Source organism: Sphingomonas yunnanensis (assembly GCF_019898765.1).
Lineage (GTDB): Bacteria > Pseudomonadota > Alphaproteobacteria > Sphingomonadales > Sphingomonadaceae > Sphingomonas > Sphingomonas yunnanensis.
In genome coordinates, this window is sequence record NZ_JAIOKB010000002.1 from 57,672 (window position 1) to 112,931 (window position 55,260).

60 protein-coding genes (2 of these 60 running past the window's edge) are annotated in these 55,260 nt (G+C 70.1%); 30 read left to right on the plus strand and 30 right to left on the minus strand.

The annotated features are described in order from the left end of the window. Positions 1–275, minus strand: the beginning of a protein-coding gene (locus tag K7957_RS06425) for a TonB-dependent receptor (protein ID WP_246616820.1). It extends 2,203 nt beyond the left edge of the window; only the first 275 of its 2,478 coding nucleotides appear in the window; the start codon lies at positions 273–275; its stop codon lies off the left edge, out of view. Between the two features lie 270 nt (positions 276–545). After that, positions 546–1,538: an adenosine kinase gene (locus tag K7957_RS06430; RefSeq protein ID WP_223011181.1), complete on the minus strand. Its 993-nt coding sequence runs from the start codon at positions 1,536–1,538 to the stop codon at positions 546–548. 89 nt (positions 1,539–1,627) lie between these two features. Here K7957_RS06430 and K7957_RS06435 point away from each other — a divergent pair, with 89 nt between their 5' ends. From K7957_RS06435 to K7957_RS06475, 9 genes are all read left to right on the plus strand, one after another. After that, positions 1,628–2,296, plus strand: a complete 669-nt coding sequence (locus K7957_RS06435) for an EI24 domain-containing protein (protein ID WP_223011182.1) — start codon at positions 1,628–1,630, stop codon at positions 2,294–2,296. Then, positions 2,293–2,673 carry a hypothetical protein gene (locus K7957_RS06440; RefSeq protein ID WP_223011183.1) on the plus strand — a complete coding sequence of 127 codons (381 nt, stop codon included), beginning with the start codon at positions 2,293–2,295 and terminating at the stop codon, positions 2,671–2,673. The genes K7957_RS06435 and K7957_RS06440 overlap by 4 nt, the downstream gene beginning before the upstream one ends. Before the next feature lie 300 nt (positions 2,674–2,973). Next, positions 2,974–3,888 (plus strand): ABC transporter ATP-binding protein, encoded by a 915-nt coding sequence (locus K7957_RS06445; RefSeq protein ID WP_223011184.1) that lies wholly within the window; start codon positions 2,974–2,976, stop codon positions 3,886–3,888. Next, a complete protein-coding gene (locus K7957_RS06450; RefSeq protein WP_223011185.1) occupies positions 3,885–5,126 on the plus strand; it encodes an ABC transporter permease in 1,242 nt (413 codons plus the stop codon). The genes K7957_RS06445 and K7957_RS06450 overlap by 4 nt, the downstream gene beginning before the upstream one ends. 190 nt (positions 5,127–5,316) lie before the next feature. After that, complete coding sequence (locus K7957_RS06455) at positions 5,317–8,613, plus strand: TonB-dependent receptor (RefSeq protein WP_223011186.1); 3,297 nt, start codon at positions 5,317–5,319, stop codon at positions 8,611–8,613. 97 nt (positions 8,614–8,710) lie between these two features. After that, positions 8,711–9,874 carry a sensor histidine kinase gene (locus K7957_RS06460; RefSeq protein ID WP_223011187.1) on the plus strand — a complete coding sequence of 388 codons (1,164 nt, stop codon included), beginning with the start codon at positions 8,711–8,713 and terminating at the stop codon, positions 9,872–9,874. Continuing rightward, on the plus strand, positions 9,874–10,677 hold the full coding sequence (locus K7957_RS06465; protein WP_223011188.1) for a LytR/AlgR family response regulator transcription factor: 804 nt from the start codon (positions 9,874–9,876) through the stop codon (positions 10,675–10,677). The genes K7957_RS06460 and K7957_RS06465 overlap by 1 nt, the downstream gene beginning before the upstream one ends. Then, the gene (gene trhO, locus K7957_RS06470; protein ID WP_246616821.1) at positions 10,674–11,600 is read left to right on the plus strand and encodes an oxygen-dependent tRNA uridine(34) hydroxylase TrhO; all 927 of its coding nucleotides are present in this window, start codon (positions 10,674–10,676) and stop codon (positions 11,598–11,600) included. The genes K7957_RS06465 and trhO overlap by 4 nt, the downstream gene beginning before the upstream one ends. 122 nt (positions 11,601–11,722) lie before the next feature. Next, positions 11,723–13,585, plus strand: coding sequence for an ABC-F family ATP-binding cassette domain-containing protein (locus K7957_RS06475; protein WP_223011189.1), 1,863 nt, complete (start codon positions 11,723–11,725; stop codon positions 13,583–13,585). A gap of 176 nt (positions 13,586–13,761) precedes the next feature. Here K7957_RS06475 and K7957_RS06480 read toward each other — a convergent pair whose 3' ends face one another. The 4 genes from K7957_RS06480 to K7957_RS06495 all read right to left on the minus strand — a co-directional run bounded on the left by K7957_RS06480 (position 13,762) and on the right by K7957_RS06495 (position 15,414). After that, a complete protein-coding gene (locus tag K7957_RS06480; protein WP_223011190.1) occupies positions 13,762–14,046 on the minus strand; it encodes a DUF3297 family protein in 285 nt (94 codons plus the stop codon). A gap of 78 nt (positions 14,047–14,124) precedes the next feature. After that, complete coding sequence (locus K7957_RS06485) at positions 14,125–14,508, minus strand: hypothetical protein (protein ID WP_223011191.1); 384 nt, start codon at positions 14,506–14,508, stop codon at positions 14,125–14,127. Between the two features lie 159 nt (positions 14,509–14,667). Further along, the gene (locus tag K7957_RS06490; protein ID WP_223011753.1) at positions 14,668–15,102 is read right to left on the minus strand and encodes a nucleoside deaminase; all 435 of its coding nucleotides are present in this window, start codon (positions 15,100–15,102) and stop codon (positions 14,668–14,670) included. An 84-nt stretch (positions 15,103–15,186) separates the two neighbouring features. Then, complete coding sequence (locus K7957_RS06495) at positions 15,187–15,414, minus strand: hypothetical protein (protein WP_223011192.1); 228 nt, start codon at positions 15,412–15,414, stop codon at positions 15,187–15,189. 175 nt (positions 15,415–15,589) lie between these two features. On the opposite strand from K7957_RS06495, the gene rpmB reads away from it, so the two are divergent. Next, positions 15,590–15,886, plus strand: a complete 297-nt coding sequence (rpmB, locus tag K7957_RS06500) for a 50S ribosomal protein L28 (RefSeq protein WP_223011193.1) — start codon at positions 15,590–15,592, stop codon at positions 15,884–15,886. 69 nt (positions 15,887–15,955) lie between these two features. On the opposite strand, the gene K7957_RS06505 is transcribed toward rpmB, so the two are convergent. Then, positions 15,956–16,921, minus strand: coding sequence for an esterase-like activity of phytase family protein (locus K7957_RS06505; protein WP_223011194.1), 966 nt, complete (start codon positions 16,919–16,921; stop codon positions 15,956–15,958). 150 nt (positions 16,922–17,071) lie between these two features. Here K7957_RS06505 and K7957_RS06510 point away from each other — a divergent pair, with 150 nt between their 5' ends. Further along, positions 17,072–17,437 (plus strand): glycine zipper 2TM domain-containing protein, encoded by a 366-nt coding sequence (locus tag K7957_RS06510; protein WP_223011195.1) that lies wholly within the window; start codon positions 17,072–17,074, stop codon positions 17,435–17,437. Between the two features lie 140 nt (positions 17,438–17,577). On the opposite strand, the gene K7957_RS06515 is transcribed toward K7957_RS06510, so the two are convergent. Continuing rightward, entirely contained in the window at positions 17,578–17,934 is a 357-nt protein-coding gene (locus tag K7957_RS06515) for a hypothetical protein (protein WP_223011196.1), read from the minus strand. Next, complete coding sequence (locus K7957_RS06520) at positions 17,931–18,374, minus strand: hypothetical protein (RefSeq protein ID WP_223011197.1); 444 nt, start codon at positions 18,372–18,374, stop codon at positions 17,931–17,933. Before K7957_RS06520 ends, K7957_RS06515 begins: the two co-directional genes overlap by 4 nt. A 119-nt stretch (positions 18,375–18,493) precedes the next feature. Between K7957_RS06520 and obgE the strand changes: the two genes are divergently transcribed. The 9 genes from obgE (at position 18,494) to lptG (ending at position 28,347) form a co-directional block, all read left to right on the plus strand. Next, positions 18,494–19,546, plus strand: coding sequence for a GTPase ObgE (obgE, locus tag K7957_RS06525; protein ID WP_223011198.1), 1,053 nt, complete (start codon positions 18,494–18,496; stop codon positions 19,544–19,546). A 23-nt stretch (positions 19,547–19,569) separates the two neighbouring features. Further along, entirely contained in the window at positions 19,570–20,133 is a 564-nt protein-coding gene (locus K7957_RS06530; RefSeq protein ID WP_223011199.1) for a Uma2 family endonuclease, read from the plus strand. Positions 20,134–20,168: 35 nt separating this feature from the next. Next, a complete protein-coding gene (proB, locus tag K7957_RS06535) occupies positions 20,169–21,272 on the plus strand; it encodes a glutamate 5-kinase (RefSeq protein WP_223011200.1) in 1,104 nt (367 codons plus the stop codon). Further along, entirely contained in the window at positions 21,269–22,174 is a 906-nt protein-coding gene (locus K7957_RS06540; RefSeq protein ID WP_223011201.1) for an NAD-dependent epimerase/dehydratase family protein, read from the plus strand. Before proB ends, K7957_RS06540 begins: the two co-directional genes overlap by 4 nt. A 43-nt stretch (positions 22,175–22,217) precedes the next feature. Next, complete coding sequence (locus K7957_RS06545) at positions 22,218–22,460, plus strand: acyl carrier protein (RefSeq protein WP_223011202.1); 243 nt, start codon at positions 22,218–22,220, stop codon at positions 22,458–22,460. Between the two features lie 5 nt (positions 22,461–22,465). Further along, complete coding sequence (gene spt / locus K7957_RS06550) at positions 22,466–23,740, plus strand: serine palmitoyltransferase (protein WP_223011203.1); 1,275 nt, start codon at positions 22,466–22,468, stop codon at positions 23,738–23,740. Between the two features lie 49 nt (positions 23,741–23,789). Then, positions 23,790–25,709 (plus strand): ATP-binding protein, encoded by a 1,920-nt coding sequence (locus K7957_RS06555; protein WP_343228329.1) that lies wholly within the window; start codon positions 23,790–23,792, stop codon positions 25,707–25,709. Positions 25,710–26,077: 368 nt separating this feature from the next. Beyond that, a complete protein-coding gene (gene lptF / locus K7957_RS06560) occupies positions 26,078–27,256 on the plus strand; it encodes an LPS export ABC transporter permease LptF (RefSeq protein WP_223011755.1) in 1,179 nt (392 codons plus the stop codon). A 35-nt stretch (positions 27,257–27,291) separates the two neighbouring features. Further along, on the plus strand, positions 27,292–28,347 hold the full coding sequence (gene lptG / locus K7957_RS06565; RefSeq protein ID WP_223011756.1) for an LPS export ABC transporter permease LptG: 1,056 nt from the start codon (positions 27,292–27,294) through the stop codon (positions 28,345–28,347). 256 nt (positions 28,348–28,603) lie between these two features. Here lptG and K7957_RS06570 read toward each other — a convergent pair whose 3' ends face one another. Next, positions 28,604–29,686 (minus strand): fatty acid desaturase family protein, encoded by a 1,083-nt coding sequence (locus tag K7957_RS06570; protein WP_246616822.1) that lies wholly within the window; start codon positions 29,684–29,686, stop codon positions 28,604–28,606. 120 nt (positions 29,687–29,806) lie between these two features. Here K7957_RS06570 and K7957_RS06575 point away from each other — a divergent pair, with 120 nt between their 5' ends. Continuing rightward, positions 29,807–30,958 carry an N-acetyltransferase gene (locus K7957_RS06575; protein WP_223011205.1) on the plus strand — a complete coding sequence of 384 codons (1,152 nt, stop codon included), beginning with the start codon at positions 29,807–29,809 and terminating at the stop codon, positions 30,956–30,958. Between the two features lie 74 nt (positions 30,959–31,032). Here the strand turns inward: K7957_RS06575 and K7957_RS06580 are convergent, their stop codons facing one another. Further along, the gene (locus K7957_RS06580) at positions 31,033–31,281 is read right to left on the minus strand and encodes a hypothetical protein (protein WP_223011206.1); all 249 of its coding nucleotides are present in this window, start codon (positions 31,279–31,281) and stop codon (positions 31,033–31,035) included. A 274-nt stretch (positions 31,282–31,555) separates the two neighbouring features. Between K7957_RS06580 and K7957_RS06585 the strand changes: the two genes are divergently transcribed. After that, positions 31,556–31,732, plus strand: a complete 177-nt coding sequence (locus tag K7957_RS06585; protein ID WP_223011207.1) for a hypothetical protein — start codon at positions 31,556–31,558, stop codon at positions 31,730–31,732. Then, entirely contained in the window at positions 31,729–32,004 is a 276-nt protein-coding gene (locus K7957_RS06590; RefSeq protein ID WP_223011208.1) for a hypothetical protein, read from the plus strand. The genes K7957_RS06585 and K7957_RS06590 overlap by 4 nt, the downstream gene beginning before the upstream one ends. Positions 32,005–32,155: 151 nt before the next feature. Here K7957_RS06590 and K7957_RS06595 read toward each other — a convergent pair whose 3' ends face one another. The 9 genes from K7957_RS06595 to K7957_RS06635 form a co-directional block, all read right to left on the minus strand. Then, a complete protein-coding gene (locus K7957_RS06595; RefSeq protein WP_223011209.1) occupies positions 32,156–32,962 on the minus strand; it encodes a transporter in 807 nt (268 codons plus the stop codon). Then, positions 32,959–33,729: an exodeoxyribonuclease III gene (gene xth, locus K7957_RS06600; RefSeq protein WP_223011210.1), complete on the minus strand. Its 771-nt coding sequence runs from the start codon at positions 33,727–33,729 to the stop codon at positions 32,959–32,961. Before xth ends, K7957_RS06595 begins: the two co-directional genes overlap by 4 nt. Positions 33,730–33,779: 50 nt before the next feature. Then, positions 33,780–34,118 (minus strand): iron-sulfur cluster insertion protein ErpA, encoded by a 339-nt coding sequence (gene erpA / locus K7957_RS06605; protein ID WP_223011211.1) that lies wholly within the window; start codon positions 34,116–34,118, stop codon positions 33,780–33,782. Positions 34,119–34,409: 291 nt separating this feature from the next. Further along, positions 34,410–35,543, minus strand: a complete 1,134-nt coding sequence (locus K7957_RS06610; protein ID WP_223011212.1) for a M23 family metallopeptidase — start codon at positions 35,541–35,543, stop codon at positions 34,410–34,412. Positions 35,544–36,003: 460 nt separating this feature from the next. Next, entirely contained in the window at positions 36,004–36,453 is a 450-nt protein-coding gene (locus tag K7957_RS06615) for a peroxiredoxin (RefSeq protein ID WP_343228330.1), read from the minus strand. Beyond that, a complete protein-coding gene (locus K7957_RS06620; protein ID WP_425517174.1) occupies positions 36,426–39,080 on the minus strand; it encodes a bifunctional [glutamine synthetase] adenylyltransferase/[glutamine synthetase]-adenylyl-L-tyrosine phosphorylase in 2,655 nt (884 codons plus the stop codon). The genes K7957_RS06615 and K7957_RS06620 overlap by 28 nt, the downstream gene beginning before the upstream one ends. A 487-nt stretch (positions 39,081–39,567) precedes the next feature. Beyond that, on the minus strand, positions 39,568–40,215 hold the full coding sequence (locus tag K7957_RS06625) for a sigma-70 family RNA polymerase sigma factor (protein ID WP_183945211.1): 648 nt from the start codon (positions 40,213–40,215) through the stop codon (positions 39,568–39,570). 112 nt (positions 40,216–40,327) lie between these two features. Beyond that, positions 40,328–40,465 carry a hypothetical protein gene (locus tag K7957_RS06630; RefSeq protein WP_183945210.1) on the minus strand — a complete coding sequence of 46 codons (138 nt, stop codon included), beginning with the start codon at positions 40,463–40,465 and terminating at the stop codon, positions 40,328–40,330. Between the two features lie 367 nt (positions 40,466–40,832). Continuing rightward, on the minus strand, positions 40,833–41,627 hold the full coding sequence (locus tag K7957_RS06635; RefSeq protein ID WP_223011215.1) for a response regulator: 795 nt from the start codon (positions 41,625–41,627) through the stop codon (positions 40,833–40,835). 257 nt (positions 41,628–41,884) lie between these two features. Here K7957_RS06635 and K7957_RS20335 point away from each other — a divergent pair, with 257 nt between their 5' ends. From K7957_RS20335 to K7957_RS06650, 3 genes are all read left to right on the plus strand, one after another. Beyond that, entirely contained in the window at positions 41,885–42,043 is a 159-nt protein-coding gene (locus K7957_RS20335; protein WP_246616823.1) for a NepR family anti-sigma factor, read from the plus strand. Positions 42,044–42,105: 62 nt separating this feature from the next. Beyond that, positions 42,106–43,659 carry a sensor histidine kinase gene (locus K7957_RS06645; protein ID WP_343228331.1) on the plus strand — a complete coding sequence of 518 codons (1,554 nt, stop codon included), beginning with the start codon at positions 42,106–42,108 and terminating at the stop codon, positions 43,657–43,659. 275 nt (positions 43,660–43,934) lie between these two features. After that, on the plus strand, positions 43,935–44,069 hold the full coding sequence (locus K7957_RS06650; protein ID WP_223011217.1) for an entericidin A/B family lipoprotein: 135 nt from the start codon (positions 43,935–43,937) through the stop codon (positions 44,067–44,069). A gap of 119 nt (positions 44,070–44,188) precedes the next feature. On the opposite strand, the gene tatC is transcribed toward K7957_RS06650, so the two are convergent. From tatC to nagZ, 6 genes are all read right to left on the minus strand, one after another. Continuing rightward, complete coding sequence (gene tatC, locus K7957_RS06655) at positions 44,189–44,968, minus strand: twin-arginine translocase subunit TatC (RefSeq protein ID WP_223011218.1); 780 nt, start codon at positions 44,966–44,968, stop codon at positions 44,189–44,191. Beyond that, positions 44,965–45,399 carry a Sec-independent protein translocase protein TatB gene (gene tatB / locus K7957_RS06660; RefSeq protein ID WP_223011219.1) on the minus strand — a complete coding sequence of 145 codons (435 nt, stop codon included), beginning with the start codon at positions 45,397–45,399 and terminating at the stop codon, positions 44,965–44,967. Before tatB ends, tatC begins: the two co-directional genes overlap by 4 nt. Before the next feature lie 26 nt (positions 45,400–45,425). Next, positions 45,426–45,665, minus strand: a complete 240-nt coding sequence (locus K7957_RS06665) for a twin-arginine translocase TatA/TatE family subunit (RefSeq protein ID WP_132910323.1) — start codon at positions 45,663–45,665, stop codon at positions 45,426–45,428. Positions 45,666–45,691: 26 nt separating this feature from the next. After that, positions 45,692–46,273 (minus strand): SMC-Scp complex subunit ScpB, encoded by a 582-nt coding sequence (gene scpB, locus K7957_RS06670; protein ID WP_223011220.1) that lies wholly within the window; start codon positions 46,271–46,273, stop codon positions 45,692–45,694. After that, positions 46,270–47,004 carry a segregation and condensation protein A gene (locus K7957_RS06675; protein ID WP_223011221.1) on the minus strand — a complete coding sequence of 245 codons (735 nt, stop codon included), beginning with the start codon at positions 47,002–47,004 and terminating at the stop codon, positions 46,270–46,272. The genes scpB and K7957_RS06675 overlap by 4 nt, the downstream gene beginning before the upstream one ends. A 175-nt stretch (positions 47,005–47,179) precedes the next feature. Continuing rightward, on the minus strand, positions 47,180–48,181 hold the full coding sequence (gene nagZ / locus K7957_RS06680; RefSeq protein ID WP_223011222.1) for a beta-N-acetylhexosaminidase: 1,002 nt from the start codon (positions 48,179–48,181) through the stop codon (positions 47,180–47,182). Positions 48,182–48,307: 126 nt separating this feature from the next. Between nagZ and K7957_RS06685 the strand changes: the two genes are divergently transcribed. Together K7957_RS06685 and K7957_RS06690 are read left to right on the plus strand one after the other, a co-directional pair. After that, positions 48,308–49,198: a MipA/OmpV family protein gene (locus K7957_RS06685; RefSeq protein ID WP_223011223.1), complete on the plus strand. Its 891-nt coding sequence runs from the start codon at positions 48,308–48,310 to the stop codon at positions 49,196–49,198. Positions 49,199–49,487: 289 nt separating this feature from the next. Continuing rightward, positions 49,488–50,231: an energy transducer TonB gene (locus K7957_RS06690; RefSeq protein ID WP_246616824.1), complete on the plus strand. Its 744-nt coding sequence runs from the start codon at positions 49,488–49,490 to the stop codon at positions 50,229–50,231. Between the two features lie 304 nt (positions 50,232–50,535). Here K7957_RS06690 and K7957_RS06695 read toward each other — a convergent pair whose 3' ends face one another. Next, the gene (locus tag K7957_RS06695) at positions 50,536–51,108 is read right to left on the minus strand and encodes a L,D-transpeptidase family protein (RefSeq protein ID WP_223011224.1); all 573 of its coding nucleotides are present in this window, start codon (positions 51,106–51,108) and stop codon (positions 50,536–50,538) included. A gap of 217 nt (positions 51,109–51,325) precedes the next feature. On the opposite strand from K7957_RS06695, the gene K7957_RS06700 reads away from it, so the two are divergent. After that, complete coding sequence (locus K7957_RS06700; RefSeq protein ID WP_223011758.1) at positions 51,326–52,063, plus strand: murein L,D-transpeptidase catalytic domain family protein; 738 nt, start codon at positions 51,326–51,328, stop codon at positions 52,061–52,063. A 4-nt stretch (positions 52,064–52,067) separates the two neighbouring features. On the opposite strand, the gene K7957_RS06705 is transcribed toward K7957_RS06700, so the two are convergent. Beyond that, the gene (locus K7957_RS06705; protein ID WP_223011759.1) at positions 52,068–52,373 is read right to left on the minus strand and encodes a chorismate mutase; all 306 of its coding nucleotides are present in this window, start codon (positions 52,371–52,373) and stop codon (positions 52,068–52,070) included. A 139-nt stretch (positions 52,374–52,512) separates the two neighbouring features. Further along, positions 52,513–53,040 carry a reverse transcriptase domain-containing protein gene (locus tag K7957_RS06710; protein WP_223011225.1) on the minus strand — a complete coding sequence of 176 codons (528 nt, stop codon included), beginning with the start codon at positions 53,038–53,040 and terminating at the stop codon, positions 52,513–52,515. Between the two features lie 572 nt (positions 53,041–53,612). Between K7957_RS06710 and K7957_RS06715 the strand changes: the two genes are divergently transcribed. Further along, entirely contained in the window at positions 53,613–54,251 is a 639-nt protein-coding gene (locus K7957_RS06715; RefSeq protein WP_246616826.1) for a sensor histidine kinase, read from the plus strand. Between the two features lie 53 nt (positions 54,252–54,304). Here K7957_RS06715 and K7957_RS06720 read toward each other — a convergent pair whose 3' ends face one another. Then, a protein-coding gene (locus K7957_RS06720) for a PAS domain-containing protein (RefSeq protein WP_223011227.1) crosses the window boundary here: on the minus strand, positions 54,305–55,260 show its 3' portion. 883 nt of this gene lie beyond the right edge of the window; the window shows 956 of its 1,839 coding nt (coding positions 884–1,839); its start codon lies beyond the right edge, outside the window; the stop codon is at positions 54,305–54,307.

Below are 55,260 nucleotides of genomic sequence, written 5' to 3' on the forward strand. Positions count from 1 at the left end.
TTGAGCGGGCTGATGCCGGGCAGGATCTTCTGGATCTCGACGCTGCCGATCTGGGTCACCGAGCGGGTCACCGCGCCGGTGACGACGACGTCGGTGGCGGCGGTGTCGTCGGTCGTCGCCGGGTCGGCGCCGGGTGCGGGATCCGCGGGCGCGGCGGCGGCGGTCGCAGACGCGGCGCCGGTGCCGTCGCGCACGATCTGCGAGTCCTGCGCCGCGGCGGGCGCCACCGGGAGGGCGAGTGCGGCCGCGCCGGCGAGCAGCATCCTACGGTTCATGTGATCGTTCCCCAGCGGGCGCTGATCCGCCCGTCTGCGCTTCGCTGTGCGAGCGTCATCTTGCGGCGCGATGACGTTACTGGGTCAGTTCAATGACATGCGGTGGGTAGATCGCGGCGCGGCGCTTCTTCCTTCTTCCGTCATCCTGAACTTGTTTCGGGATCCACCGTGCCGCGCACTCAGGAGGTGCGGCGCTTGCGGCACGGTGGATCCTGAAACGAGTTCAGGATGACGACAACGGCGGCATGAGCGGCTGGGGGCCTCCTCCCCTCACACCGTCGCGGTGATCGCCTTCAGGTCGACGATCGGGCGCGCGCCGAAATGCTGGATCACCTCGGCGGCGCAGATCGCGCCGAGCGTCAGCGATGCCTGGAGCGACGTGCCGCGCGCCTGGCCGAACAGGAAGCCCGCCGCGAACAGGTCGCCCGCGCCGGTGGTGTCGACCACCTTGTCGATCGGCTGTGCCGGCACCGTCACGCGCTCGTCGCCCGCGATCGCGGTGGCCCCGCGCTCGCTCAGCGTGACGACGACCAGCGGCACCTTGTCCTTCACCGCCGCGATCGCCGCCTCAACGTCGCCCGTCTCGGTCAGCGACATGATCTCCGCCTCGTTGGCGAACAGCAGGTCGATCGACCCGGCGTCGATCAGTGCGTGGAAGGCGGCGCGGTGGCGGTCGATGACGAACTCGGCGGAGAGCGTGAAGGCCACCTTGCGCCCCGCCGCGCGCGCGACGTCGATCGCGGCGCGCATCGCCGCGCGCGGCTCCTCCGGATCCCACAGATAGCCCTCGAGATAGAGGTAGCGCGCGTCCGCGATCAGCGCGCGGTCCAGCGCCGCCTCGGGCAGATAGTGCGAGGCGCCGAGGAAGGTGTTCATCGTGCGCTGCCCGTCGGGCGTGACGAAGATCAGGCAGCGGCCGGTGGTCGGCGCGCCGGCGCGCGCGGGCGTGTCGAAGCGGATGCCCGCGGCGCGGATGTCGTGCGCGAAGACGTCGCCGAGCTGGTCGTCGGCGACCTGGCCGATGAAGGCGCAGGACGCGCCCAGCGCCGCCATGCCCGCGATCGTGTTCGCCGCCGAGCCGCCCGACACCTCCTGCCCTGGCCCCATCCTGGCGTAGAGCGTGTCCGCCTCCTCGGGCGAGAAGACCAACGCCATCGCCCCCTTGGTCATGCCGTTCTCGACGACGAAGGCGTCGCTCGCGGGCGAGAGGATGTCGACGATGGCGTTGCCGATCGCGACGACGTCGTAGCGGGGTTCGGTCAAGGGGTTGGTCCTGCTGTCCGGGAAAGCGCCCGCCTATCCGCCGCCCGCGGCTTGCGCAACCGCGGCGCAGGGCGCATCGCTGCGCGACGATGCTGCGCGCGCTGCTGCTCTCGATCGGTCAGCTCGGCGACCCGCCGGTGCTGCGCGTGCTGGCGCAGTCGCTGACGGTGACGCTGGCACTGTTCGCCGCGCTGGCGCTCGGCCTGTGGTGGCTGGTCGACGCCGCGCTCGCGGGCTGGGCCTATCACGGCGCGATGGCGGGGCTGGCGGCGGTGGTGGTCTCCGCGCTGGCCTTCTGGCTGCTGTTCCGCGCGGTCGCGATCCTGGTGGTCGGGCTGTTCGTCGATCGCATCGTCGCGGCGGTCGAGCGGCGTCATTATCCCGACGCGGCGGCGAGCGCGCGCGAGGTGCCGCTGCCGCGCGGGGTGGCGATGGGACTCGGCTCGGCAGCGCGCTTCGTCATGATCAACCTGCTGCTGCTGCCGGTCTATCTCGCGCTGCTCGTTACCGGGGTGGGCACCGCGGCCCTGTTCTTCCTGGTCAATGCCTGGCTGCTCGGGCGCGACCTCGGTGACATGGTCGCGGCGCGCCACCTGCCGCGCGCGGCGATGCGAGACTGGCGCGCGGCCACCGCCGGGCGGCGCTTCGTGCTGGGGCTTGCCGGCACCGCGCTGTTCGTGGTTCCGCTGCTCAACGTCCTCGCTCCCGTGCTCGGCGCGGCGATGGCGACCCACCTCTATCACGGAGCCCGCCGATGATCCCGTCCCGCCGTCTCGCCGCGCTGCTCCCCGCGCTCGCGATCGCGGGCTGTACCGCGACGGCGCCGACCACCGCGCCGAGGCCGCAGCCGGTGGCGGCGGCGCTGCCGAGCGTGGGACTGGAGAGCGTGATCGGCCAGGACGCCGCAGCGCTGGTGCGCAGCTTCGGCCCGCCCGACGCCGATGTGCGCGAGGGGACCGCGCGCAAGCTGCAATTCTCCAGCGCGATCTGCATCCTGGACGCCTATCTCTACCCGCCCAGCACGGGCAGCGGCGAGGCCAAGGTGACCTGGGTCGACTCGCGCCAGCGCGACGGTCGCTCGATCGATCGCGCAAGCTGCGTCGCGGCGCTGGCGCGGCGAGAGGGCGGGAGATAGCGAGGAGCGTCGAGCGGGCGGCATCCGAAAGCGAGAGCGACGGCTCCCCCGCCGCTGCGACTCTAGCAGATTCTCCCCGCTCGCGGGGAGGGGGACCAGCCGCAGGCTGGTGGAGGGGGGCTTCCGCGAGCGTTGCGCTGCGTGGAGAACCCCCGCCACCACCCGGCTGCGCCGGGCGGTCCCCCTCCCCGCCACGTGGGGAGGATCGCCGGGGGAGCACGCGTACCCGGGTCACCCCACCTCGCCGCTGGCCCCGGCGCGCGCACTCGCCTAGGCTCGGTCGCGACAAGGGGACGTCGGGTGGCGGATAACGGGATCGCGGTCAGTGCCGAGGCGCTGGTGAAACGCTATGGCGAGCGCCGCGTGGTCGACGGCGTCGATCTCACGGTGCCCGCGGGCGCGATCTACGGCGTGCTCGGCCCCAACGGCGCGGGCAAGACCACGACGCTGCGCATGCTGCTCGGCATCATCGAACCCGATTCCGGCCGGCGCCGCCTGCTCGGCAGCGACGCCCCGCGCGACGTCGGCGACCGCGTCGGCTACCTCCCCGAGGAGCGCGGCCTCTACCCCTCGATGACCGCACGCGAGGCGATCGCCTTCATGGGCGCGCTGCGCGGGCTGGAGTGGCGCACCGGCCGCGCGCGCGCCGCCGAGCTGCTCGAGGCGGCCGGGCTGGGCCACGCGATCGACGGCAAAATCCGCAAGCTCTCCAAAGGCATGGCGCAGCTGGTCCAGCTGCTCGGCGCGGTCGTCCACCGCCCCGACCTGCTCGTGCTCGACGAGCCCTTCTCCGGGCTCGACCCGGTCAACCAGGAGCGGCTGGAGGCGCTGATCCGCGCCGAGCAGGCGCGCGGCGCCACCATCCTCTTCTCCACCCACGTCATGCAGCACGCGCAGCGGCTGTGCGACCGGCTCGCGATCATCGCGCGCGGGCAGCGCCGCTTCGAGGGCACGGTCGACGAGGCGCGCGCGCTGCTGCCGCAGCACGTCCATTACGTGCCCCACCGCGCCGACCCGGCGATCGCCGCGCTGCTCCCTGCCGACGCGCGCGGCGACGGCGAGGGCTGGCGCTTCCAGCTGCCGAGCGACGGGATCGAGGCGGTGCTCACCCGGCTGATCGCCGCCGGGCACGGTATCGCCGGCCTGTCGATCGAGCGACCCGGCCTGCACGAGGCGTTCGTCCGCGTGGTCGGCGAGCAGGAGGCGCGCGCGTGACCCAGCTTCGCCGCCATCTCCGCCAGACGCTGACGATCGCGCGCCGGGACTTCGTCGCCACCGTCTTCACTCCGATCTTCCTGCTGTTCCTGTTCGCGCCGCTGATCATGGCCTCGTTCGGTGCGGTCGGCGGCATGGGCGCGGCGAGCGCGTCGGACAGCTCCGCCGCGCGCACCCGGCTGGTCGTGCTGTTCCCCGAGCCGGCGGCGCGGCGCGTGCTCGACGCCGACGCGCGCTGGCGGCCGCTGCTCGCCGGCGACTCGCGCCAGCCGCGCGTGGAGGCGCGCGCCCCCGCCGCCGACCGCGCGCACCAGGCTGCGGCGACTCTCGCCGAGGGCGCGCACGGCCATGACTCGGTCGACGTCGCCGCGGTGCTCTACGGCACGCTCGACCGCCCCGCGGTCCTCTACGCCGCGGGTGCTGGCGGGAGCGCGCGCTATCTCGCCGGCCTCGCGCGCGACGCCGCTTTGGCCGAACGCGCCGGTACCGTTCCTGCTAAGGCGACGCTCACCTCGGTGCAGACCGACGCGCCGTCGCAGGGCGTGCGCAAGGCGACCGGCTTCTTCGCGGTCTTCGGCATCTTCTTCCTCACCCTCTTTCTCTCCGGCCAGGTCGCCGGCACCATGGCGGAGGAACGCAACAACAAGGTGATCGAGGTGCTCGCCGCCGCGGTGCCGCTGGAGAGCGTGTTTCTCGGCAAGTTGGTCGGCATGTTCGGCGTGGCGGTGCTGTTCGTCACCTTCTGGGGCGTGGTGATCAGCCAGCTCGGCGGGCTCCTGCCTGGCGACGTCGGCGACTCGCTGCGCACGCTCGCCCCCGCGGTGGGCGGCGGCTGGTTCGCGCTGCTGTTCGGCGGCTATTTCACCATGGCCTATCTGCTGCTCGGCTCGGTCTTCCTCGGCGTCGGCGCGCAGGCCGCGACGATGCGCGAGATCCAGATGCTCTCGCTACCGATCACGATCGTACAGGTGGCGATGTTCGCGCTCTCCTCGGCGGCGGTGTCACACCCCGGCAGCTGGGTGGCGACGCTCGCCGAGCTGTTCCCGCTGTCGTCGCCGTTCGCGATGGCGGGGCGCGCGGCGAGCGACTCAGCGCTGTGGCCGCACGTCGCCGCGCTGGCGTGGCAGGCGCTGTGGGTGGCGATCTTCATCACCGTCGGCGCGCGGCTGTTCCGTCGCGGCGTGCTCCAGTCGGGCAGCCCGACTCCGGTGTGGAAGCGGCTGCTCCGACGCCGCTGAGCGAGGCGAGGCGGCACCGTATACGGCATCCTCGCTGTCGCTTTTTTGCAACGCTCCGCGACTGTGTTGCAGCGCAGGACGAAAGCGCTTTCCGCTGTCATGTAAGAGACATAATCGGACGTCATCGGCGCGCCCAACGACGACGAATTCCGTCGCGCACCAGGCCATGCGCCATAGGGGACATCTTCCGATGCGAAACAACCTTCTCGTAGGCGCGGCGCTGGTCGCACTCGTCGCGCCCGCCGCCGCCATGGCGCAGGAAACCACCTCGACGATCCGCGGCACCGTGACGGCCGAGGGCGCACCGGTGGCCGGCGCCTCGGTCGAGGTCGTCAACGTCCCCTCGGGCACGCGCTCGACCAGCACCACTGATTCAAAGGGCACGTTCAACGCCACCGGCCTGCGCCCGGGCGGCCCCTATTCGATCACGGTACGCGCCGCCGGCTATGCCGACACCACCGTCACCGACGTCACCACGATCGTCGCGCAGACCTTCGACCTGCCGATCGAGCTGACCCCGGAGGGCGCCGACGTCGTCGTCACCGCGGCCTCGATCCCGAGCGCGCGCACCGTCAGCCAGGGCCCGGCGACCGTGCTCAACGCCGAGAAGATCGGCACCATCGCCTCGGTCAACCGCGACATCCGCGACCTGATGCGCCGCGACCCGCTCGCCCGTCTCGACGATACGCCCAGCGGCGGCCGGGCGGTCAGCTTCGCCGGACAGAACGCCCGCTTCAACCGCTTCACCGTCGACGGCGTGCCGATCACCGACAATTTCGGCCTCAACCCGGACGGCCTGCCGAGCCGCCGCTCGCCCATCCCGCTCGACGCGATCGGCCAGTTCCAGACCAAGGTCGCGCCGTACGACGTGCGCGAGGGCAATTTCCAGGGCGGCGTCGTCAACGTCATCCTCAAGTCGGGCACCAACGAGTTCCACGGCACCGGCTTCTACTCCTACTCGGCCGACGAGCTGAGCGGTTCCAACACGAAGGCCGGCCCGGGCGTGCCAACCGGCAAGGTGATCCTGCCCAACTTCAAGTATGAGAATTACGGCGCCGAGCTGTCCGGCCCGATCATCAAGGACCGGTTGTTCTTCATGGTCGCCGGCGAGCGCCTGCGCGCGCCGCGCCCGATCGCCGAGGGCCCCAGCGACGCCAACGCGGGCACCACCATCCCCAACCTGACGCTCGCCGACGTCAACAACGTCTCGGCGATCGCGCAGTCGCGCTACGGCTACGACACCGGCGGCGTCGTCAGCAGCAACCAGGACAAGGACGACCGGCTCGTCGCCCGCATCGACGCCAACCTCTCGGACACGCAGCGGCTGGCGCTGACCTACAGCTACGCCGAGGACTCGATCGTCCTCACCAACAACACCAGCGCCAACACCAGCTCGCCCGGCCTCGGCCTGGCGTCGAACGCCTATCTCCAGGGCAACAAGCTGCACACCGGCGTGATCCAGCTGAACTCGGACTGGTCGGACAGCTTCTCGACCGAGGCGCGCGGCTTCTACAAGAAGTACACCCGCATCCAGGATCCGCTGCTGGGCCGCGGCTTCGCCGAGATGCGCGTCTGCACCGCGCCGACCTCGGACCGCGGCAACCCCGGCAGTGCCGGCGCCGGCGCCTCGCTCAACTGCGCCCCGGGCTATGCCACGGTCGCGTTCGGTCCCGACGTGTCGCGCCAGTTCAACGCGCTCAGCACCGAGACTTGGGGCGGCACGCTGCAGGCCCGCGTCACCCGCGAGGGCCACGACCTGCGCATCTTCACCGACATCCAGCATGTCGACGTGTTCAACGCCTTCCTCAGCTCGTCGAACCCGCGCGCCGGCACCACCGGTTCCTATTACTTCGACTCGCTGGCGGACTTCCAGGCGGGCAACGCGCAGCGCTTCGGCTACACCAACGCGGTGCCGTCGCTCGATCCGAACAACGCCGCGGCGCAGTTCAACTACTGGCAATATGCCTTCGGCGTGCAGGACGTCTGGAGCATCACGCCGACGCTGAACTTCGCCTATGGCATGCGCTACGACCTGTACGGCAGCCACAGCCGCCCGTCGCTCAACCCGACGTTCACCCAGCGCTACGGCTTCACCAACCAGGAGTTCCTGTCGGGCCGCGGCCTGTTCCAGCCGCGCTTCGGGTTCGACTGGAAGCCGGTGCGCGAGATCAGCCTGCGCGGCGGCATCGGCATCTTCGGCGGCGGCGCGCCCGACGTCTACACGTCGAACAGCTTCTCGAACACGGGCATCCTGTCCAACGTGATCGACGTGCGCCAGATCAACAACGGCACGTACGAGGGCACCGGGCTGCCGTCGCAGGCGGTCGGCCAGGCGATCCTGAGCAACGTCAACGGCGGGACGATCCCGACCGCGGCGAACACCTACCTCCAGGGCGGCGTCTCCGCGGCGGCGACCAACGCGGTGGCGCCGAACTTCCGCCTGCCGTCGCAGTGGCGCGGCACGCTGTCGCTCGACTATACGCCGCAGTTCCTCGGCGGCGGCTGGACCTTCGGCGGCGACTTCTTCTGGTCGGACGTGCGCGACCAGGTGTTCTGGACCGACATCCGCTCGGTCCCGACCGCGGCGCGCACCCCGGACGGCCGCATCCGCTACACCTCGCTGACGACGTCGTCGGACACGCTCAACGACATCCTGCTGACCAACACCGGGCGCGGCCGCAGCTACGTCGGCGTCGCGCGGATCAACAAGCAGTTCGACTTCGGGCTCTACCTGGGCGCGAGCTACACCTACCAGAACATCAAGGATCGCACCCCGGCGACCTCGTCGACCGCTGGCTCGAACTATGCCAACGGCGCCTTCCTCGACGCCAACGGCGCGGCCTATGGCACGTCGAACGACGAGGTGAAGCACAACTTCAAATATGACGTGACGTTCGATCACGCCTTCGTCGGCGACTACAAGACGCGCCTGTCGCTGTTCGGCGAGACCCGCATCGGTCGCCCGTACAGCTACACGATGCAGGACACGTCGAGCGGGCGCAGCGCGATCTTCGGCACCACCGGTTCGAACACGCGCTACCTGATGTACGTGCCGACCGGGATCGACGATCCGCTCGTCACCTACGACAGCACGACCACCGCGGCGACGCTCAACCAGTTCTTCGAGGACTCGGGGCTGGCCAAGTATCGCGGCAAGATCGCGCCGCGCAACGCGTTCAACTCGAAGTGGTTCACCCGGATCGACCTGCACGTCGGCCAGGAGATCCCGACCTTCGTGGGCAACTCGCGCTTCGAGCTGTTCGCGGACATCGAGAACTTCACCAACCTGCTCAACAAGAACTGGGGGCAGATCCGCGAGTATCAGTTCCCCTACACCGCGGTGGCGGCGCGGGTGAGCTGCGTGACGGTGGGCAGCAACACCTGCGCCCAGTATCGCTACTCGCTGCCCAACGCGACGCCGAGCGACACGATCTACGCGTCGCAGTCGCTCTACACGATCCGCGTCGGCGCGCGCTTCACCTTCTAAGCGCGCCACACGACCGACCTGACCAGGCCGCCGCCCCCGCCCGGGGCGGCGGCCTTCCTTTTGCGCCAAGCGGTTCGCGGGTGTAGAGGGGGCCGCGATGGCGACCTCCGCGACCCATGCGCCCCCCGCGCCTACCGCCCCCGTCCCGAGCTCGACCAGCGTCGCTTCCCCGGCGCGCCAGCTGTTCGTGCGCCCCTTCTTCGAGGACAAGGCCGCGGCCTTCTGGAAGCTGCAGGCGGCGGGCTGGACCGGCTACATGCTGCTGCGCTCGGTCTCGTCGCTGTCGGTGAGCTTCTCGCTCAAATCGATCGTGCCGGTGATCATCGAGTCGATCGTCGGCTATTGCATCACGCTGCTGCTCTCGACGCTGTACGGCTTCTACCGCCGGCTGCCGCGCGTCTCCGGCATCATGCTGTCGATCTTCACGCTCTCGGCCGCGACCTTCCTCTACGCCACGCTCGACGCCTTCTCGTTCAGCCTGATCAAGCTCGCCGCGCCCGGGATCGACCTGTCGGTGCTGCTGGCGACGCTGTTCCTCAACTTCACCGTGCTGGCGGGCTGGTCGGCGCTGTATTTCGGGATCAACTTCTACCTGATCGTCGAGGACCAGATCGATCAGATGGAGCATCTCGAGAACCAGGCCTCGAGCGCACAGCTGGCGATGCTGCGCTACCAGCTCAACCCGCACTTCCTGTTCAACACGCTCAACTCGATCTCGACCTTGGTGCTGCTCAAGCAGACCGAGCGCGCCAATGCGATGCTGTCGCGGCTCGCCTCGTTCCTGCGCTACACGCTCGCCAACGAGCCCACCGCGCACGTCACCGTCGCGCAGGAGGTCGAGACGCTCAAGCTGTATCTCGAGATCGAGAAGATGCGATTCGAGGAGCGGCTGCGCCCCAAGTTCGAGGTCGACCCCGCCGTCGAGAAGGCACGACTGCCGTCGCTGCTGCTCCAGCCGCTGGTCGAGAATGCGATCAAATACGCGGTCACGCCGCAGGAGGACGGCGCCGAGATCTGCGTCTCCGCGCGGCTCGTCGGCGACAGGGTGCTGCTCGGCGTATCCGACACCGGTCCGGGCTTGATGCCGACCAAATCGCGGCCAAGCCTTTCCACCGGCGTCGGCATCGCCAATATCAGGGAGCGGCTGGCACAGGCCTACGGGCCTGACCACCGCTTCGACGTGCGGGCCATGCCGACGGGCGGGTTCGGGGTCGAGATCGAGATCCCGTACCAGCGCGAAGTACCGAATAGAGAGGTGTGATGAGCATTCGTACCATCCTCGTCGACGACGAGCCGCTCGCGATCCAGGGGCTGGAGCTCCGACTCGCGGCGCACGACGACGTCGAGATCATCGCCAAGTGCCAGAACGGGCGCGAGGCGATCAGCGCGATCAAGACCCACAAGCCCGACCTCGTCTTCCTCGACATCCAGATGCCGGGCTTCGACGGTTTCTCGGTGGTGCAAGGGCTGATGGACGTCGAGCCCCCGCTCTTCGTCTTCGTCACCGCCTATTCCGATCACGCGATCCGCGCCTTCGAGGCGCAGGCGACCGATTATCTGATGAAGCCGGTCGAGGAGGCCCGCCTGGCCGACACGCTCGACCGCGTGCGCCAGCGTCTGTCCGAGCGGCAGAGCGCGGGTGAGGCGGAGAAGCTCAAGGAGGTGCTCGCCGAGCATGCCCCGCAGGCGGCCGCCGACATGGCCGACGGCGGCGGCGACCCGGTCAACGCCAGCCGCTTCGAGAAGATGATCAACATCAAGGATCGCGGCCAGATCTTCCGCGTCGACGTCGACACGATCGAGCGGATCGACGCCGCGGGCGACTATATGTGCATCTACACCGGCGACAACACGCTGATCCTGCGCGAGACGATGAAGGACCTGGAGAAAAGGCTCGACCCGCGCCGGTTCCAGCGCATCCACCGCTCGACGATCGTCAATCTCGACCTCGTCAAGCAGGTCAAGCCGCACACCAACGGCGAGTGTTTCCTGGTGCTCGACTCGGGCGCCAGCGTGAAGGTGAGCCGCAGCTACCGCGACGTGGTGGCGCGCTTCGTCCATTGAGCGACGTGCCCGTCCGCGTCGACGCGCTCTACCGCTTCGCGCGGCTCGACGACCCGCACGCGCTGCGCGGACCGCTGCTGGCGATCGCGCGGGAGGGCGGGGTGCGCGGTACCTTGCTGCTCGCGAGCGAGGGGGTGAACGGCACGGTGGCGGGCGCGCCCGAGGCGCTCGACCGGCTGCTCGCGCCGATCCGCGCTTTGCCGGGCGGCGCGCTGTCGCTCAAGCACAGCTGGACCGCCGCCTCGCCGTTCCACCGGCTCAAGGTGAAGGTGAAACGCGAGATCGTCACGATGGGCGAGCCGGTCGACCCGCTCACTGAGGCCGGCAGCTATGTCGCGCCGGCCGAGTGGAACGCGCTGATGGACGATCCCGCCACGCTCGTGATCGACACGCGCAACGCCTATGAGGTGCGGGTCGGCAGCTTCGCGGGCGCGGTCGACCCGGGCACCGCGAGCTTCGCCGACTTCCCCGCCTGGTTCCGCGCCAACCGCGACACCTTGCTCGCGGGGAAGACGCGCGTGGCGATGTTCTGCACCGGCGGGATCCGCTGCGAGAAATCGACCGCGCTGCTGAAGCGCGAAGGGGTCGAGCAGGTCCACCACCTCGACGGCGGCATCCTGCGCTATCTCGAGGAGGTGCCCGCGGCGGAGAGCCGCTGGTCGGGCGAGTGTTTCGTGTTCGACCAGCGAGTCGCGGTCGGCCACGGGTTGGCGGCGGGCACCCACCTGCTGTGCCACGCCTGCCGCATGCCGGTGAGCGCCGCGGATCGCGCCTCGCCGCTGTACGCGGAGGGGGTGAGCTGCCCCGCCTGCCACGACTCCCGCGACGACGCGCAGCGCGCCAGCTACGCCGAGCGCCACCGCCAGCAGCGGCTCGCCGAGGCGCGCGGCGAGGAGCATGTCGGGCAGCGGTTCGAGGGCTAGCCGTGTTCCTGCGTACGCAGGAACCGAGGATGACGGAAGGAGGGGGACGCCGCCACCCGCGCCGCGCACCAACCCACCAACCCACCTTCCCGCCCCCGCCGCGATGCGGTAGACGCGCGCGCATGCTCAACCTCAACGGCATCACCGTGCGCCTCGGCGGGCGCACGATCCTCGACGGCGCGACCGCGGCGCTACCGCCCGGCAGCCGCGTCGGCCTGATCGGGCGCAACGGCGCGGGCAAGTCGACGCTGGTGCGCGTCATCGCGGGCCAGCTCGAGCCCGACGACGGCTCGGCCGACATGCCCAAAGGCGCGCGGCTCGGCTATATCGCGCAGGAGGCGCCCGCGGGCGACGCCACGCCGTTCGACACGGTGATCGCCGCCGACCTCGAGCGCGCCGCGCTGATGATCGAGAGCGAGACCTGCGAGGACCCGGACCGGCTCGGCGACGTCTACGAGCGGCTGATCGCGATCGACGCCTACACCGCCCCCGCGCGCGCGGCGCAGATCCTGATCGGGCTCGGCTTCGACGAGGAGATGCAGCAGCGCCCGCTCGACAGCTTCTCGGGCGGTTGGAAGATGCGCGTCGCGCTCGCCGCCCTGCTCTTCTCCCAGCCCGACCTGCTGCTGCTCGACGAGCCGTCGAACCACCTCGACCTCGAGGCGGTGATGTGGCTGGAGGACTTCCTGAAGAGCTACCCCGCGACGATCGTCGTGGTCAGCCACGAGCGCGACTTCCTCAACAACGTCGTCGACCACATCCTCCACCTCCAGGGCGGCAAGATCACGCTCTATCCCGGCGGCTATGATGCGTTCGAGCGCCAGCGCGCCGAGCGCATGGCGCAGCTCGAGGCGGCGCGCGCCAACCAGGCGGCGCAGCGCGAGAAACTGCAGTCGTACATCGCCAAGAACTCGGCCCGCGCCTCCACCGCCAAGCAGGCGCAGAGCCGGCAGAAGATGCTCGCCAAGATGCAGCCGATCGCGGAGATGGCGAACGACCCGACGCTGTCGTTCGGCTTCCCGGATCCGAGCGAGCTGCGCCCGCCGCTGATCACGCTCGATCTCGCCAGCGTCGGCTATAACGCCACGCCGATCCTCAAGCGGCTCAACATGCGGCTCGATCCCGACGACCGCGTCGCGCTGCTCGGGCGCAACGGCAACGGCAAGACCACGCTGGCACGGCTGCTCGCGGCGCAGCTGACCCCGCTGGAGGGCGCGATGAACGCGACGCCCAAGATGAAGGTCGGCTACTTCACCCAATATCAGGTGGAGGAGCTCGACACCGACGACACGCCGCTCGAGCATATGACGCGCATCATGAAAGGCGCCACGCCCGCCGCGGTGCGCGCGCAGCTGGGGCGCTTCGGCTTCTCCGGCGACAAGGCCACCACCAAAGTGGGCAAGCTCTCGGGCGGCGAGCGCGCGCGGCTGGCGCTGGCGCTGATCACGCGCGAGGCGCCGCACCTGCTGATACTCGACGAGCCGACCAACCACCTCGACGTCGACGCGCGCGAGGCGCTGGTGCAGGCGCTCAACGCTTACTCGGGCGCGGTGGTGCTGGTCAGCCACGACCGCCACATGCTCGAGCTCACCGCCGACCGACTGGTGCTGGTGGACGAGGGCACCGCGCGCGAGTTCGACGGCAGCCTCGACGATTACATCGCCTTCGTGCTCAAGGGCGATCCCGCCAAGCCGGGGATGAGCAAGGCCGAACGCAAGGCCGACAAGAAGGCCGCGGCGGAGCGGCGCGACCGCGACGCCGCATTGCGCAAGACCGTGCGCGAGCTGGAAGCGGAGATGGCGCGGCTCACGGCGGAGCGCTCGGGCATCGAGCGCGCGATGGCGGACCCGACCGGCGCCGACCCGCGCTGGCGCGGCACGCCGATGGGTGAGCTAAGCCGGATGCGCGGCGACGTGCAGGCGGTGCTCGACACGGTCGAGCTGCGCTGGATGGAGGCGAGCGAGACGCTGGAGAGCGCCAACTGAGCGACTTCGATCCTCCCCTTGCAGGGGAGGTGGCAGGCCTCAGGCCTGACGGAGGGGTGACCCGGGTGGTGAGTGTCGCTCGGCTCACCGCGGGACACACCCCTCCACCACGCCCTTCGGGCGCGGTCCCCATCCCCTTATAGGGGAGGATTTAAGAGGGCCGAGCGGCCGCAGCCCTACTCGTCCGCGCCCGCGTCCTCCGTGCCCTCGCCCTCGCCACCGCCGCCGCGCTCGAACCATGCCTCGACCGGGCCGCTGAGCTTGATCGTCAGCGGGCGACCGTGGCGATCGACCTTCTTGCCGAGCGCGACGCGGATCCAGCCCTCGGAGATGCTGTATTCCTCGACGTCGCGACGCTCGACGCCCTTGAAGCGAATACCGACGCCGCGCTGGAGCGCGGCCTGGTCGAAGTGCGGGCTCGACGGATCGATCGAGAGATGGTCGGGAGGGGTATCGGTCATGGCGCGGCGCCATGCCGCAATCCGCGCGCGCAGGCCATCAAAAAACGGCGCGGGATCGCTCCCGCGCCGTTCGAGTGGTCAGTAGCCGTAACCGTAATAGCCCGGCGCCCGGTAATCGCGATAATAGCCGCGCGGCTCGTAGTAATAGGCCCGGGGCGGCGGGGCATACTCACGGTAATAGACGCGCGGCGGCGGCGCCGGATAATAGCCGCGGTCGTAGTAGCCGCGATCGGCGTAATAGCCGCGATCGTAGCGATCGTAGTAGCGGTCGCGGTTGTTGCTCGACGCGATCGCCGCGCCCAACCCCAGCCCGATCACGCCGCCGAGCAACGCGCCCGCCGCCGTGTCGCCGCCGCGATCGCGGTGACGCCAGTAACGCTGCGCCTCCGCGGGCGCGGCGCTGGTCAGTGCGGTCGCCGCCAGTGCGGTGGCGAGCCCAACCTTTTTCCACAGTCCCGACATCTCAAGACCTCCTCAACTCGGTTCGCATGATGGGTCCAACGCAAAGTGATGCGAGCCTGTTGCGATGATTAACCGAGTCGCGGTGAACCGTGCCGGAATGTGGCATTCATCGGGCGTATAGGCGGTAGCGCGGCGGAGAGGAGCAGCGCCGGCGACGGCTCAGCGCGGTCGCCGTGCGACGAAGAAATCGCGCAGCAGCCCCGCCGCCTCTCGCGCGCCGATCCCCGCGTAGATCTCCGGTCGGTGATGGCAGGTGGGCTGGGTGAAGAAGCGCGCGCCATGCTCCACCGCGCCACCCTTGGGGTCGTCCGCGGCATAATAGAGCCGCGCGATCCGTGCGTGCGCGATCGCACCGGCGCACATCGCGCAGGGCTCTAGCGTCACCCATAGATCGCAATCCGCCAACCGGTCGCGGCCGAGCGCGCGCGCGGCGGCGCGGATGGCAAGCATCTCGGCGTGCGCGGTAGGATCGCACGTCGCGCGCGGCGCATTGGCCGCGACCGCGATCAATTGGCCTTCGCACACCACCGCCGCGCCCACCGGTACCTCGCCGCGAGTCGCCGCCTCCCGTGCCGCGTCGAGCGCCTGGCGCATGGCGGGGGGCAGCGGGATCATGCCGGCGCGCCTAGCGTGCCGCGCTCCGCCCCGCCAGCCTGAGCGACATCGCTCCGCGGCGACTCAGTGCTGTTCGCCGGGCTTCTGGATGTCGACCTTGGGCACTTCGACCGTCTTGTTCTCGGTGCCGACGCTGACCTTGGCGACGTCCGCCTCGAACTTGGGCGCCTGTCCGCCCTCGAGCCGTGGCAGCTGCGCGGTCTGCGTCTGATCGAACTTGACGAATCCCAGCATCATCGCGGCGAGCAGCACCAGGGCCGCGATCCCCACCAGAGCGAGCAACATGCGCATGTGATATCCTCCCGATCGGTACGTTAGCGCAACAACGCCATGGCCGCTACAACGCGCCGCCGTGAGCGAGGTTGCCACTGGCCCGGCGTGGCCGATCGCGTGATCGCTTGACCGATCGGCCGTCGCGGGCTATCGCGCCCCACTTTCCGGGCAACCGATATTCAGGATCGATCACATGTCGCGCATCTGCGAGCTGACCGGCAAGGGCCGGCAGGTGGGGCACAACGTCTCCCACGCCAACAACAAGACCAAGCGCACGTTCCTGCCGAACCTGCAGAACGTCACGCTGCTCTCGGACGCGCTGGAGCGTTCGGTGTCGCTACGTGTCTCGACCCACGGGCTGCGCTCGGTCGAGCACAACGGCGGGCTGGACAACTGGCTGGTCAAGACCTCTGACGACAAGCTGTCGCTCAAGGCGCGCCGGCTCAAGCGCGATGTCGTGAAGAAGCGCGCCGCCGCCGTCGCGGCCTGATCCGCTTCCCCGATCCGATCGATCGCGGCCCGCCGTCCCCGTGACGGCGGGCCGCTTCGCGTACGCGGCTCAGCCGTGCCAGCGGAATTTGGCGAGCACGGTCGGGCGCCAGCGCGACATGTCGTTGTCGGTGACCACCCAGATCATCGTCGCGCCGCGCTCCACGCTGACCGCTACGCCCTCGGCATTCTCATGCGCCATGATCGCGCTGAGATCGGCCACGATCGGCCCGACCAGTAGCGCACCGGGGCGAATCGAATCGCGCGCGATTCGCACCAACACCGAGTCGAAACGCAACGGCGGGAAGTGCCAGCGCCGGTTGAGCACCAGCACGTCGCCGTTCGGCAGGACGGCGGCGTCACTCGGCGCGAAGCCCTCGGGCGGCTGATAGTGTAGCACGCCCCAGACCGCGCCGGGCGCGGTCGGGTCACCCGCGAAGAGCAGGGCCTCATGGGGCTCACGCATGCCACGCCAACCCTCCTGGAGGACGAGGAAGCGGCCGTCGTTCAGCCGCACCAGTGACTCAGGCCCGGTGTTGTCACCCCAGCGCCGCATCGGCTTGGGCGCGATCCGCGCGGTGGCGTGCTCGAGGTCGGGGGCGAACCGCCAGATCTCGTTCACTCGCTCGAAGCCGATCCACGCGTCGCCGGTAGTGCGATCGAGCACCAGCGACTCGGTGTCGCGATCCTGGCGCATCCAGCCGGTACCCGGGCCGTCCTTCAGCGACACGACGCCGCGACGTGTCAGCCGCGCGCCCGCGATGCTGAGTCGGAGGAACTGGCCGCCGTCGCTCAGCAACACCGCCTCGTCACCGCGCAGCGCCAGCGCCGAATAGCCGCCGAAGGCATGATCGTCCGAGCTGAGCGAGAGCGCGCCGAGCGGTTCGAGCGGGCCGAGCCGGCGCGGCCATCCGCCCCGCGGCGGAAGCCATCGCGCACGCACCGTCGCGTCGGACGAGAGCACCGGCAACCGCGCCTCGCCGGCCCAGCCGGGCACCAGCAGCAGCACCGCCAGCAGGGAGAGGAACCAGCGCATCGCGGCGCTCTACGGGAGCCATGCCCCCGGGGAAAGAAGGATGAACCTTCGATAACGGGCGCATTCAGGGTCGGCTCAACGCGACTCGAGCATAACCGCAACATCGACGGGCAGCCCCGCCGACCGGAACAAGCAAACGGGAGATGACCGATGTTCAAGAATCTCGCTCTGGCTGGCGCCGCGCTCGCGATGGGCACCGCCGCGATCGCGCCGACCGCCGCCGACGCGCAGCGTTACTATGGCAGCCGCTATGATCGCGACTATCGGGACAATCGCTACGAGCGCAGCAGCTACCGCGACTATGACCGTCGCGGCGACTCGCGCCGGTACAATTACAACCAGCGCTGCTCGGGCGGCACCACCGGCACGGTGGTGGGCGCGATCGCGGGCGGCCTGCTCGGCCGGGTCATCGACTCGCGCGGCGACCGCACGCTGGGCACGGTGCTGGGTGGCGTCGGCGGCGCGGTCGCGGGCAACGCGATCGAAAAGTCGAACAACCCGCGGTACTGCCGTTAACTTCTTGCGGTTACAGGGGCGGACGTGGCCGAGCGGCCGTGCTGTCCCGACCGCCACGAGTTCCCTCGCGTAGAGTAGGAGGGCGCGGGTCCGGTACCTTCGGGTGCCGGACCCGTAGTTTCATGTGGACCACGAATACACTATTGATAGTGGCCGAGCCGCTCGAACCCGGCGTTGGTCTTCGCCATCTTCATCAGCTTGCGGATCTGCCCGCGCGCGTGGCGATCGAACTTGCGATCGTCGTAGACGCCACGCCAGATGAACTCGTCCTTTTCCTGAAGGGCCTTCAGCGCGGCGGTCAGCGTGTGCTGGTTATCGGTCGCGCCGCCGCGCAGCAGCGCCGCGCACACCATCTCCTCGGCCGCGGCCTGGTCGCAGTCGTCGTGCCGGTCGCGGCCGTGGCGCTCGGCGGTGACCTGGTCGGCGCGCGCCGCCGCGACTCGGCGCTCGAGCCAGGTGCGCACCGCGGCGGCGTCCCAGGCAGCCGATACGGTCACGCCGCCTCCGCGTCCGCGGCGAGCACCCGGGCGACCTCGTCCTCGGCCAGGCCGAACACCGCGGCCAGCCCGGCGAGGCTCGCACCGCGCGCCGCGAGCGTGCGGATCCGCTCGCTGTCCACCAGCGTGGCATAACCGCTGACGTCGCGATCCTGCCGCACCACGTCGCGCCGCCCGGAGCCGCGCTTGCGCTCGGCCGCAGCGCGGTGTGGGTCGCGCTCGGCCAATGCCGTCGCGGTCTTGCGACGCGAGCGACGTGCCGCCTCGCGCTCCTGCGCCTGCGCCTCGCGCGCCGCGGCGCGCGTCTCGAGCCGCGCCGTCATCGCGTCCGCCCGTGCCGCGGCGCGCGCCTCGCTCGACCCCGCGCGCTCGTCGGCGCTTGTGGCGGCGTCGCGGCGCTCGCCCCCTGCTCCCCCCAGGTTCCAGCTGCTGTCGACCACGCTCGCTCCCACGGCGCCCCGTGCGCCCCTGTCCGCTCCTACGGTGACGGCGGCATCGCGGGCAACCCGCTGCCACGACGCTGTCGCTTTAGCCGGCGCGACGCGGTACGGAGCGCGCCATGCATTTCCTCGATCAGGCAAAGATTTTCGTGCGCTCGGGCGCGGGCGGCCCCGGCGCGGTCAGCTTCCGGCGCGAGAAGTACATCGAATATGGCGGCCCCGACGGTGGCGACGGCGGCAAGGGCGGCGACATCATCTTCGAGGCGGTGGCCGGGCTGAATACGCTGATCGACTTCCGCTATACCCAGCATTTCCGCGCGCCGCGGGGCACCGGCGGCTCGGGCAGCAACCGCACCGGCGGGGGCGGCAAGGACCTCGTCATCAAGGTGCCGGTCGGCACGCAGGTGCTCGCCGACGACGAGGAGCGCACGCTGCTCGCCGATCTCACCAAGGTGGGCGAGCGCATCGTGTTCCTGCGCGGCGGCGACGGCGGGCGCGGCAACGCCAGCTACAAGACCTCCACCAACCGCGCGCCGCACCAGCACGGCACCGGCTGGCCCAGCGACGAGGCCTGGGTGTGGCTGCGGCTCAAGCTGCTCGCCGACGCCGGGCTGGTCGGGCTGCCCAACGCGGGCAAGTCGACCTTCATCAACCAGGTGACCAACGCGCAGGCCAAGGTGGGCGCCTATGCCTTCACCACGACTCGCCCGCAGCTCGGCGTCGTGCGCCACAAGCAGCGCGAGTTCGTCGTCGCCGACATACCCGGGCTGATCGAGGGCGCCGCCGAGGGCGCGGGCGTCGGCGACCGCTTCCTCGGCCATATCGAGCGCTGCCGCGTGCTGCTCCACCTCGTCGACGCCGAGGACGACGACGTGGCGGAGAGCTACCGCATCGTCCGCGACGAGCTGGCGGCCTATGGTGGCGGGCTCGAGGACAAGCCCGTGGTGGTCGCGCTCAACAAGATCGACACGCTCGACGACGAGCTGATCGCGGCGCTGGCGGCCGAGCTGGAGGAAGCGAGCGGCGCCGAGGTGATCCCGCTCTCGGGCGCGAGCGGCGTCGGCGTCGACTGGGCGCTCGACAAACTGCTCGAGGCGATCCCGACGAGCGAGTCGCCGGTCGACGACGACGGCGAGGAGGAAGCGCTGGAATGGTCGCCGCTGCGGGGGTAGATTGAAGCGCCTATGAGGGAGTCATGGCCACGCAGATCACGCCCGACTACCCGCTGCTGACCGCCGACCGCTTCCTCGAGATGGACTTCGGGGAGGACAAGGCGGAGCTCGACAACGGCGTCGTGCGGATGATGGCCGGCGGGTCGGCGCGCCATGCCGAAGTCGCCGCCAACATCATCTCGACCTTGCGGCTGCTCCTTCGCGGCAGCGGCTGCAAGCCGTACGGATCCGACATGGCGCTGAAGACCCACGACTTCTCCGTGCGTCTTCCCGACGTGGCCGTCTTCTGCGGCAAGAACGATCCGGCGTTCGACACGGCCAAAGCCTTCACCGACCCGCGCGTCCTGTTCGAGGTGCTCTCCGGCAGCACCGCGCGCACCGATCTCCGAGTGAAGCTGGACGAGTATAAGGCGCTGCCCAGCGTCGACACGATCGTGTTCGTCGACATCGCGACCGAGCGCCTGCGCGTGCTGCAGCGCACGGCGCCGCGCGCGTGGAGCGACGTCGCGCACGACGCCCCCGCCGACCTCGCGCTGCCCGCGCTCAGCCTCACCCTCCCGCACGCCGAGATCTTCGCGCGCGATTGAGCCCGGCGCGCGCGCGCGCTACCGCTCGCCGCGCCATGTCGCTGTTCCCCCCCGCCGCCTGCCCGCGCCTGATCGTCAAGATCGGCTCGGCGCTGCTCGTCGACGACGCCGGAGGGGTGCGCCGCGCCTGGCTTGAGACGATCGCCGCGGCCATCGCCGAGCGCGCCGCCGCGGGGCAGCAGGTGGCAGTGGTCTCCTCGGGCGCGATCGCGCTCGGCGCGCGCCGGCTCGGGCTCGCCAAGGGCGGGCGCGCCAGCCTGGAGGACGCGCAGGCCGCCGCCGCCACCGGGCAGATCGCGCTCGCCGGGGTGTGGGCCGAGGTGCTCGGCGCGCGCGGGCTGACCGCGGCGCAGATGCTCGTCACGCTCGGCGACCTCGAGGAGCGGCGCCGCTACCTCAACGCCGCCGCCACGCTCCACCGGCTGCTCCAGCTCGGCGTCGTGCCCGTGATCAACGAGAACGACTCGGTCGCCACCGAGGAGATCCGCTTCGGCGACAACGACCGGCTCGCCGCGCGCGTGGCGCAGGCCGCGGCGGCGCAGGGCGTGGTGCTGCTGTCCGACGTCGACGGCCTGTACGACCGCAACCCCGCGCTGCCCGGCGCGCGCCATATCGCGCGGGTCGAGCGGATCGACGCCGCGATCGAGGCGATGGCGGACCGCGGCTCGGCCTCGGGCATGGGATCGGGCGGGATGGTCTCCAAGATCGCGGCGGCGCGGATCGCCAATGCCGCGGGCGCGGCGCTCGCGATCGCCTCGGGCCGCGCCGACGCGCCGCTCTCCGCCGCGGCGCGCCACACGCTCTTCGTCGCGGAGCGCCCCGCCCCCGCGCGCAAGGCGTGGCTCGCCGGTGGGCTGACGGCGCGCGGCGCGCTCCACGTCGACGCCGGCGCCGCGCGCGCGCTGACCGAGGGAGGCAGCCTGCTCGCCGCGGGAGTCACGCGGGTGGAGGGGGAGTTCGCCCGCGGCGACCTCGTCACCATCGAGGGGCCGGCGGGGACGATCGCGCGCGGTCTCGCCGAATATGACGCGGGCGAGGCGGCGCGGCTGCTCGGTCGGCGCAGCGACGAGCAGGCGGCGATCCTCGGCTATGCCCCGCGCGCGGCGCTGGTTCATCGCAACCATATGGCACTGCTGTGATCCTGGCGCTGACGGGGGCGACGGGCTTCGTCGGCGGCGTGCTGCTGGAGCAGGCGCTGGCAGCGGGCCATCAGGTGCGCGCGCTCGCGCGGCGGGCGCAGCCGGCGCGCGACGGCGTGACCTGGGTGAGCGGCGCGCTCGACGACGCGGCGGCGCTCTCGCCGCTGATCTCGACCGCCGACGCGGTGGTCCATGTCGCCGGGGCGGTGAACGCGCCCGACCGCGCCGGTTTCGCCAACGCCAATGTCGAGGGCACGCGCGCCGTCGTCGAGGCGGCCGAGATCTGGGGCGCCTCCCGCTTCGTCCACGTCTCCTCGCTCGCCGCGCGCGAGCCGACGCTCTCCAACTACGGCTGGTCCAAGGCGGGCGCGGAGGCGGAGGTGGCCGCCAGCGGGCTCGACTGGACGATCGTCCGCCCGCCCGGCGTCTACGGCCCCGGCGACATGGAGCAGCGCGACCTGTTCCGCGCGGCGCGACGCGGCGTGGTGCCGCTGCCGCCCAACGGCCAGCTCTCGATCCTCCACGTCGACGACCTCGCGCGGCTGCTGCTGACGCTCGCCGAGCGGCCGGGAACAGGCATGCACGCCATCTACGAGCCCGCCAGCCCCGACGGGGCCCTGCGCTACACCGACTTCGCGCGCGCCATCGCCGCCGCGGTCGGCCGCCGCGCGCTGCCGCTGCCGCTCCCGGCCGGGGTGCTCCGCCTCGCCGCGCGTGGCGACGCGCTGGTCCGCGGCGCGAAGGCCAAGCTCACCGCCGACCGCGTCGCCTATATGATGCACCCCGACTGGACCGCCGATCCCGCCAAGGCGCCGCCCCCGGAGCTGTGGCGCGCGCGGATCGGCGCGGCGGAGGGGCTGGCCGCCACGGCGCGATGGTATCGCGCCCAAGGGCTGCTATAGCGCGGCCCGACATCCGCCGCATTTCAAGGCCACAGCCGATCTCATGACCGACCGCAGCACGATCCTCGACACGCTCCGCGCGCAGATCGAACCCTTCAACAAGAAGGGCATCGAGATCACCGAGGCGACCAGCTTCCAGGGCGACCTGGAGTGGGACTCGCTCACCGTGATGGACTTCGTCGCCGCGATCGAGGACGAGTTCGACATCATCATCACGATGAACATGCAGGCCGAGATCGAGACGGTGGGGCAGCTCGCCGACGCGGTCGACAAGCTGCGGGGCTGACCGCCATGACCGAGACCGGCCTCCAGCCCGAGGCTCTGCCCGAGATCGTCGCGCCCGCGCCGACCGCGCACGACCTGTTCGCCAAGTTCGATCCGCTGATCGCCGAGCGCGACAAGCTGATGTCCTCGGGCGTACGCGATCCGTTCGGCATCGTCATGGAGGAAGTGCGCTCGCCCACCACCGCGGTGATCCGCGGCCAGGAGACGATCCTGCTCGGCACCTACAATTACATGGGCATGACCTTCGACCCCGACGTGATCGCGGCGGGTAAGCGCGCGCTGGAGCAGTTCGGCAGCGGCACCAACGGCAGCCGCATGCTCAACGGCACCTTCCGCGACCATGTCGACGCCGAGGACGCGCTGCGCGAGTTCTACGGCGCCGAGCATGCGATGGTCTTCTCCACGGGCTACCAGGCGAACCTGGGCGTGATCTCGACGATCGCGGGCCGCGGCGAATATGTCATCCTCGACGCCGACAGCCACGCCTCGATCTACGACGGCTGCAAGATGGGCGACGCCGAGATCGTCCGCTTCCGCCACAATTCGGTCGAGGACCTCGACAAGCGCCTCGGCCGCCTGCCCAAGGAGCCGGGCAAGCTGGTGGTGCTCGAGGGCGTCTACTCGATGCTCGGCGACATCGCACCGCTGCGCGAGATGGTCACGGTGGCGCGGCGGCACGGCTGCATGGTGCTGGTCGACGAGGCGCACTCCATGGGCTTCTTCGGCCCGCATGGCCGCGGCGTCTACGAGGAGCTGGGCCTCGCGCTCGGCGACGACGTCGACTTCGTGATCGGCACCTTCTCCAAGTCGGTCGGCACGGTCGGCGGCTTCTGCATCTCGAACCATCCCAAGTTCGAGGCGCTGCGGCTCTCCTGCCGCCCCTATATCTTCACCGCCTCGCTGCCGCCGTCCGTGGTCGCGACCGCCGCCACCTCGGTGCGCAAGCTGATGCACGCGCACGAGAAGCGCGCGCGCCTGTGGGATAATGCGCGCCAGCTGCACGGCGGGCTGAAGGCGCTGGGCTTCCGGCTCGGCACCGCGGCACCCGACTCGGCGATCGTCGCGGTGATCCTGGAAGACCAGGAGCAGGCGGTGGCGATGTGGCAGGGGCTGCTCGAGGCCGGGCTGTACGTCAACGTCGCGCGCCCGCCCGCGACGCCGACGGGCACCTTCCTGCTGCGTTGCTCGATCTGCGCCGAGCACAGCGCCGAGCAGATCGACCGCGTGATCGACATGTTCGCCGCGGCGGGTCAGCAGGTCGGGGCGATCACCGCGGCCTGAGCGGGGCCGCTTAACCTTTGGTAAGGTAAACACCGGTACATCGCCGGCGGTGACCGACGACGATGCCGAGCGCGGGGCCCCGACCTCTACCTGGGGCACGATCGCCCTTTGGGCGATGGGGCTGCTCGGCGTCGCGGTGCTCGCCGCGCTGCTGCTGACGCTGCGCGACGCCAACCACCGCCGCGACGACGCACTGGCGGCGCAGCGCCACAGCTACGACGTGATGATCCTGGTGCGCACGCTGCAGGGTACGATCGCGCGCTCCGAGGCGTCGCTCGGCCGCTACGTCATCTCGGGCGATCAGCAGCTCGGCCGGCTCTATTTCGAGGACTGGCGCCGCGCCGCCGAGACGATCGACCGGATCGAGAAGCTGACGCACGACAATGCCGTGCAATCGCGCCACCTCACGGAGATCCGCGGCGCCTTCCGCGAACGCGGGGACGAGCTCGCGCTGATCGCGCTCAGCACCAATTATCGCAAGAACAACCAGGCGCTCGCGCGCTTCTATCGCAGCAGCAAGGCGGGCTCGCTGACGCGGATCAACGCGGGGCTCGACTCGCTGGTGGCGCAGGAGCGCATGCTGCTCGAGGCGCGCACCAGCCACGCCCAGGCCTCGGTGAGACGGTCGAGCATCATCGCCAAGGTGCTCGCCGCCTTCGGGCTGCTGCTCGTGGTGGGGGTGATCTGGCTGGGCTGGGCGGTGGTGTCGGCGCTGTCCGAACACGCCGTCGCGCGCGCCGACGCGGACGCGCAGCGCGATCGCGCCGAGGAACTCGCCAGCGCGGTGGCGCAGGCGACCGAGGAGCTGCGCGCGCAGGAGGCGCGGCTGCGCCAGATCCAGAAGATGGAGGCCGTGGGCCAGCTCACCGGAGGCATCGCGCACGACTTCAACAACATGCTCGCGGTAGTGCTGGGCGGGATCGAGCTCGCGCAGCGCGCCGTGACGATCGATCCGAGGACGGCCGCGCGGCACCTCGCGAGCGCGCACGACGGCGCGCAGCGCGCCGCCGCGCTGACCCAGCAGCTGCTCGCCTTCGCGCGCGAGACCGCGATCAACCCCGAACCGATCGCCGCCGCCCCGTTGTTCGATGGCCTCGCCGACCTGATCGGGCGCACCCTGGGCGACGGGGTCACCGTCCAGTTCGGCGACGAGAGCGAGGGCTGGTGCATCCGCGCCGACCGGGTCCAGCTCGAGAACTCACTCGTCAACCTGGCGGTCAACGCGCGCGACGCGATGGAGGGGCGCGGCACGCTCACGCTGCGCGCGCTCCGACGCACGGTCTCAGGCGAGGAGTATGTCGCGCTGGCGGTCAGCGACACCGGCTGCGGCATGACGCCCGAGGTGGTCGAGCGCGTCTTCGAGCCCTTCTTCACCACCAAGCCGGTCGGCAAGGGTACCGGGCTGGGGCTCAGCCAGGTCTTCTCCTTCGCGCGCGGGCTGGGCGGCGACGTGTCGGTCGACTCGGTCGTCGGGCTCGGCACCACGGTGACGCTGCTGCTCCCGCGCGAGCGCGCGCAGCCCGCCGCCGCCGCGCCGCCGACACACGCCGTCGCGGCGGCGGCCGTCGCGCCCGCGCCGAGCACCGCCGGCCTGCACATCCTGGTGGTCGAGGACGACCCGCGCGTACTGCCCGCGACGATGGACGCTTTGAGCGAGCTGGGTCATCACCCGCGCGCGTGCGACGACCCGACCCGCGCCGCCGCGCTGCTCGCCGCGATGGAGCGCGTCGACCTGATCCTGTCGGACGTGCTGATGCCGACGCTGACCGGCCCCGAGATGGTCGCCAAGCTGGCCTCCACGCACGCGCGCGTGCCGGTGCTGTTCGTCACGGGCTTCGCGGGCGGCGCCGACGAGGCGATCGACCTCGGCGGTCGCCCCGTGCTGCGCAAGCCCTTCACGCTCGCGGGGCTGGAGCGCGCGGTGGCGCAGGCCGCGGTCGCACCGGGAGAGACTCGCGCGGCGGCGTGAGAAAGCGGCGGCGCGAGCCGCGTTGATGTCGCGGCGGCGTGAGCAAGCGAAATCCTCCCCGGGACGGGGAGGGGGACCAGCCGGAGGCTGGTGGAGGGGGTTCCCCGCATACGCCGCGCTGGGAGGGATAGCCCAAACCGTCGTTGTACCTGCAGAGAGCCCCCTCCACCACCGGCTTTGCCGGCGGTCCCCCTCCCCGCCAAGCGGGGAGGATCGTACGGCCCGCCCCCACACATTCCCCCGCACCGCAACGCTTTTCGCTGCTGACGCGCGCGCCGCGGGCCCGTATAGCCGCAGCCTCACCCGGGCCCTGAGCGCCCGACGCCACGGGGCAGCGCCGCACCTTGTTCACCTCGATCGACCGCTACATGGCCCGGCTGATCGCGTTGCCGCTGTTCGCCACCCTGCTGATCGCCTCGATGCTGCTGATCCTCGACCGGATCGGCCGCCTGTTCGACTTCGTCATCACCCAGGGCGGCCCGGTGAGCGTCGTCTGGAAGATGCTGGCCAACCTGCTGCCCGAATATCTCGGCCTGGGCATTCCGATCGGGCTGATGCTGGGCGTGCTGCTGGCCTTCCGTCGCATCGCCACCTCGAGCGAGCTCGACGTGATGCGCGGGGTCGGCATGAGCTACTCGCGGCTGCTGCGCGTGCCTTTCATGTACGCGATCATCCTCGCCGCGCTGAACATCGCGATCGTCGGCTATGTCCAGCCGCTGGCGCGCTACAATTACGAGAAGCTGCGCTTCGAGCTGCGCACCGGCGCGCTCGGCGCCTCGATCAAGGTCGGCGAGTTCACCCACCTGGGCGACCGCATCACGCTGCGGATCGAGCGCAGCCAGGACAGCGGGCGTCGGCTCTCGGGCATCTTCCTCCACGCGCTGACGCCGCGCAACGACTGGGCCGGCGTCACCGCCGAGACCGGCCAGTTCCTCGCCACCGACGACCCTAACGTGATCATCTTCCGCCTCACCGACGGCACGCTGATCCACAACCGCCCCGACTTCCCGACGCCGCGGGTGCTGACCTTCAGCTCGCACGACCTGCCGATCGACCTGCCGCGCTTCGAGAGCTTCCGCACGCGCGGCGGCAAGAACCTGGAATATACGCTGCCCCAGCTCGCCCAGCTCGGCCATGCCCGCAACGCCAGCGAGGCGCAGCGGGACGGCAGTCGTGCCGAGTTCCATTTCCGCGTCGTCGAGGTAGCGATGATGTTCCTGCTGCCGCTGCTCGCGGTATCGCTCGGCGTGCCGCCCAAGCGCTCCAGCTCGGCGCTCGGGGTGTTCCTGTCGATCGTGATGGTGGTGACCTATCACAAGATCAACCAATATGCCGCGGCGGTGGGAGAACGCGGCGCGGTGGACCCGCTGATCGCGCTGTGGGTGCCGTTCCTGCTGTTCGGCGCGCTGATCCTGTGGATGTACTACACGCTCGCCTATGTCCCGGGCGGACAGCCGATCGGCGCGCTCGAGCGGTTCTTCGGCAAGGGCTGGGCGATGATCGCGCGCTACCTGCCCGGTCGCCGCCGCAAGGAGGCGCGCGCGTGAACGCCTTCTTCCCGTCGCGCACCGTCGCGATCTACATGGCGCGGCTGTTCCTCACGCGTACCTTCGGCATCCTGTTCGGGCTGGTGCTGGTGCTGCAGACGCTCGACCTGCTGAGCGAGAGCGGGCGCATCCTCGGCACGGCAGGCAACGGCGACGCCGAGGTGTGGCGCTACGTCTCGCTGCGCGCGCCGCAGATCATCTCGACCTTCCTGCCCTTCTCGGTGCTGCTCGGCACCGTGCTGACGCTGATCACGATGAACGCCAACAGCGAGGTGGTGGCGCTCAAGGCCTCCGGGCTGTCGGCGCACCAGGTGCTGGCGCCGCTGGTGATCGCGAGCGTCGGTATCGCGCTGGTCACGTTCGCGTTCAACGACCGAGTCGTCAGCCGCGCCACCGCCGAGCTGAGCGCGTGGCAGAAGGTCAATTACGGCGCGATGCCGCTCGATCGCGGGGATCGCACCAACGTCTGGGTACGCGCCGACAACAACCTGATCTCGGCGGACCGGATCAACGGGCGCGGCGAGGCGGCGCGGCTGGGCGGGATCACCGTCTACGAGCGCAACCCCGATGGCGGGCTGCGCGGGCTGATCACCGCCCCCAACGGCGTGCGCCAGGACGACGGCTGGAAGGTGTGGCCGGCCAAGCGCTTCGACGTCGCCTCGGGCGCGCTTACCCCGCTCGGTGCGGTGATGGTGGCGCGCGGTGTCACCCCCGACCAGTTCACGCTCGCCAACGTCGACGGCGAGGCGCTGTCCTTCACCGGGCTGCGCGCCGCCATCTCCGACCTGGAGGAGGCGGGACGGCCGACCAAGTCGCTCGAGGGCGTGCTGTGGCACAAGCTGTCCGGGCCGCTGTCCTCGGTGCTGATGCCGCTGCTCGGCGCGGTGGCGGCGTTCGGTATCGCGCGGTCGGGCGCGCTGTTCGTCCGCGCGGTGATCGGCATGGCGCTCGGCTTCGCCTATTTCATGGCGGACAAGTTCGCGCTGGCGATGGGTAATCTGGGCGCCTACCCGCCGTTCCTCGCGGCCTGGGCGCCGTTCCTGCTGTTCCTGCTGATCGGCGAGGCGGTGCTGCTGCGGACGGAGGAGTAAGAGGCGCGGGCGCTGGCCCGTGCTGCGGCGCACGTAGGATCTTAGGACGGCGGATGGTGATCTTCGCGGCTCTGGTTCCTGCGTTCGCCGGAGCGGGAGGAAGAGAGGGGCGGCACCCTCACCTCCTCCACTGGCGTCATCCTGAACTCGTTTCAGGATTCACCGTGGCACATACCCTCCGGCTGCGGCGCCTGCGGGACCGTGGATCCTGAAACGAGTTCAGGATGACGCTGGCAAGAGGACCGGCCCCCTCCCCTCACCGCCCCCGCATCGTCGCCGCGGCGAGCTTGCCCACGAGTCCGGGCAGGCCGGCGTAATTGGCCTTATGATACGGCGAATCCTGCTCGAGCACCTTGGAGATGCGCCGGTGCGCCTCCGCCAGCGCGTGGTACGGCAGGCCCGGCAGCAGATGGTGCAACGCGTGGTAGCGCAGCCCCACCGGCGCCCACAGCACCGGCAGCAGCGCGGGCGGCGGCACGTTGACCGTGTCGAGATACTGGGCGGTCACGCTCATCGGCTCGCCCTCATTCTCCCACAGATGCGCCACCAGCGTCCGCACCTGGTTGATCAGTGCGACGCCCGAGCCGACCACCAGGAAGATCGCGAAGGCCTTGAACGACACGACGCCGGTGGCCGTCAGCGTCAGCAGCGCGACTGCCCACAGGCTGGTGACGATCTCCCAGCGCGTCCAGCGCGCCTTCTCCTCGCCCTGCGGCGGACGGCGGCGGAAGTGCGGGTTGATCGACAGCGCCGAGTAGCGCGCCACCACCGCCTCGCGCAGCCGCGGCGACAGCGCGGACAGCGGCGCTAGCAGCGCGTAGCGGATCAGCAGCCCGACCGGCGCCAGCGCCGACACGAGGATGAACACCGGCAAAGTCCACGGCCGCATCAGCGCGAGCGGAAGATACTCTGGGTCCTCGGAAGTGCCATAGCGAGTCTTGGCGTGGTGCAGGTTGTGCACGCCCTCGTACATGAACGAGGGGATCATCATCGGCACGCCGATCAGCGCGTTCCAGCTGGCGCGAAAGCCCGGCACGGCGGCGTGCTTGATGTGGCTGATCTCGTGGATCATGCTCATGCCGCGATACAGGGCGAGTACCGCGACGACGCCGGCGAGCACCGCCCAGCCGGTCGAGGCGACCGCGATCGAGACCGCGAGCGCGCCATAGCCGACCACGGCCGAGCCGATCAGGTCGGCCCAGTAGAGCGCGGGGCGCGGCTGCACGAGGTCGCGGGTGAGCTCGGCCGCGGCGCGCAGCATCGCCTTGTCGTCGGCGAGCGCCGCCCGCGTCGCGATCGACGCGCCTCGGCCCGTGCTCTCGAAGGTCATCGTGTTCATGGCACTGTTCATTGGTCCAACATAGTGGCGACAGCGTGACCTTTACAGGACGGGCGCGGTCCCCGTTGCCAGTAAAAGCTCGCTCGCTATGATCGCTTTCTCCGTTTACGGGCGAGCGCCATGTCCGATCTCTCCATCACGCCGGTCACCACCAAGAGCGAGCGGAAGGCGTTCGTCGACCTTCCGTTCCGCCTCTACGCCGACGATCCTCACTGGGTCCCGCCGCTCAAGGGCGAGGCGCTGGGACTGATCACGCCGGAGAAGAACGGCTGGTTCAGCCATGCCAAGGCGCAGCTCTTCCTGGCGCGGCGCGGCGGCCGCGTGGTCGGACGCATCTCGGCGCATATCGACACGCTCGCGCTCGAGATGCCCGCCGCACAGGGCTTCGGCCCGGGCGTCGGCCAATGGGGGCTGATGGACGCCGAGGACGAGGGCATTTTCCGCGCGCTGCTGGAGCGCGCCGAGGCATGGCTGCGCGAGCAGGGCATGACGCGCGCGCTCGGCCCGATCAGCATGTCGATCTGGGAGGAACCCGGCCTGCTGATCCAGGGCTTCGACCAGGCGCCGACGGTGATGATGGGGCACCACAAGCCGATCTATCGCGAGTGGATCGAGCGCGCCGGCTACCAGCCGGTCAAGCAGCTCGTCACCTACGAGCTCGACATCACGCAGGAGTTCCCGCCGATCGTGAAGCGGATCATTCGCTCGGGCGAGAACAACAAGAGCATCGTCGTGCGCGAGGTCAACAAGAAGCGCTTCGACGAGGAAGCCGCGATCATCCTCGAGATCCTCAACGACGCCTGGTCGGACAATTGGGGCTTCGTTCCGCTCACCCCGCCCGAGATCAAGGACGTCGGCGTCAAGCTCAAACCGATCGTCTTCAACGACCTGATCCGCATCGCCGAGGTCGACGGCCGGCCGGTCGCGTTCATGATCACCCTGCCCGACCTCAACGAGGCGATCCGCCCGCTGAACGGGAGCCTGCTCCCGTTCGGCTGGGCCAAATTGCTGCTCTGGCTGCGTAAGCCACGCGTCCGCACGATGCGCGTGCCGCTGATGGGCGTCCGCAAGGAGCTGCAGTCCTCGCGGCTGGCCAGCCAGCTCGCCTTCATGATGATCGAGGCGATCCGCAAGGCCTCGGTGGCGAACTACGGCGCCTCGCGCGGCGAGATCGGCTGGATCCTCGACGACAACCAGGGGATGAACTCGATCGCCACCGCGATCGAGAGCCAGATCAACAAGGTCTATCAGGTCTACGAGCGGGCGCTCTGATCCTGGGGAGCCGGCGACGCCGCGCGCCTCGGCCGGGGCGGCGCCGCTCTCTCCCGTCCGCCCGCTGGCGGCCGTCACAGTCTCTCGGGGACCTTGACGCCCAGCTCCTTCCACTCGGCGCGCGTGTGGCAGACGCGCTGGATGATGTGCGAGCCGGTCGCCTCGGTGTTGTAGCAGTAGCGCGTGCTGGGGTTCCGCGCCCTGACGCCGCCCTCGGCCGGGGTCGCCGCGGTGGTAGCGACGGCGGACGGCGCGGTCGGCTCGGCCTGAGCGGGCGCGACGAGGACCAGGCTGGTCAAAGCGGCGACGATCGTGGCGTTCATGGCAGTGTCTCCCTGCCCCGTTGATCGGGGACGGCAGGTGCTTTGCAGACACTGTGCCAACCCTGATTTCATAACTATTACAGTGGTTTACTCATAAAGCGCCCGCCACTCCCCGCTGCCACTCGCCGACATCCGGCGGATTGCGCCAGAAGGTGGCGAGCCCTTGTGGTCGGGCGCGCGCACCCCATCTCCTATCAACTGTCCAGATCTGACCACGCGAGCCTGGACAGCTGAGAGACCGCACGCGCTCCCGCTTGCACGCAGGGAGACCGACATGGACCTCAACGAGCTCTACTCACGCCACCAGGTATCGATCGCGCGCGCGTCCGACTCCGTCAGCGCGACCGGCCGCGAATCGTACCGGATCTGCGCGCGGGGCTATGCCGCGCGGATCGCCGACGTGCAGTGGCTCGCCGGCGTCGCTCGCCCGACCGTGGTGGTCGGCGCGTGAGCGATCAGCCGCAGCCCGCCCCGCGCCCGCCGCGCCGCCCCTATTTCCGTCCCGCCAGCAGCGTCCCCAAGCTCTCGCCCGAGAGCGCGGCGCGCGAGAGCCAGGTGGTCCGCGCGGCGACCGAGCGGCTCGGCCTCGCTGGGGCGATGGCCTTTCTCAACGCCGATGTCGGGCTGGGTGCGCGCCCGCTCAAGCTCGCGGCGGCGAGCGACGAAGGCGCGAAGCAGGTGCTCGAGCTGATCGCGGTGCAGGAGCCCGACGGAACGGCGTAGGCTGAGGACAGCCATGAATTCGGCGTCACCCTGAACTCGTTTCAGGGTCCACCGCGCCGCTCGATCACCGGCCGTTACTCTTCGCGGATAGGTGGATCCTGAGACAAGCTCAGGATGGCGCCGGAACAGGAGAGATGTCGCCCCTCTCCACTCAGAACATGAACGCGCCGCCCAGTACCAGCCGCGCGTCGGGTGCGTCGTGGTTGAGCCCCGCCACCGCGAGCAGGTCGATCTGGGTGCGCTTGGTCGGCTGCCACGCCAGCGACCCCGCCGCGAGCGTGCGCGTGACATGGCCCGAGGGATCGTCGTCGCGCTCCAGCGACAACTCCGCCACCGCGGTGAGGCTGTCGGTCAGCGCGTAGCCCAGCCCGACCACGCCGCTCGCGTCGAAGTGGCGGCCGTTGCCGTCGTCGTCGACCGCCGCCGCGGCCTGGCCCGTGAAGTCGAGGCTCCAGCGCTTGTCGATCTGCCAATAGACCGGCGCGATCACGCCCGCAGCCCAGTCGCCGTCGCCGATCCCGGCGCGCCCGGTCGGCAGCGCGACATAGGGCTGGATCGCCGAGGAGACCGCGTTCCCGTCAGGGTGGCTGAGCGCGTAGCGATAGCCGATCACCGTGTCGCCCGCGCCCCATTTGCGCGACACGGCGCCCGTCGCCTTGTCGCGCGTCCGCAGCGTACCGAGCGGGGTGAACTCGACCTGCAACTCGCTGTTCGCGGTGAGACCGAAACGCGCGGTGACGTCGCCGAACAAGGTGAGGTCCTCGCGCGAATCGCCGCTATCGTCGCGCTGCCAGTCGACCCCCGAGACCTCCACCTGCACCTGCCCCGGCAAGGTCACGCAACCGCTCGCCCCGAGCGACGGGCGGTTGGGGCAGAAGCGTTTGCCGTCCTCTTCCTCGGCCGCGGCGGGCGCAGCGGCGAGCAGCAGCACGGCGGCGAGCAGGCCGGCGCGGATCATCGCAGTCGCACCCAGGTCGGCGCGTGGTCGCTGGCTTTCTCACGGCCGCGATAGTCCTTGTCGACGCCGGCCTCGACCAACCGGTCCGCCACCGCGGGGCTCAGCAGCAGGTGATCGATGCGGAAGCCCGCGTCGCGCTGCCACGCGCCCGCCTGATAGTCCCAGAACGTCCACATGCCGCCGCGCGGGTGGCGCGCGCGCAGCGCGTCCGTCCAGCCCTGCGCGACCAGCGCGCGATAGCCCTGGCGGCTCTCCGGCTGCATCAGCGCGTCGCTCGCCATCGCGCGCACGGAGAAGACGTCGTCGTCATTCGGTATGACATTATAGTCACCCGCCAGCACCGCGGGCACTTCGCTGGCGAGAAGCTGCGCCGCGCGCGTCCGCAGCCGCTCGATCCAGCGCAGCTTGTAGTCGAACTTGGGACCGGGCAGCGGATTGCCGTTGGGCAGATAGATCGAGGCCACGGTCAGCCCGGCGACGTCGCACTCGAGGTAGCGGCTGTGCTCGTCCTCGGGCTCGCCCTCCAGCCCGCGCTGGCGCTCGACCGGGTCGGCCCCGCGCGCGAGCACCGCGACGCCGTTGAAGCCCTTCTGCCCGTGCCAGACCGCACCATAGCCGGCGGCGCGCACCTCCGCCTCGGGGAAGGTCTCGTCGCTCGACTTGAGCTCCTGGAGGCAGACGACGTCGGGCTGCGCCTCCTCGAGATACTCGAGCAGCCGCGGCAGCCTCGCCTTGATGCCGTTGACGTTGTAGGTGACGATCTTCACCCGCGACGATCTATCGTGCTGAGCGGGCTTTGTCTTGCCCCGCGCGCACCTCAGACGGAGAAGCTGGTGCCACAGCCGCAGCCGCTCGCAGCCTGCGGGTTCTCGACCTTGAACGAGGCGCCGCCGAGCGACTCGACATAGTCGACGCTGGCACCGCGGACGAGATCGAGGCTCACATCATCGACCACCAGTCGCACGCCGTCGGTCTCGACCACGAGGTCGGTCGCCTCGGGCGCGTCGGCGAAGCCGAAGCGATATTGGAAGCCGGAGCAGCCGCCGCCCTCGACCGCGAGGCGCAGGATGGCGGGCTTGCTCTGTCGCGCCGCGATCGCCGCGACGCGCGCGGCGGCGGCGGGAGTGAGCGCGATAGCAGGTGCGAGCGTGGCCATGCGGGTAAGATAGGCGTGGGTAGCGGCGGGGGAAAGGGGGCGAAGGCGGACATGACCTCTCAGCTCCCTCGTTTCCGGCATTCGTCGCATGACGCACGCATCGTCGTCCCGGCCTCGAGCCGGGATCCACGGCGCCGCGAAGGCTGCGCGCGTCTGCTCGCGCGGAAGGATGGATCCCGTCTCAAGGCGGGGATGACGAGAGCTCCCTTCAGAAAGGCGTCATCCCCCGCAACGAGAAAGGGCCGGCCCGCTTGGCGCGGCGCCGGCCCTCCCCTCCTAAATCGGCGAAGGTCAGTCCTGCGGCACGGGGCCCGAGGTCGACACCGGGATCTGGCCGACGGCACGATCCTGCGCGGCCATCAGATAATCGGCGGTGGTGAGGAACGGCACCGGGTTCACCGCATGGCCGTCGATCCTCACCTCATAATGGAGGTGCGGGCCGGTCGAGCGGCCGGTCGAGCCCATCAGCGCGATCAGCTGGCCGCGCTTCACGCGCGTGTTATCGGAGACGAGGATCTTCGACAGGTGACCGTAGCGCGTCGCGATGCCCTTGCCGTGGTTGATCTCGACCATGTTGCCATAGCCGCCCTGGCGGCCGGCGTGGCTGATCACGCCATCGGCGGTGGCGTAGATCGGCGTGCCGCTGGGACCAGGGATGTCGACGCCGGCGTGCATCGCCGCGGTGCCGCGGAACGGGTCGCTGCGGATCCCGAAATTGCTGGTGAACTGCAGCTTCTGCACCGGCTGCACCGAGGGGATCGCGATCACGCCCTGCTCGAGCCGGTCGAGCTTCTTCCAGCTCATGAACAGCGAGCGGAACTGCTGGTCGGCGGCGAGGTCGGCGCGCGCCTCGGCGCTGTTGGCCTCGACCAGCGGGCCGCCCATCGCGCTGCCGCCCTTCGCCAAGCGGGCGGTGGAGATGCCCAGCTTGCGCACCGTCTTGGCGGTCGCGGCGTAGCGTTGGTCGAGCTCGCGCTGCGCCACCGCGGCGAGCTCGGCCTGGCGCGTCTCGACGCGGAGGAACGGCTTGATCGTGTCGGCGGCGAGGCGCGTGGCGTCGGGGTCGATCGCCAGCGTGGCACGCGCCAGCTGGCGGCTCTCGCCCTCGCCGGTCAGCGCGGCGGCGAGCAGCGCCTGGCGCTGCTCGATGCGACCGGCGTGAAGCTCGGCGGTGCGGCGGATGGTCGCGACGCGGGTCTGGAGCTGGGCGACCTTCTGCTCCATCTTGGCCAGCTTGCGCTCGCTGGTCGGTGCGGGCTTGAGCCCGGTCGCGACCGCGACCTGCTGGCTGGCGGCGACCGCGCCATAGCCGGCGAGACCCAGGACCATCGCGGCGCCACCGCGTACCATCAGGCGACGCGTGCCGTAGGCGGCGCGCAGGCGATCGAGCGGGCGCGCGGCCGGCGTGAGAGCGGTGTCGTTCATCGAACCCCAGATCAAAGACTGTGACCGGGCGGCGGGCTGCCGCGCGGTCTTCCCCATCCCGTACTGCCGCCCCGGAGACGAAGCCTCCCAGGCACAAAGGTTTGTGACCTGAGCAGGGTTAATCGGGCAAGAGCAGCGGCACAGGAGCGCGCCCGATCGACGGAGAGACGCGGCGAGTCGTTGTAATTCGCCGAGTCGAGTAGCGACGGTTGGCGCGAATTACGTGGGTTACGCGTGATTCTTGGTGGCGGATCGGTGCGGGTGACTGGCGTCGAGAGAGGATTTGCTCCGATGTGGGGCGATGATGCGGGCGTGACCACTGCGGTGATCGGGCGCAGGAGACGCAGGATAAGCATCCGTCATCCCGGTCTTGGTCCGAGATGACGGGGGCTCTGACCGACGCCCCCCTGCGCGGGGACGCTCTGAGCGCACAGCGACGCTCGATGCGCTCAGCCGCCTCTCACCCCAACGCGCGCGCCGCCTCCAGCACCTCCTCGGCGTGGCCCGGCACCTTCACCTTGCGCCACGCGCGCACCAGCCGGCCGTCGGCGCCGTAGAGGAAGGTCGCGCGCTCGATCCCCATATAGGTGCGGCCGTACATCTGTCGCTCGCCCCAGACGCCGAACGCCTCGGTGACGCTGCCGTCGAGGTCACTGCCGAGCGGGATGGCGAGGCCGTGGCGCGCGATGAACTTGTTGTGCTTGGCCACGGTGTCGCGCGAGATGCCGATGATCGTCGCGCCCGCGGCGGCGAAGCGGCTCGCCAGCGCCGAGAAGTCGAGCGCCTCATGGGTGCAGCCGGGCGTGTCGTCCTTGGGATAGAAATAGACGATCAGCGGCCGCGGCAGGTCGCGCAGCCGCAGCGACGCGCCGTCGGTGCCGGTCAAGGTGACGTCGGGGATGGTGTCCACGCGATACTCTCCTGCCACTGGGCGGCGACGCTCTCGCGCACCCGGTCCAGCGTGGCAAGCAGCGTTTCCCAATCGGGCAGCATCACCGCGCGCGCGATCAGCGCGCGGGTCGCCGCGGCGCCGGGCTCCTGCGCGTCGGGCGCGACCAGCCGCCCGGTCACGAGCAGCCGCGCGAGCAGCGCGTAGGCGTCGCGCATCGCTGGCGCGAGCGCCCCCTCCGCCACCAGCGCGTCGATCGCGACGCTGAGCCGCGGGTCGAAGCCGCAGCGCCGCGTCAGCTGGGTGACATGCACCGCGAATTCGAGGTCGACCAGACCGCCCGGCAGCAGCTTGGCGTCGAGCGGCCCCTGCGGCGGCTTGTGCCGCGCCATCTCGGCGCGCATCTCTGCCGCCTCGGCGGGCACGTCGCGCTCTGGCCGCTCGCCCGCCAGCACCGCGGCGACGATCGCCTCCACCGCGGCGCGCGCCGCGTGCGAGCCGAAGACGGCGCGCGCGCGCGTCAGCGCCATATGCTCCCAGGTCCATGCCTCCTCGCGCTGGTAGCGCGCGAAACTGTCGAGGCTGACCACCAGCGGCCCCTGCGCACCCGAGGGTCGCAGCCGCGTGTCGACCGGGTAGAGCGGGCCCGCCGCGGTCGGCACCGAGAGCGCCGCGGTGACTCGCTGCGCCAGCCGGGTGAAGTAGAGCGTCGCGCCGAGCGGCTTGGCGCCGTCCGCCTCGGCGGTGAACTCACCGGTGAAAAGGTAGATCAGGTCGAGGTCGGAGGCGTGGGTCAGCGCCATCCCGCCCATCCGCCCGAGTGCGAGGATCACCAGCTCGCCGCCGGGCACGCGCCCGTGCGCGCGCTCGAATTCGGCGAGGGCGGCGCCGGCGAGCGTCTCGATCGCGGCCTCGGCGACGCGCGCGTAGCCGGCCGCGACATCGAGCGGGTCGGCCGCGCCGGCCACGATCTGCGCGCCGAGCGCGAAGCGCTTGTCGCCGACGATGCGCCGCACGTGATCGAGCAGCGCCTGATAGTCGGCGCCCTGCTCGACCGCCCGCATCTCCGCGACCAGCGCCGGTATCTCGCCGACCGGCGTGAAGGCGCTGGCGTCGATCAGCCCGTCGAGCAGGTCTGGCCGACGCGCCAGCTCATCGGCGAGTGTCGGCGCGTGGCTGAGCAGCTCGGCGAGCAGCGCGGTGAGTGCCGGGCGCGCCTCGAGCAGGCGGAAGACGTTGACCGCGCTCGGCAACCGCTCGAACAGCCGGTCCAGGCGATTGAGCGCGACCGCGGGCACCGGCGCCTGCGCCAGCGCGCCGACCAACGCGGGCAGCACCGCCTCCAACGCGCTCTGCGCTGCGGCGGAGCGCAGCGCCGGATAACGCGCCTCGCGCCAAGCGGTGACGCGCCGCACCGCGTCCTCGCTGTCGACGAACCCGGCCTCACGCAGCGTCTCGCCCAGCCGCGCGGGGTCGAAGGGCAGACCCGCGGCGGCGACGGGAGCAAGCCGATCGAACGCCGCGGCGACTCGTTCCACCTCGGGCGCGAGCAGCGCCAGCAACGCCGCGCCGTCGTCGAGCCCGTGGAGGCGCGCCACGCGGTCGAGCGCCTCGCCCGACGGCAGCGCGTGGGTCTGCCGATCGTCGATCATCTGGACGCGATGCTCGATCGTTCGCAGCAGCGTATAGGCCTGTGTCAGCGCGGCAGCGTCAGCGCCGTCGATCCGTCCCGCGGCGGCGAGCGCCGCGAGCGCGTCGCGCGTCGCGGGCGCGCGTAGCGACGCGTCGCGCCCGCCGTGGATGAGCTGGTGGATCTGCGCGAAGAACTCAATCTCGCGGATGCCGCCGCGGCCGCGCTTGAGGTCGTAGCCCGGGCCGAACGCCTGTCCCTGCGCGTGATGGTCGCGGATGCGGCGCGTGATGTCGAGGATCTCGCCGACCGCGCCGAAGTCAAGGCTGCGCCGCCACACGAAAGGGCGCACCGCCTCGAGGAAACGGGCACCCAGCGCGCGGTCGCCCGCCGCGACGCGCGCGCGGATGAAGGCGGCGCGTTCCCACGGCAGCGCCTGCGATTCATAGTAACTGATCGCGGCGTCGATCGGGATCACGATCGGCGTCGCCTCGGGCGAGGGGCGTAGTCGCAGATCGACGCGCAGCACATAGCCATCGGCGTCGCGCGCCTGCAGCAGCTCGAGCACGCGCCGGCCGACCCGCACTGCCGCGTCAGCGACGTCCTCGCGCGCGCGGCACGGCAAGGTGGCGGGGTCGTAGAGGAAGATCGGATCGATGTCGGACGAATAATTGAGCTCGCGGCTGCCCTGCTTGCCGAGCGCGATCGCGACGAACCCGCGCGGCGCGGCGTCCGGGGTGCGCTCCGCGATCGCACCCGTGATGGCGCGGTCGAGCGCCGAGTCGGCGAAGTCGGTCAGCCGTCCGGTGACCGCGCTGAGGTCGAGCGCCCCCGCCAGGTCCCCCAGCGCCACCTCTAGCGCCAATGCGCGCCGCTCCAGCCGCAGCCGCCGTGCGAGGGGAAGGTCGGGGGTGTCGAGGACGGCCGCGGTGACCGCCTCTCGTTGGAGCAAGGTGTTCAGAAACGGAGCGAATTGTTCCGCCCGTCGGCGCGCCTCGTCGAACGAGTGAGTCATCATGGCGAAACCTAAGCCGAGGTCGCACGTTGCCGCAACATGGTAGCAGATCACCCCTCTTCTTCAGGCAGCGCGCGCGGCGGTTATGTCGTCCACGCGCCGCAAGCGGGGGATGTGCTCGCTGGGTCGCTGCGCGCGGCGTACCGGCGCGACAAGGCGCTGCCGAGCGATATGGCGCAGCTACTGTCGAGGGTGGGCGCGAGCTGACGGGGGCGCGTGCGTTAGCGATCACAGGCCATTCACAACGCGAGGCCGGGTTAGAGCATGACGCCGTCCTGGACTCGTATCAGGATCAACTTCTCTGCCGAGACGGAAGCCGGAAAGTTCGCGAGCCCGCCCCACGCAGATCGCCCCGATCCATCGAGAAGGCCCGGGTAGCGCTCGTCGCGCCACGCCGTCATCTCACACCCGAAGCGGGCGAGCCCTGAGACTAGCTTAGGATGACGGCGTGGTAGGCTAAACCGTCGGCTCGCCAGACGTCGCCCCACCCTCACGCATCGCGGTCGCGGCTCAGTTCGTCGACCTCGTTCATGATCGAGTCGAGCGTCGTCCGGTCGCCGCTCACCTCATGGTCGCGGCGGGACGACAGCGCACCGTCGGTCATCAACGCTTCGAGCGCGACACGACCGCGGGCGACGCGGCTCTTGATCGTGCCCACCGCCACGCCGCAGATCTCGGCGGCTTCCTCATAGGCGAAGCCACCCGCGCCGACGAGGATCAGCGCCTCGCGCTGCGGCTGCGGCAGATGCATCAACGCGCGCTGCATGTCGGCGAGTTCGACGTGCTTGTCCTGGCTGGCAGGCGCGGCGAGCACGCGGTCGGCGACGAGATCGTCCCACTCGCCCTTGAAGCGCGCACGCCGCATCTGGCTGAGGAACAGGTTGCGCAGGATGATGAAGGTCCACGCGCGCATGTTGGTGCCGGCCTGGAAGCGCTTGCGCGCCGCCCAGGCCTTCAGCAGCGTCTCCTGCACCAGGTCGTCGGCGAGATCGCGGTTGCCGGAGAGCGAGCGCCCGAACGCGCGCAGGTGAGGGATCACCAGCGCGAGCTGTTTCTTGAACTCAGGATCCGATAGCGCGACATATTCCGTCGGCGCCGGCGCCGACGCCTCGTCCGCATGCGAGGGTGATTGGGTCATGCCGCTCCGTCGTGCTGACGCGGCGCCGTCCTGGCGCTCGTTCGATGCTGGAAGATAGGTATCGGTCGGCCGGTTGGCCAGCCCGTCACGCACCACTTGTTCAAGCATCGTGTCAGGAAAGCAGGATGGCGGCGAAGGCCACGACGATCAGCACGAGCGATGCCGCGAGGATGTAGCGAGTCATGCCTGGCGTGCTGCCGGCGCGGGCCTCGTCGGTCTCGAGATGAACTCGATCGTTGTCGTCTGCCATGAGATAGAAACGCACTTCGACCGTTTTGGGTCCGTAAGGATGGGAACAGGCCTCGGGGGTGGCGGTCGATGCGTGAAGGGGGCGTCACGACGTGCGGTCGTCGCTATGCGCCGCGCCCTTGGGACAACAGCTCATTGAAGGTCGCTCCACCCGCCACACCGTATCCGTCATTCCCGTGCAGGCGGGAATCCGGACACACCGACGTCAGCCGCAGAGCCGAGGTGTTCGCGGATCTGTATCCCTGCCTGCCCAGGGATGACGCTGTGGGACGAAGCTGGGCGGCAACCTGAGAGCGCCGAACCGCTGCGCTGGCGCAAAGCCCGCTCCCGCGGCGGAGGGACGCCCGCGCGCCCCCCGCCCTCGACCCTCACGCCGGAACGGTGGTCTCGTCGAAGAACAACGCCTGACTGATCGCGGCCTTCACCGTCGAGCGTTGGAACGGCTTGGTGATCAGGAACGTCGGCTCAGGCCGCTCGCCCGTCAGCAGGCGTTCCGGGAAAGCGGTGATGAAGATCACCGGCACGTTGAACTCGGCGAGGATGTCCTTCACCGCGTCGATCCCCGAGCTGTCGTCGGCCAGCTGGATGTCGGCCAGCACCAGGCCGGGACGATCCTCCATCGCCAGTGCCACGGCCTCGTCGCGCGTCACCGCCACGCCCGTGACCTCATGGCCGAGGTCGCGCACGATCGACTCGATGTCCATCGCGATGATCGGCTCGTCCTCGATGATGAGGACACGCGCGCGGGTCTGCTTCTCGATCTCGGCGAGCGCCTCGGCGACGAGCGAGTCGACCTCGGCGGGCTCGACCTCGATCAGATAGGCCGCGTCCTCTGGGGTGAAGCCCTCCATCGCGGTGAGCAGCAGCGCCTGGCGCGACAGCGGCGTCATGCGCGACAGCCGCGCGCGCGCCACCGCTTCCTGCTCCTCGGCCGGCTCGGTGCTATCGACCTCGTCGAAATTGGCCGAGTTCCAGATCGCCTGGAAGGTGCGGTAGAGACCGAGGCGCGGATCGACGTCGCGCGGGAACTGATCGGGCGCCGCGACGATCGCCTCCAGCGTCGCGCGGACGTAGCGGTCGCCCTGCGCCTGGCTCCCGGTCAGCGCGCGGCCATAGCGGCGCAGGAACGGAAGATGCGGCGCGAGTTGTTGTCCGAGCGACATGTGTAGAAAGCCCTCCCTCACGGCCGGGCGCGAACGCGCCGCCGTGTGTCGTGATACCGGTCGTGGACGGTGCGCAACCGTGGCAATAAGTTCCCCCCGGCCGCCGATTTTCGTCGCACGGCGGGGGAACCATCGAAGCGCTATTTGGTTTCATCCGGCGAGCGCGGCCAACCGTGCCAGCAGCGTATGGATGTTCCATCGTGTTCCGCTCGACCCGCCCAGCGGTCGCTGTGGCCGAGTTCTCTTGGGGGTGAGCGTTGACGTCGGACAAGAAAGCGTCGGAAAAGCCGAAGAAGGGCACCGTCGCGCACTCGAAGAATCGGGACATGGGTTCGGCGTTGCGCTCCGTCTATCAGAAGACCGTCGAGGAAAGCGTGCCGGACGATCTACTTTCCCTGCTCGGCAAGCTTGACTGACCGAGGTGACGGCGTCCGCGGCCGCTGACGTCCCGCGCCCGTCCGCGGGGCGGGGTGAGTTCGTGGGCCGCTGGCCGACAGGCGCGAAGCTCTTCCTGATCCTCAGCATCGCGCTGCTCCCACTGGCGCTGATCGCGATCTTCGCCACGTTGCGCGTCACCCAGATCGCCGACACCGAGCTGCGTTCGCACCTTCGAGTCGCCGCGGCTGAGTCGAGCCGCGCCATCGCCATCGAACTGGTCGGCGACATGACCGCGCTGCGCGTCGCGGTCGACGCGCTCACGGCGGACCGCGGCGACGCGCCCAGCTGCGCGCGCGCGCAGGGCGTGTTCGCGCAGCAGTCGGCGGCGGGGACCGGTTTCGTCATCCTCGATCGTCGCGGCCGACCGATCTGCGGCGAGCCTTTCCCCGGCGCCGCCGCCTTCGCGCGTCAGTCCGACCCCGCGGTGGTCAGCGCTCGGCTGATCGACGGGACGGCGGGCGGGCGGCGCGGGCTGATGCTGCGCATCGCCGGGCGCAGCAACGGTGTGAGCGCGGCGGCGTATTTTCCCGCCGCCTTCCTTCAGCAGCTGAGCCGGCCGAGCGGCTTCCCGGTCGACTACGGCTCGACGCTGACGCTCGGCAACCAGCGGCTCGAGCTCGACCCGCTCGAGCGCGAGAGCGCGTTCGAGCGGCGCGAGGCGGCGCGCAATGATCTCGCCATCGCGGGGCTGGCGCTGGAGATGCAGGTGCGCAGCGCACCGATCAGCTCGCCGCTGCTGATCGCGCTGGCGCTGCCGCTGCTGATGTGGGCGCTGGCCGCCGCGATCAGCTGGTTCGTGGTCGATCGCCTGCTGATCGGGCCATTGCGGGCGCTGCGCGGCAGCATCGCTGCCTACGCCCCCGGCGACCAGCCCGACCCCGCGATGCTGCGCGCGCTGCCGGCGCAGGAGATCCGCGACCTCGGCGACACGTTCCGCGCGCTCAGCCGCACGGTCGCGCTGCACGAGGCGGGGCTGGCCGAAGGGCTGGTGCGCCAGACCAAGCTGACGCGCGAGGTGCACCACCGCGTCAAGAACAACCTCCAGGTGATCTCCAGCCTGATCAACTTCCACGCGCGCGGCGCGCGCAGCGCGGAGGCAACCCAGGCCTATGCGTCGATCCAGCGCCGCGTCGACGCGCTCGCCGTGGTCCATCGCTATCATTTCGCCGAGATGGAGGAGAACCGCGGCGTCGGGCTACGCTCGGTGCTGGGCGAGCTGGCCTCGAGCATTCGCGCCACCGCGCCCGAGGGCACTCGCATCGGCATCGTGCTCGACATCGACCCCTTCTACGTGACGCAGGACGTGGCGGTGGCGGTCGCCTTCCTAGTCACCGAACTTGTCGAGCTGGCGATGACGTGCGCGCCCGAGGCGCAGCTGCGCCTCTCGCTCAAGCCGGTCGCGGGCACGCCCGAGAAAGCGATGCTGCGGCTGTCCTCGCGCGCTCTCGTCGACAGCGACGTCCTGCGCGACGGGCTCGGCCACCGCTACGGCCGCGTGATCGAGGGACTGACCCGCCAGCTGCGCTCGTCACTGCAGCACGACCCGCTCTCGGGCGCCTATGAGATCGCCGTGGCGGTGACGGGCAGCGAATGAACGGGCATTTCCAAAGACTTTGGAAATTAATGCCGGGGATGGCGGAACCGATCTCAGGACGGCCCGTTCAGCAGATCGGACAGCGACCTTATGCCCCCCCGCTCTCGCTGTCCTCGACATAGGCCCGGAAGCGTCCACCCCTCCCCCCCCCCGGTGACGCTTTCGGGCCTTTATCATTCCAGGCTGGTCATCCATCCGACGCTGTAAGCTATTGCAGGCGCGGAACGATCGCGAACGCCGCGCATTGTTGACGTGATCTTCTAGGAGGCGGTTACATGCGTAAGGTGATGACAGTCGCGGCACTGGCCGGTGTGATGCTGGTGACGGCGTGCAACACGGTCGGCGGCGTCGGCAAGGACGTGTCGTCAGCTGGCGACGCGGTCAGCACCGCGGCGGACAAGTCCAAATAACGCTATCCCTTCGGGGTCGCACGGGAGGCGGGTCGCGGCGACGCGGCCCGCCTTTTGCTATGGGTCGATCGGCAGCGGCTCCAGCATCCTCCCCTCCGAGGGAGGATTTATCGGCTGCCCTATTCCGCCTCCAGCGCCGCGGCGGTCTCGCGCGCACGCTTGCGCTCGGTGAACCAGATGCCCACGATCGCCAGCTCGTAGAGGATCACCAGCGGGATCGCGAGCAGCAGCTGCGAGCCGACGTCGGGGGGCGTCAGCACTGCGGCGATGGCGAAAGCGCCGACGATGGCGTAGCGGCGCGCGCCGATCAGCTGCTTGCGCGTGACGATCCCGGCGCGCTCCAGCAGCATCAGCAATACCGGCAGCAGGAAGGCGGCGCCAAAACCGAACAGGAACTGCATGACGAAGCTGAGATAATAGCCCATCGCCGGCAGTGCCTGCTGGTGCACGCCGCCGACGTCGCCCGAGAAGCCGAGCAGGAAGTGCAGCGCCATCGGGATGGCGACGTAATAAGCCATGGATGCGCCGAGCAGGAAGAGCAGCGGCGTTGCCAACAGGAACGGCAGTAGCGCGCGCTTCTCCTTGCGATACAGGCCGGGCGCGACGAACTGCCACAGCTGCATCGCGATCACCGGGAAGGAGATCATCATCGCGGCGAAGAACGCCACCTTCACCTGGACGAAGAAGGCCTCGAACAGCTGAGTGTAGATCAGCGTCTTCTGCCCCGCGCTGAGCAGCGGCTGGACCAGGAAGGCGAAGATGTTCTCGGCAAAATACCAGCAGACGCCGAACGACAGCACCACCGCGGCGATGCAGTAGAGGAGGCGGCGGCGCAGCTCGAGCAGATGGTCGAGCAACGGCGCGCGGCTGTCTTCCAGCTCGTCCACGACCTCGCTCACGACGGCGCCTTGGTGTCGGCCGCCGGCGTCTCGTGCGGTGCGCCTGGCACGACGCGCGGCTGCTCCACCATCACCGGCGGGTGGTCCTCGTGCGGGTGATCGCGCGACGGGGCCGACGAGGGCTCGGCGGGCGTGTGCGCGATCTGCGCGGGTGCCTGCTCAGCTGAGGCTGGCTCGGGCGGCGGCGGCGGGATCATCGGGTGCTCACGCATGATCCGCTCATTCTCCGCCTTCCACTTTTTCTCCATCTCCTCCAGCTCGGCCTCGCGCACCATCTCGTCGAAGCCGGCGCGGAACTGGCGCCCGACCGCGCGCGCGCGACCGACCCAATAGCCGACCACCCGCATCGCTTTGGGCAGGTCCTTGGGGCCGATCACTACCAGCGCGACGAGCGCGACCAGCAGGAACTCGGACGAATCGATGTTGAACATTCAGCGTGCCGGCCGGGTGCGAGGGATCAGCGCCGCTCCTCGCGGACTCGGTCGGCGTCGCGGTCGAACGCGGGCTCGGCGCTCGACTGCGCCTCGATGCGCGGCTTGGGCGCGCGATCCTCGGCGTCCTCCTCGGCCATGCCCTTCTTGAAGTTCTTCACGCCCTTGGCGACGTCCCCCATCAGGTTCGAGAAGCGCCCGCCACCGAGTAGCAGGACGGCCACGATCGCGAGGATGAGGATATGCGGAAGACTGAAGCTGCCCATCACGGAATCTCCTAATTACGTGTCATCTAGTCGTCGTCGGCGTCTTTTTCTACCGCGAGTTGCTCGAAGGCGAGATCGACCGGATCGAGCAGCCCGGCGGCGCGCAGATCGTCGAGCCCGGGCAGGTCGCGCCGGCTCCTCAGCCCGAAATGGGACAGGAACTCGGGCGTGGTCGCGTAGGTGAGCGGGCGACCCGGCACCTCACGTCGCCCGGCGGGGCGGACCCAGCCCGCCTCCATCAGCACGTCGAGCGTCCCCTTGGCGACCTGGACGCCGCGGATCGCCTCGATCTCGGCGCGGCTGACCGGCTCGTGATAGGCGATGATCGCGAGCGTCTCGATCCCGGCGCGGCTGAGCCGGCGCACCTCCTCGCGGTCGCGGCGCAGCAGATGGGCGAGATCGGGCGCGGTCTGGAAGTGCCAGCGTCCGCCGCGCTCGACCAGCTCGACGCCGCGGCCGCGGTAGCGCTCGGCCAGCGCGGCGAGCGAGGCGCGGATGTCGCTGCCGCCGTCGCCCTCGCCGACATAGGCGCGCAGCGAGTCGAGCGACAGCGGCTCGGCGCTGGCGAACAGCACCGCCTCGACCGCGCGCTCGCTCGCCGCGCTCACGCCGCCGGCCGCCGGAGGTAGAGCGGCGCGAACGGTGCCTCCTGCCGCAGCTCGACCCGACCCTGGCGCGCCAGCTCGAGCGCGGCGAGAAAGCTCGATGCCAGCGCCGAGCGGCGCAGCGCGACGCTCGCCTGCTCGGGCAGGAAGGCCTCGATCGCGCGCCAGTCGATCGCGCTGCCGACCAGCGCCGCGACGCGTGCGATCGCCGCCTCCAGCGTCATCACCTCGCGGTCGTGGACGACGTGCATGACCGGGCGCGAGCGCGCCGAGACGCGGCCATAGGCGGTCATCAGCCCGTACAGATCGGCGGTCCACTGCGCCTTGCGCACCACCCGCAAGCCTTCGGGCGCGGCGCGGCGGAACGCGTCGCGCCCGAGCCGGTCGCGCGCCATCAGCCGCGCGCCGGCGTCGCGCATCGCGTCGAGCCGCTCGAGCCGCAGCTGCAGCCGCAGCGCCAGCTCGTCGGCGTCGGGCTCCACCTCGGGGTCGCGCGGCAGCAGCAGCGCCGACTTGAGATAGGCCAGCCACGCCGCCATCACGAGATAGTCGGCGGCGAGCTCGAGCTGGAGCACGCGCGCGCGCTCGACGTAGCGGAGATATTGCTCCACCAGCGCGAGGATCGAGATCTCGCGCAGGTCGACCTTCTGCGCGCGCGCGAGCGACAGCAGCAGGTCGAGCGGCCCCTCCCAGCCCTCGAGATCGAGCGTCAGCTGCTCGGGCGCGTCGCTCACCGGGTGGGGCCGGGGCGAGAGGGCAAGGTGCTGATGCGGCACATGCGTCGTACCGTGGCACGGGGCGGCTGGTGCGGCTAGGGGTGGCGGTGGCTCCGGCTGCCCTGACAACGAGCTGTTCCCCGGCGAAAGCCGGGGAACAGCTCGTTCGAGCGGCTCACCCGGACCCGACCGCCTACGCCAGCGCCAACAGCCGGTCGCGCGTGTCGAGCAGCGCCGCCATGTCGCCCGCGGGCGGCGCGAGCGTCGCCATCGCTCGCTCCAGCCGCGCCATCGAGGCCGGCGCGATGTCGTCGAGCCGCGCGACGATCTCCTCCATCTCGGGCATGCGCGCCCAGCAGTCGAGCACCAGGTCGCACCCCGCCGCGATCGCGCCGGCGGCCTTCTCGCCCGCGGTGCCCGACAGCGCCTTCATGTCGATGTCGTCGGTCATCAGCAGGCCGTCGAAGCCGATCGTGCCGCGGATCACCTGCTCGATCACCACCGGCGAGAGCGTAGCGGGCCGCTCGCGGTCCCACGCCTCGAAGACGATGTGGCTCGTCATCCCCATCGGCGCGTGCGCCAGCGCGCGGAAGGGGGCGAGATCCTCCTCCAGCTCCTCGGCCGAGGCGGTGACGGTCGGCAGGTGATAGTGCGTGTCGAGCAGCGCGCGGCCGTGCCCCGGCATGTGCTTGACCACGCCGACGACCCCGCCCGTCGCCAGCCCTTCCAGCGTGGCGCGGCCGAGCGCGGCGACGCGCATCGGCTCGCCGCCGAAGGCGCGCGACCCGATCGCCTCGGTCGTGTCGGCGCGCGCCACGTCGAGGATCGGGTGGCAGTCGACCGTGATGCCCACCTCGGCGAGCATCAGCCCCAAAGCGTGCGCGTTGGCGCGCGCCGCCTCGATCGCGGAGACCGGCGCGCGATCGTACAGCCGGTCGAACGCGGGCCCGGCGGGAAAGGCGGGCCACTCTGGCGGCCCCAGCCGCGCCACGCGCCCGCCTTCCTGGTCGACCAGGATCGGCACGTCGTCGCGTCCCTCGATCGCGCGCAGCGAGTCGGTCAGCGCGCGCAGCTGGGCGCGATCCGCGACGTTGCGCTTGAACAGGATATAGCCGGCAGGGCGCGCGGCGCGGAAGAAATCGCGCTCGGAGGCGCTGAGCTCGAGGCCGGACAGGCCGAAGATGACGGGCTTCATGCGCGGCTTGTAGAGCGCGCGGGCGGACGGGGGAAATCCTCTATGATAGGCAGGCGCGGTCCGCGCCGGAGCCGGCGCGCCGATCGCGCGTTGACTTCGATCCATCGCGGCGCTGAGGGGGGTCGCATGTCGTATCGCATCCTGACCGGGACCGCTCTCGCCGCGACCCTCCTTACTGCCGCCGCGGCGCCCGCGATCGCGCAGCAGCCCGCCGGACCACCCGACGGTGCCGCGCCCCAGGATCTCGGGCCTGATGTCCTCGCCGACCAGCCGCTGCTCCCGACCGAGCCGGGGCAGGAGAAGCGCCGCGAGCCTTTGCGCGTGCGCGTCGGGGCGGGGCCGCAGCTGGTGCCCGGCTTCCCCGGCAATGACGCGCTCCGGCTCACCCCGATGATCAGCGTGGCGCGCGCCCGCGGCGACACGCCGTTCGGCTACGGCGCGCCCGACGACGGCACGACGATCGCGCTGATCCGCCGCGGCCGCACCGAGTTCGGCCCGACGGTGGAGCTGCAGGGCCGGCGTCGCACCGACGACATCGTCCCCGGCCTGCCCGCGGTCGGCCGCACCGTCGAGCTCGGCGGATACGCGCAGACCTGGACCGACGACCGCTGGCGCTGGCACGGCGAGGTGCGCAAGGGCCTGGGCGGGCACGAGGGCTGGATCAGCCAGCTCGGCGTCGACTATGTCCGCCGCGACCGCGACGCCTGGCTCGTCTCTTTCGGTCCGCGCGCGGTGGTGACCGACTCGCGTTACCAGCGCGCCTGGTTCGGCGTCTCGCCCGAGGCGGCGGCGCGGACCGGGCTGGCAGCCTATTCGCCCGGCGGCGGGCTTCAGTCGCTCGGCGCGACCAGCCGCGTGATCTACGCGCTGACGCCGCGCTGGGGCGTGCAGGCGCAGGCGGTGTACCAGCGGCTGATCGGGGACGCGGCGCGCTCGCCGGTGATCCGGCGGGTGAACTCGCACGACCAGCTCTCGGCGGGGCTGGCGCTGACCTACACCTTCTCGATCCGGCGGTGATGCTGTCGTGGGCGAGGCAGGTTCTCGGGCGCGTGCGCGTCGCGTCTCGACGACGGTCTTCCTCACTCTTCGCTCTTCGACGTCATCCTGAACTTGTTTCAGGATCCACCGCCCCGCGCAGCCAGCGGCTGCTGGGACCGTGGAAACGTAGATCCTGAAACGAGTTCAGGATGACGCCAGTAACGATGACGATGTAGCGCGCGGCGGCGTCGTCCGATGCCGCGACGATCGCCCTAGCCTACCCTACCCGCTCACGCGCAATTCATCGCGCGCTCCCTATATCGCGCGCATGTACGCGGCAGCTCGGCAGGATCGATACGGCGCGGCGCTCGCCTCGGCGGCGCTGACCGCGCTGCTTGGCTGGGCGCTGCTGCTCGGGCTGGCGGTCGACGCGATGCGCGAGCGGGTCGACCAGGGGCTCGCCTTGTTCCAGCCCACGCCGCCGCCCCGCTCCGAGGCCAAGGTGGCCCAGCGGCGCGCGGCGAGCCCGCGCCGCTCCGGTCGCGCCGCCCCGCCCAACCTCCGCAGCCAGGCGACGCAGGTGGCGGCGCCGCGCCCGATCGTGGTGGTGCCGGTGCCGCCCCCACCGATCACCGTCGCGCTCAAGCCGTTCGCCGGCAGCGCGCCGACGCAGGGCGCGACCGAGCGGGTCGGCCCCGGCACGGGCGCGGGCGGCGCGGGCGACGGTACCGGCAGCGGCGGCTGGGGCGACGGTGACGGCGGCGGGGGCGGCGACCGCGCGCCGGTGTGGAAACGCGGCCGGCTGACCGACGCGGATTACCCCCCCGAGGTCGGCGAGGCCGGCTTCCAGGGCATTGTCACCGTCAAGTTCCTGGTGTGGACTGACGGGCGCGTGCGCGACTGCGAGGTGATGCGCTCGAGCGGCAGCGCGGCGCTCGACTCGACGACCTGCCGCCTGATCCAGCGCCGCTTCCGCTACGATCCCTCGCGCGATGCGGGCGGTCGACCGGTACCGGCGTGGATCCTGGAGAACCACGAATGGGTGATCGAGGCGGAGGCGGCGGAGCGCTGACCGCCAGAATCAACGTTCACGCGAAGACGTGGAGAAGCTTCATCGAGCCGCGCGGCGGCGCCCAAGGTAGTTCTTCGCGTCTCCGCGCTTTCGCGTGAACCACGCTCGCAGGGGCAGCGTCATGAACAGCCTGGCTTTCGTTCACGTGGAGGCGCGGGGCCTGGAAGAAGCTGGGTAAGGACCACCGTCGCGCGTGCGACCGACGCCGAGATACCCCGATCGCAGCGCGCGACGGCACGGCGGTGGGATTTCCTCCGCGCCTCCGCGTGAGCATATCTGGCGCGCGACCGGCGCCGTCGCGCCGCTAGCGTCGCGCCAGCTCACGTCCGCCGCCCGGCTCCATCATCGCGCCGGCGACATAGGCCTCGTCGGTCACCTCCACGGTGGCGCCCAGCGCGGTCGCGGCGAACAGCTTCTTGGCGAAGGCGGCGGGCAGCCGCACGCAGCCGTGCGACGCCGGGAAGCCGGGATTGCGGCCGGCGTGGAGCGCGACGCCGTCCCACGTCAGCCGCTGCATGAACGGCATCGGCGCGTCGTCGTAGAGGTTCGAGCGGTGCATCGCCTTCTTCTCGAGGATGGTGAAGCGACCGAGCGGCGTCGGCTTCTCGTCGGAGCCGGTCGACACCGACGAGGCCGCGATCATCTTGCTCCCACGGAACACGTAAGCGCGCTGATCGGGCAGCGAGATCAATACACTCACCGGTCCCACCGCGGCGGGATCGTCGGCCCAGAGGAAGCGGCCCGGTGGCATGATCGCGGCCGCCTCGGTGATCGCGAGGTCGTCCATCGCCTGCGCACCCGCGCCCGGTGCCGCCAGCACCATCGCCAGTGCCACGGTCACCGAACGCACGACTCCAGCTGCCGCGAATCGCTGCATGAGGATCTCCATCTCGGTCGTCATCTCACCGCACGCCGGCGGGCGAGCGGGTCCGTCGCTGCAACAAACGCGCCATTAGCCTTTCGGTGCCATCGACGAAGCGTTGCGCTTTCGCGGCAAGTGATCGGAACGAGTGCACGACAGGTCGCAAACGTTGACGATCGTTAACCAGGCTCGTGCTATATCCCGGCCAATGGAGCGGGGATTGACCGAAGTGATGATGGACACGCACGACCGGGTGCATTCGCGCCGTGCTTTGTTGAAGACGGGCGGACTGTTCGCGGGTGCTCTGATGATCCCGGGCGCGGTGTCGGCCGGGATGCGCGATCGCGCGCGCGGCACGCCGGAGAGCCTGGTGCCGCACGACTTTTTCCAGACGCCGCATGCCCCCGCGCCGCGCCCAGTGATGGCCGCGCCGGCGCGGCCGGTCGCGATCGAGGCGCCCGGGGTCAACCCGCGGCTGCTGCAGCGGGCGATGGCCGCGCTCGAGCGTCACGGCGACCGCATCGCCCAGCGCGACCGTATCGCCGTCGCCGACTTCAGCACCGGCTCGAGCGAGCCGCGCTTCCACCTGATCAACCTCGAGAGCGGACGCACGGTCTCGAAGCTGGTGGCGCACGGCAGCGGCTCCGACCCGACGCACACCGGCTATCTGCAGCATTTCTCGAACACCGACGGCTCGAACGCCTCGTGCGAGGGCGCCTTCCTCGCGGCCGATTATTATGTCGGCAAGCACGGCAAGTCGCAGCGGCTGATCGGTCTGGACCGCACCAACGACAATGCGCTGTCGCGTGCGATCGTGGTGCACGCCGCCTGGTACGCCAACCCCGAGATGATCCGCCAGCGCGGCATGCTGGGGCGCAGCCAGGGCTGTTTCGCGGTGGGCGAGAGCGAGCTGTCCGAGGTGTTCGAGCGGCTCGGGCCAGGCCGGATGATCTACGCCGCCAAGGTGTGAGGCGTCAGGGCCGGCGATCGAACGCCGCCAGCTCATAGGCGATCGACGCTTCCACCAACTGCTCCCAGAGCAGCGCGATGTCCGCGCCCGGCAGCCCCTGTGCCTCCGCGGCGGCGCGCGCCTGCGCGATCACCTGCGCCTTGCGCGCCTCGTCGCGGACGTGACCGCGCTCGGGCTTGAGGCGCGCGGCGGCGTCCATGTAATCGAAGCGCCGGCGCAGCAGGGCGATCAGTTCGCGGTCGAGCGAGTCGACGCCCGCGCGTACCTCCGCCATGTCGGTGCAATCGGGGCCGGCGAGGATCTCGGTCATGCCGCGCTGCCTGCCCGCGCGCGACGGTGCTGTCCAGCGGTCCGCGGGCCGCTTGTACCGCTTCACGCTGTCAATGAAGCTCAACACCCCCTCCATCTGATCGAGCGTTACGGGCATCTCCTCGACCGCGGTGGTGCCGTCATCCTTCCGAACCAGCTGCTTCGCCCGATAGGGTGCCGGTCCTGAAAAGGTGGTCGCATTTCGCCCGCGCCTCCCGACAGTATTCCGAGCGGATGTTGACTTTGTCGTTCACGATCAGACCGGTCACGTCCTGCCGTGACTGCCGCATCTGGTGCCGCGTTTTTTGGGGATTGAGCGCGAACCCAGCCCGTTGGATTGTCGAGTCAAGAGCCGGACCGGCGACCCAGTGACCAGCGTCGTTCGTCACCGCCGCCTCCTCGGGAAAGGCGCGGCTGTTAGTCGAGAAGGTCAGATCGTCGGCATATCTCGTGTAGTGGAGGCCGAAGCGCCGGGCGAGCTTGGCCCGCCGCACGTCGAGGATGTGGGCGAGGAGGTTCGAAACGACGGGCGACGTCGGCGCCCCCTGAGGCAGACTGTTATCGTCGCAGACTATCTGGGCGATGACCGTGGCAACACGCTCGTGATGCCCCGTGGGAGCATCATTCTCTCTCTCGCCACAGTCAAAGCAAGAGGCGCGAGCGGTCACGCGCTTCCGCCCGGGCCGTTTCAGCAAACCAGGCTTCGGGGCTGGAAATGTTGCCAATCCGCTGTGATGAGTGACCGTTGGCAACGACCGCATCCGGTATGAAGCCGCCGTTGCCGCAGGGTCGCTTGCAGCGGCGGGTTCGTCTCACTTCTCACCATTTCCGCCATCGCTGGTCGAGGTGTCGAGCGAACATGAATGGACGTCCGAACTGGGGGAGCGCGAAACGACCGCTGAATGTCGTGTTGTGGGTCACGAGGTTAACTGCCTTGAGCTCTGACTTGTCGCACGGAGGGCTCGAATCAACGGGGAACTACGTAGGTATCCTCCTAATTCCGTGTTGATCGCGCACCCTCCAAAGACGACTAGGTTTCTAGCGAGGTGGATGACGCAGACGCTTTCACGGTATTCCACCAACAGCCTGTAACAATGACGTCCACGCTTAATCACATTTTGGCGGCGGAACAGTAGAGCCGAGCTTACCAAAATTTAGGGCCGCATGCGCCAGCCAGATAGAAGGTGCAACCACCGGCCTCTGACATCGGATTGGGGATTTGATCAAAATGGCGAGCAACATGTCCACGATGTCCGCTGTCGCTCGTCGGGCCGGCCAAAACGACGACTTGCTGCTTCGCGAGACGAACCATCGATGCAGCAACGACCTCCAGCTAGTTGTAGGCCTGCTGGCACTGCAGAGCCGGCAAGCTGTAACTCTCGAGACCCGTGAGGCGTTGGCCGAGGTGATGGAGCGGGTTGCGATCCTTGCGCGTGTGCGCAGCGCTCAACATCGCGGTCGCACATCAAGCCTCGAAGGGACGATCCGGCAGGTTTGCGAGGCGTTGCAGTCGCAGGCGGAGCCCCGGTCGATCCTCATCTCGCTGGAGGTTCAAGACGAGGCACGCGATCTATCGGCAACGCATACGACTACGCTTGCTCTCGTCGTGAACGAGCTGACCACGAACGCAATCAAGCATGCGTTCCAGGACGGCGCTTCGGGAATTATCCGCATATGGATCGGAAGGAATGGCGGTGGCGATCTGGTGATCATCGTGGAAGACGATGGACGTCCGTTCGTGGAGACGGCGGGTAGCACCAAGGGGCTGGGTATGGGGTTGGCGAAGCGGTTGATGGCATCCATCGGCGGACTTTTCATCCCGCCCCCATCGGGATCGAAGGCGTTCGAGCTGCGGATGCCGGTCAACACACATCGATGAGGGGCCATCAGGGCGCGTCTGACTTGCCGAAAGATCTACGCCGTTTGGGCGCATCAGTAAGAGGCGGGCCCACTCTGCGTTGCCGGTACGATCCCTGCAGCCATCGCGATCTGTAGAAGCTCGCTCAGGGTCCGAGCGTTGACACGGTTCATGACCTGCGCGCGGTGCAATTCGACGGTGCGCGGGCTGATGCCGAGCTTCTGACCGATGACCTTGTTGGTGCCCCCTTCCACGAGACCGACGAGAACTTCGCGCTCGCGCGACGACAGGCGTGCAACGCGGGCACCGGCGTTCTCATCGCGCGTCGGAGGACGCGTCGGACCGTGGCATTCAGTCATCGCGATCTCTAGCGCGGCGTGGAAGGCAGCATCGTCCGTGACGGCGACATAGTCCACGGCTCCGGCCTTCATCGCGGCAACGCCGGCTGCGGCGTCCATGGCGGGCGCATCCAGCACGATCGTCGGCAGCGTGATTGAGCGCGCTTTCAGTTCGCGGGGTATGGCCAAGCCATCGGCCTTGCTCATGCGAACATCCACGAGCACGCAACCAGGCGAAAGGACTGGTGCGATGTCGAGTATGGCGGAAGCGTCGTCGAAGGTGCGCACGCGGTAGCCGAGGCCCCGGACGAAGCCGGCCAACTTGCGAACCGCACTCGCCTGGGCGCCAACGATATAGGCTTGTCGAACGTCCTCCCGCGTCAGGTCCTCGGTAACGCCGCCGATCCGGGTGATCGCGCCCGCATCATCGGGGATCGGGAAGCTGGTATCTCGAAGCCAGCGCGTCGACCCATCGGCCGGTCGTGCGATCCGATACTCGAACTGTACCACTTCGCCGGCTTTGACGGAGGCGAGGGCATGCTCGACCTGCGATCGATCGTCGGGGTGTACGTTCTTCATCCATTCGCCGAGGTCGGTAGGTCCCTCGGCGCAGGGGGTGCCCCAGATGCGCTCGAACGCAGCGCTGCGATAGATGATCGTATTAGCAACCGGATCTCCGATCCAGATGAGGT

What these genes read in the sequence shown, in the direction of transcription:
- K7957_RS06435 (WP_223011182.1), top strand. Translation starts at nt 1,628, where the DNA reads ATGCTGCGCGCGCTGCTGCTCTCGATCGGTCAGCTCGGCGACCCGCCG.
- K7957_RS06440 (WP_223011183.1), top strand. Translation starts at nt 2,293, where the DNA reads ATGATCCCGTCCCGCCGTCTCGCCGCGCTGCTCCCCGCGCTCGCGATC.
- K7957_RS06455 (WP_223011186.1), top strand. Translation starts at nt 5,317, where the DNA reads ATGCGAAACAACCTTCTCGTAGGCGCGGCGCTGGTCGCACTCGTCGCG.
- K7957_RS06460 (WP_223011187.1), top strand. Translation starts at nt 8,711, where the DNA reads ATGGCGACCTCCGCGACCCATGCGCCCCCCGCGCCTACCGCCCCCGTC.
- K7957_RS06465 (WP_223011188.1), top strand. Translation starts at nt 9,874, where the DNA reads ATGAGCATTCGTACCATCCTCGTCGACGACGAGCCGCTCGCGATCCAG.
- K7957_RS06475 (WP_223011189.1), top strand. Translation starts at nt 11,723, where the DNA reads ATGCTCAACCTCAACGGCATCACCGTGCGCCTCGGCGGGCGCACGATC.
- K7957_RS06480 (WP_223011190.1), bottom strand. Translation starts at nt 14,046, where the DNA reads ATGACCGATACCCCTCCCGACCATCTCTCGATCGATCCGTCGAGCCCG.
- K7957_RS06485 (WP_223011191.1), bottom strand. Translation starts at nt 14,508, where the DNA reads ATGTCGGGACTGTGGAAAAAGGTTGGGCTCGCCACCGCACTGGCGGCG.
- K7957_RS06490 (WP_223011753.1), bottom strand. Translation starts at nt 15,102, where the DNA reads ATGCGCCAGGCGCTCGACGCGGCACGGGAGGCGGCGACTCGCGGCGAG.
- K7957_RS06495 (WP_223011192.1), bottom strand. Translation starts at nt 15,414, where the DNA reads ATGCGCATGTTGCTCGCTCTGGTGGGGATCGCGGCCCTGGTGCTGCTC.
- rpmB (WP_223011193.1), top strand. Translation starts at nt 15,590, where the DNA reads ATGTCGCGCATCTGCGAGCTGACCGGCAAGGGCCGGCAGGTGGGGCAC.
- K7957_RS06505 (WP_223011194.1), bottom strand. Translation starts at nt 16,921, where the DNA reads ATGCGCTGGTTCCTCTCCCTGCTGGCGGTGCTGCTGCTGGTGCCCGGC.
- K7957_RS06510 (WP_223011195.1), top strand. Translation starts at nt 17,072, where the DNA reads ATGTTCAAGAATCTCGCTCTGGCTGGCGCCGCGCTCGCGATGGGCACC.
- obgE (WP_223011198.1), top strand. Translation starts at nt 18,494, where the DNA reads ATGCATTTCCTCGATCAGGCAAAGATTTTCGTGCGCTCGGGCGCGGGC.
- K7957_RS06530 (WP_223011199.1), top strand. Translation starts at nt 19,570, where the DNA reads ATGGCCACGCAGATCACGCCCGACTACCCGCTGCTGACCGCCGACCGC.
- proB (WP_223011200.1), top strand. Translation starts at nt 20,169, where the DNA reads ATGTCGCTGTTCCCCCCCGCCGCCTGCCCGCGCCTGATCGTCAAGATC.
- K7957_RS06545 (WP_223011202.1), top strand. Translation starts at nt 22,218, where the DNA reads ATGACCGACCGCAGCACGATCCTCGACACGCTCCGCGCGCAGATCGAA.
- spt (WP_223011203.1), top strand. Translation starts at nt 22,466, where the DNA reads ATGACCGAGACCGGCCTCCAGCCCGAGGCTCTGCCCGAGATCGTCGCG.
- lptF (WP_223011755.1), top strand. Translation starts at nt 26,078, where the DNA reads ATGGCCCGGCTGATCGCGTTGCCGCTGTTCGCCACCCTGCTGATCGCC.
- lptG (WP_223011756.1), top strand. Translation starts at nt 27,292, where the DNA reads ATGGCGCGGCTGTTCCTCACGCGTACCTTCGGCATCCTGTTCGGGCTG.
- K7957_RS06570 (WP_246616822.1), bottom strand. Translation starts at nt 29,686, where the DNA reads ATGAACACGATGACCTTCGAGAGCACGGGCCGAGGCGCGTCGATCGCG.
- K7957_RS06575 (WP_223011205.1), top strand. Translation starts at nt 29,807, where the DNA reads ATGTCCGATCTCTCCATCACGCCGGTCACCACCAAGAGCGAGCGGAAG.
- K7957_RS06580 (WP_223011206.1), bottom strand. Translation starts at nt 31,281, where the DNA reads ATGAACGCCACGATCGTCGCCGCTTTGACCAGCCTGGTCCTCGTCGCG.
- K7957_RS06585 (WP_223011207.1), top strand. Translation starts at nt 31,556, where the DNA reads ATGGACCTCAACGAGCTCTACTCACGCCACCAGGTATCGATCGCGCGC.
- K7957_RS06595 (WP_223011209.1), bottom strand. Translation starts at nt 32,962, where the DNA reads ATGATCCGCGCCGGCCTGCTCGCCGCCGTGCTGCTGCTCGCCGCTGCG.
- erpA (WP_223011211.1), bottom strand. Translation starts at nt 34,118, where the DNA reads ATGGCCACGCTCGCACCTGCTATCGCGCTCACTCCCGCCGCCGCCGCG.
- K7957_RS06610 (WP_223011212.1), bottom strand. Translation starts at nt 35,543, where the DNA reads ATGAACGACACCGCTCTCACGCCGGCCGCGCGCCCGCTCGATCGCCTG.
- K7957_RS06620 (WP_425517174.1), bottom strand. Translation starts at nt 39,080, where the DNA reads ATGATGACTCACTCGTTCGACGAGGCGCGCCGACGGGCGGAACAATTC.
- K7957_RS06625 (WP_183945211.1), bottom strand. Translation starts at nt 40,215, where the DNA reads ATGACCCAATCACCCTCGCATGCGGACGAGGCGTCGGCGCCGGCGCCG.
- K7957_RS06630 (WP_183945210.1), bottom strand. Translation starts at nt 40,465, where the DNA reads ATGGCAGACGACAACGATCGAGTTCATCTCGAGACCGACGAGGCCCGC.
- K7957_RS06635 (WP_223011215.1), bottom strand. Translation starts at nt 41,627, where the DNA reads ATGTCGCTCGGACAACAACTCGCGCCGCATCTTCCGTTCCTGCGCCGC.
- K7957_RS06650 (WP_223011217.1), top strand. Translation starts at nt 43,935, where the DNA reads ATGCGTAAGGTGATGACAGTCGCGGCACTGGCCGGTGTGATGCTGGTG.
- tatB (WP_223011219.1), bottom strand. Translation starts at nt 45,399, where the DNA reads ATGTTCAACATCGATTCGTCCGAGTTCCTGCTGGTCGCGCTCGTCGCG.
- K7957_RS06665 (WP_132910323.1), bottom strand. Translation starts at nt 45,665, where the DNA reads ATGGGCAGCTTCAGTCTTCCGCATATCCTCATCCTCGCGATCGTGGCC.
- nagZ (WP_223011222.1), bottom strand. Translation starts at nt 48,181, where the DNA reads ATGAAGCCCGTCATCTTCGGCCTGTCCGGCCTCGAGCTCAGCGCCTCC.
- K7957_RS06685 (WP_223011223.1), top strand. Translation starts at nt 48,308, where the DNA reads ATGTCGTATCGCATCCTGACCGGGACCGCTCTCGCCGCGACCCTCCTT.
- K7957_RS06690 (WP_246616824.1), top strand. Translation starts at nt 49,488, where the DNA reads ATGTACGCGGCAGCTCGGCAGGATCGATACGGCGCGGCGCTCGCCTCG.
- K7957_RS06695 (WP_223011224.1), bottom strand. Translation starts at nt 51,108, where the DNA reads ATGCAGCGATTCGCGGCAGCTGGAGTCGTGCGTTCGGTGACCGTGGCA.
- K7957_RS06700 (WP_223011758.1), top strand. Translation starts at nt 51,326, where the DNA reads ATGATGGACACGCACGACCGGGTGCATTCGCGCCGTGCTTTGTTGAAG.
- K7957_RS06705 (WP_223011759.1), bottom strand. Translation starts at nt 52,373, where the DNA reads ATGACCGAGATCCTCGCCGGCCCCGATTGCACCGACATGGCGGAGGTA.
- K7957_RS06715 (WP_246616826.1), top strand. Translation starts at nt 53,613, where the DNA reads ATGTCCACGATGTCCGCTGTCGCTCGTCGGGCCGGCCAAAACGACGAC.